Here is a 46658-nt window from a genome sequence, read left to right as displayed (position 1 = left end):
GCCATGTTGAAAGTGTCCCGAGGAGATCGAATTCGTGAGGGGACATGCTGGCGGGTCCAGCGGCGCGGTTCGGCATCATGCCTTTGATCGAGTATCAGCGAGATCAAACCGCTATCAACAGGACTTTATGAGTGCGTACTTAACGGAACGTAAAGTTGTGGCCGCTCCATACCGCCCCTGTAACGAATTTTCGCTTTTTCTTGCAAGAAAGGCTGGACAAATCAGGCGGCCTTACATGAACGAGCGCACCAAGCTCCCCGTCAGCATGTTCCAGCCGTCGATCAGCACGAAGAACAGGATCTTGAAGGGCAGCGAGATGACGGTGGGGGGGAGCATCATCATGCCCATGGACATGGTGAGCGTCGCCACGATGAGGTCGATCACCAGGAAGGGCAGGACGATCAGGAAGCCGATCTCGAAGCCCCGGCGCAGTTCCGAAATCATGAAGGCGGGGACGAGGACGCGGAAGTCCACGGTCTCGCCCTCGCCGTCGCCCTGCTGCACTTCCGGCAGGCGGCTGCGATTGGCGGTCTGGCTGAAGTCGGAGAAGAGCGCCAGATCCTGCTTGCGCACCTGATCCAGCATGAACTCGCGGAACGGCTCGGCAATGCGCGGCAGCGCTTCCTCTTCGGTGATCTGCCCCTTCATCAAGGGCTGCAACCCGTCGCGCCAGCTCTGGTCGAAGGTCGGCATCATCACGAAGAAGGTGATGAAGAGCGACAGGGAGATGATGATGAGATTGGCCGGCGTCGTCTGCAGGCCGAGCCCCGAGCGCAGGATCGACAGGGCGATGACGACGCGCGTGAAGGCGGTGACCATCACCAGGAGGCCTGGCGCGACGGAAAGGACCGTGACGATGCCGAAGAGCTGCACGATGCGCCCCGACACCGCGCCGTCGCCGGCCGGAATCAGCGACGCCAGATCGTTCGCCGCATTCGCCACCGCATCCTGCGCCTGAGCGGGAAGCGCGGCGGCGGCCGCCAACAAGACGCCGAGAAGAAGGGCGCGCTTCACTTCACCACCAGCGAGCGGACGGTGACGTCGACCACCGCGGGCGAGCGAAGGCGGGCGCGCTCCAGAAGGTCTTCCTTAAGATGGAGAAGGCCGCGCGAGCCCTCGATCTGCGCCAGTTCCAGCGTGCGCAGGAAGACCAGCGTGTCTGCCTGGATCTGCGAGCTGAGAACCGTCTCGTCCACCTTCTCCTCGCTGCGCAGCACGAGGCCCATCTCAAGGCGGACCTGCGCGCCCACGGGCGAGGCGAGGTCGGTGAGAATCGCGGGGATGGCCACGAAGGTTTCCCTGGGCGGCTGGCCCTTGGCTTCCTTGTTGGCGAGCGAGCCCCCCTCGCCCGTTTCCGCCTTGGCGGAATGCTCGCCCGGCTTGGCTTCGCCATGCGCGGCGGCGGCGGCCGGATCGCTCGCCGCCGTCTCCGTGGCGGGCGCAGGTGCCGGCGCGGGCTTCAGGAGAAAGCCGAGGGCCGCCCCGCCGCCGCCGGCCAGAAGCGTCAGCCCCGCCACCACGGCAATGGTCTGCATCCGCCCGCCCTTCTTGGCTTGCGGATCGCCGCCCGCGAGAATGGCGAGCGCTTCGGGGGTCAGGTCGGTCATAGGCCGCTCCGGCGGGAAGGAATGCGCGAAAAATCAATTGGCCAGCATGCGGCCGCCCGGGGGCGGCCTGCCCTTTGGCAGCCTTAAGCGCCGCCGCGTTCGCCAAGGGGCGTGCGCGGAAGCACCGGGCCAAGTGTTAAGAAATCGTGCTGGCCCGAGCCTTGCGATCCGTCCAAACGCGAAAAAACGGGCCGGCAAGCCGGCCCGTTCTGTCGGGAAGCGGAGAAAGTGAGGCGCTGAGGGCCGGACGAGCCGGCCCCAATCGCGAAGGCGTCAGTAGGGCAGCGCGTTGTCCAGGACCTGCTGGCCCCAGCCCGGCTGCTGCACCTCGGAGAGGCGACCGCGACCGCCGTAGGAAATGCGCGCTTCGGCGATCTTCTCGTAGGAGATCGTGTTGTTGGGCAGGATGTCGCCCGGGCGGATGATGCCGGCGATCGACAGGACGCGGACCTCGAAATTGACCCGAATCTCCTGCTGGCCGGCAATGTAGAGATTGCCGTTGGGCAAAACCTGCGTAACCACGGCGGCAACGGAGACGTTGATCTCCTCCTTGCGGTCCACGGTTCCCTTGCCGGTCGTCTTGGTGCCGTTCTTGAGGCCGAGCGTCGTGCCGACGGTGGGAAGCCCGTAGGAGCCGATCGAACCCTTGAGGTCGGCGCCGACGCTGACACCCGAATCGCGCGAGCGCTTGGTGTTGTTGTCGAGCGTCGCCTTGTCGTCGATCTTGATCTTGACCGTGACGATGTCGCCGACGTTGAGCGCGCGCGTGTCGCGGAAGAAGTCGGCGTTGCGTCCGGTCCAAAGCGAGTTCACGTGGCGCGGCGGCTCGGCCGAATAAGCCGCCGTCGGCTGGACCACGGGTGGGAACTGGTGCAGGCCGGTGCCGACCGGGGTCAGGATCGGCTCCTTCATCAGGTCTTCGCGCGAGGTGGTGCAGCCGGCGAGAACGCCGGTGGCGAGAAGGCAGGCGAGAAGTCTCACGATTTTTGTCCCCCGGCGGCGGGAGCCGCGCCGGCATTGTCCGCCTGGGCCGCTCGGTCTGTCTTCTGGGTGATGATGTTGGCGAGCTCGGCGGCGACGGGTGCCGGCATCTCGGCGAGGATCGCGCTAGCCTGGCGCGACTTGAGGCGCGCCAGGAGCGAGGCCGCGACCGGGCGCTCCATGCCGGCGAGCTGGCCGGCGGCCGCGTCGGGCTTCATGCCGGAATAGATCTGGATCATCGTCTCGGACGTGGAGTCGATGAACTCCTTGCGCGCGGCGAGCCAGGTCTCGACCTCCTGGCGCTTGGTCTCCAGCTCGGCGATGCGGGCGCTGAGTTGATCCTCGGCTTCCTTGACCTTGGCGAGCTGCAGCGCGTTGCGCGCGTCCAGCGCGGGGTCGGCGATGTTGGAGCAGTAGCGCTGCACGTCCGTCACCGGCTGCACCGGCACCGAGGATTCGCTCCCGTCCGCGCCGATCACCCGCAGCTTGGCCGGCGTCGTCGGCGGGCCGACCGGCTCCTTGCCGCCGCCCTCGGCCGCCGCGCCGTGAAGGCCGGCGAAGAGCAGCGCGCCGGCTAGAAGCGCGGTCGACAGGGAGGAGCGGCGGGCGATGGGCGAAAGGGTCATGGCGGGTCTCACTGAACCACGAGGTCGGCCTGAAGCGCGCCCGAGGTCTTGATGGCCTGGAGAATGGCGATGATGCCGGTGGGCTTCAGGCCGAGCCTGTTGAGCCCGCGCACCACGGCGTCGAGATTGGCGCCCTGCACGATGGCGAGATTGCCGCCGCCCTGCTGGGCGTCCACCGTCGTGTCCTTGGTGACCACGGTCTCGCCATTCGAAAGCGGGCCGGGCTGCGAGACGTTGGGCGTGTCGGTGATGCGCACGGTCAGGCTGCCGTGCGTGACGGCGACGGTCGAGATCTTGACGTCCTGCCCGATCACTACCGTTCCCGTGCGCTCGTCGATCACCACTTTCGCCGCCTGGTCGGGCGCGATCTGCAGATCGCCGAGATCGGCGATGAAGCGGGTGGAGGAGAGCTTGGCGGGCTTGGTCAGCGTGATGTTGCGGAAATCCTGCTCGCGCGCCACCGGCCGCCCATAGGCGCTGACGGAGAAGGCGTTGATCGCGTCCACGACGCGGATCGCCGTGCGATAGTCGGGGTTGCGCAGTTCCATCGTGATGGTCGGCGTTTCCACCGTGGCACGCGGCACTTCGCGCTCGATCAACGCGCCGCCGGCGATGCGCCCGGTGGTGGGCGTGCCCTGCGTCAGACTCTCGTTGGTGCCCTCGGACGAGAAGCCGCTGACCGCAAGCGCGCCCTGGCCGACGGCGTAGATCTCGCCGTCCGGGCCATAGAGCGGGGTCATGACGAGCGTGCCGCCCATCAGCGAGGAGGCGTCGCCGAGCGAGGACACGTTGACGTCGATGCGCGAGCCGATGCCGGAAAAGGCCGGCAGATCGGCCGTCACCACCACGGCCGCGACGTTGCGGGTGCGCGGGTTGGCCGAGCGCACGTTGACGCCCATCCGGTCCAGCATGGACTGGAGCGACTGTTCGGTGAAGGGCGAGTTGCGCAAGCTGTCGCCCGTGCCCTGAAGGCCGATCACCAGACCGTAGCCGACGAGCTGGTTGTCGCGCACGCCCTTGATCGTGGTGATGTCCTTGATGCGCACGCCGCCCGAAGCGCGCACGCGCGGAACCACGACGTTGAAGCGCTCCTGCGCGCCGATGCCCGCCTGTCCGTAGGAGCCGGCGCCGTAATCGGCGGCGAAGGCCGTGGTGAGGCTGAGCGAGGCAGCAGTGGCTAACCCGAGAAGGCGAAGGTAACGGCTCATTGCGCGGACACCTCGATCGAGCCGTCTTCCATGGCGACGCCGGAAATCGTGACGCCGCTGTCGATATTGCGCACGCGCACCGCCTGCCCCGTGCCGGCGGACTGGAGCGGCGTGCCCATGCCGGTGATGAGAAGCCCCTCTTCCCGGTAGATCAGCTTGGCCGGCACGCCCGCCGTCACCGTGTCGGGAGACTTCAGGTCCGACAGGAGAATGGGCTGGTTGGGCAGGAGCGTGCGACGCGCCAGGCGGTTGCGCAGCATGCCTTCCTCGACGACGTAGGCGGACAACTGCTCGCCCGGCACGGTGAAGCGCATGGGCATGACGCCTTTGTCGAGAACGCTCTGGCCGGGATAGACCACGGCGGTCGGCACCGGCAGATTGAGATCCGCCGCCAGCGAGGGCGACGGCAGGAGTGATGGAGCGAGCCCCGCGCCCAGCGAAGCCGCGAGGAAGAGACGGCGGAGAAGCGAGGCTGCAAGCATGGCTTAGCGGAGGCCCTTGGAGACGACGCCGGCCATTTCGTCGGCGGCCTGGATGACCTTGGAGTTCATCTCGTAGGCGCGCTGCGCCGAGATCAGCTCGGAGATTTCCTTCACCGGATCGACGTTGGAATTTTCCAGATAGGCCTGCTTGATGACGCCGTAGCCGGGGTCGCCGGGAATGCCGGCGATCGGCGCGCCGGAGGCGGCAGTCTCGCGGAACAGGTTGTTGCCCTGCGCGGCGAGGCCCGGCTCGTTGGCGAAGTTGACGAGCGTGAGCTGGCCGATCAGCTGATCGGTGCCCTCGACCTTGGCATAGACCTCGCCGGTGTTGTTGACGCTGACCTGTGTGGTGTTCTGCGGAATGGTGAGGCCGGGATCGACGGTGAAGCCGTCCAGCGTCACGATCTGGCCCGTGGCGCTTTTGTTGAAGGCGCCGTCGCGGGTGTAGAGCACCTCGCCGCCCGGGCCCTGGATCTGGAAGTAGCCCTGGCCGTTGATGGCCAGATCCAGATCGTTGCCGGTCTGCTCCAGAGCGCCCTGGATATGCACCGAGCGAACCGCCGCCGTGCGCACGCCGAGGCCGATCTGCACGCCTTCGGGAACGACGTTCTCGCCGCCGCGCGCCGGAACGCCCTGGGCCCGCTCGACCTGATAGAGAAGGTCGGTGAACTCGGCGCGGGCGCGCTTGAAGCCGGTGGTGTTGATGTTCGCGATGTTGTTCGCGATCACTTCGACATTGGTCTGCTGGGCGTTCATGCCGGTCGCGGCGATCGCAAGGGCGCGCATTGGCTGATACTTTCGTTAAATCGACATGCGGGAAAGTTCGAGATAGGCGGAGACGACCTTGTCGCGGATGGCGATGGCCGTCTGGAGCGTGCGTTCGGCCCCCATCACCGCGTCCACCACGGCCTGGGTCGAGGCCTTGCCGTTGACGCCCTGGATCGAGGTCGCCTCAGCGCCCTTCATCGTGTGGCTGGCCTCGCGGGCCATGTCGGCCATGGCGGCGGCGAAGCCCTGCCCGGCGGAGGCGGCGCTGGATTCGGACGGCCCGGAGGTCAGCGCGGGGGCGAGCCCATCCAGGCGAAAGGTGTCGACGCGCGCGGCCGCGCTTCCGATGGCGGGGATCATGGCGTTCAGCCTCTCATGAGATCGATGGTCAGGTTGATCAGCTCGCGCGCCTGCTTGATGACCTGCAGGTTCGCTTCGTAGGAGCGGTTGGCCTCGCGCATGTCGGCCATTTCGACGAGCGGGCTGACATTGGGCATCTTGACGTAGCCGTCGGCATCCGCCGCCGGATTGCCCGGGTCGTATTCCGACTTGAACTCGGACCGGTCGACGCCGACGTCCTTCACATGAACGATCTCGGCGCCGGTCAGGCGGTCGATCTCGGAGGTGAAGGTCACGGTCTTGCGGCGATAGGGATCGGAGCCCGGCGTCTCGCCCGTCGAACGCGAGTTGGCGACGTTTTCGGAAACGACGCGCAGGCGGGTCGACTGGGCTTCGAGGCCGCTGGCGGCGATGCGAAGCGCGGAGGAAATGGCGTCGGTCATCGCCCGTCAGCCTTTCACGGTCGAGAGATACATGCGGTGGAAGGCCTTGGCGATCGACGTGTCGAGCGCGTAGTCGCGCGAGATCTCGCCCGCCTTCAGCATTTCCTGCTCAAGGCTCACCGAGTTGCCGGAATGGGTGATGTCCCAAGGGGTCTGGCGGGCCTCGTCGACGCCGAAATCCTTGCCGGCCGAGGCCACGAGGTGGCTCGGGTTGGAGGCGGCGAGATCCAGCTTGGTGGTTTCCAGGACCGTCGTGAAGGCCGACACGTCCTTGGCCCGGTAGCCCGGCGTGTTGGCGTTGGCGACGTTTTCGGCGACCACGGCCTGGCGCTGCGAGAGCCAGTCGGCGCGCGTGGAGGAAAGGCCGAAGAGATAAAGATCGCTCATGGGGGGCGTTCATCCTCGAGAAACATCTCGTAACGCCGTTTTAAGAAAATCCACTTGTCCGAAACTGGTGAACGGAACAAAAACGCCTTATTAATCAATCGTTAACCGAAGTTAACACACATTAATACTTAAGGACAAAAGAAAAGGCCCCGCCTTGCGGCGGGGCCTGGATCGGAACCGGGTGGTGCGAGAGGGCTCAGACGCGCGGCGCGGTGCGCATCCTGGCGCCCTCGATCGCGCGCGCCAGGCGCTGCGTGTTGACGCTGGGGTCGGTGTCCGGCTCGGAAAACGCGATGTAGTTGATGTGGACAGAGGCCCGCGTCGAGGACAGGCTCAGGCGGAAATGGACGCTGACCTCGGGCAGGCGAAGCTCCATGTCGAGATCGATGGTCGGGGCCGAGCCCCAGGTCAGCTGCACTTCGCCTGAGTCCGCAAAGCGCAGCGCGCCGGGCTGGAGGTAGAGCTGCGCCGAGGATTCCACGATGTCGGCGATGTTGCCGTAGGCTTCCATACGCAGGAAGGCGACATAGTCGATCGCCTCCACCAGCCGCAGTTCCGCGACGACTTCGCGGATGCCGTTCGCCACCAGCCGTTCCCGATCCGCTGCGTGCTTGTTGCGAACGTTAAGCATGACTTGGGCGCCCATGGAGAACCTTTACTCGGGAAGAAGAACATGTCGGTCCGGACGCATGACGGTGTGCCACGGTCCGCTTAGGCGACCCCAATTTCCATGCGTGTGCCTGACCGCTCATGGAGATAGTAGATGACCTCGGCGACAGCTTTGAAGAACTGCGGCGGAATCATCTGATCGACTTCGACATGATCGTACATCGACCTTGCCAAGAGCTTGTCCTCCACTACGGGAATGTCATGCGTCTCGGCAATCTCGCGAATTTTCAAGGCCATGGCGTCGACGCCCTTGGCGACGACGAGCGGCGCGCCGCCTTCCTCGCGCACATAGCGCAGGGCGATGGCGTAGTGCGTGGGGTTGGCGATCACGACCGTAGCCTTGGGAACCGAGGCCATCATGCGCCGGCGGTTGCGCTCGCGGGCGATCTGGCGCTGGCGCGCCTTGACCATCGGATCGCCTTCCGACTGCTTCATCTCGTCCTTGATCTCCTGCTTGGACATGCGCAGGTCGCGCCGCCACAGGATGCGGGAGAAGAGAAGATCGGCGGCCACGAGCAGGATCGTCGCCACCGACACGGCGGCCAGGAGCCGCATCGCCAAGCCGAGGATGGTTTCCGGCAACTGAAGAGGATCTGAGAACATCGTCGTCAACAAGAGGGGTAATTCCTCGGAAAGGATCCATCCGACGATGATTGTTACGCCAAAGAACTTGAACAAGGACTTAGCGAACTCGGTGAAGCCGCGCTTGCCGAACATGCGACCCCAACCTTGGCTTAACGAAACATTCGAAGCCTTGGGTCGAATTCGCTCAAGATTGATCTGCGGCGGATTCTGCAGGAGCGAGGCGAGAATACCGGCGACGACGAAGAGGCCTGTGGCCGGCAGCACGAAATGGGCGGCCTGAAGCGTCGTGGCATGAAGAAAGCCGAGCGCGTCGTAGCCGTTGCGCAGCGGCCATTGCGTCGGGTTCTCGAAGGTGACCTTCAGATCGCTGAACAGCTGGGCGGCGTTGTTGCGCGCCTGGAAGATGACGACGCAGATGGACGCCAGGAGCGAGGCAAGGATCGGCGCCTCGCGCGAAACGGGAAGGTTGCCCTTCTCCACCGTGTCGCGAATGCGCTTCTCTGTCGGGTCTTCTGTTTGGGACTCTTTGTCCGCGCCGTCCGCCATGGTCCGCCCGCTCCCGATCGCGCATGAGAAAACGCCGGGAGAGGACCCTCATGGTCCCCGCCCGGCGTCCTGGGTTCACTCGCCCTTTTCGGTGAGGTCGAGACGACCTTCGGCCGAAAGGCGAAGGGCGGCCGCGGCGATGGAGCGCCGCGCGTCGTGGACGAGGTTCGCCGCCACCGCCTCGTTGCGGCCGAGCTCGGCTTCGACCATGCGCCGGGCGCGGGCGCCGAGCGCCGCCAGAACGGCCTCGCGCATGGTTTCGTCGGTGCCCGACAGGGCCTGCGTGACCGTTTCGGTCGGGATCGCGTCGAACAGGAGCAGGCGGGACTTCTTGGGAAGACCCGGAATGTCCTCGAAGGCGAAGAGCAGCTTGCGCAGCTCCTTGGCCTCTTCCGGCTCGCTGCTCTCGATCGATTCCAGGAGATCGTCGGTCTGCCGCTTTTCCATGCGGTTGACGATCTCGGCGAGCGTGGCGTGCCGGGCCTTGCGCTCGGCGCCGTTGCCGGCCGCCACGAAGGACTCGCGGAAGCGGTGCTCGATGAGCCGCGCCATCTGCTCGGTCGGCGGCTTGGCCGAGAGCATGCGTCGCACCACGTCGTTGCGCAGCGGCCCGTCCAGCGCGGCGACGACCTGGGCGGCCACCTCCGCCTTCAGGCGCTGCACGGCATAGGCGATGATCTGCGGATGCTCCTTGAGAAGAAGCGCGGTGATGGCCTGCGCGCCGAGCTGTTCCAGCTCGTACCAGACCGGCAGCGCGTTCTCGTCCTCGAGACCCTCGTCGCGATCGAAGACCAGCGCCAACTCCTCGCTCGACAACGACGAGCGCAGGAGCTTGGACAGTTCGCTGTCGAGGGCGGCAAGGCCCGGCCCGCTGCGGAAGGCGTCCTGGAAGTCGGCGACGATGGCGTCGAGCTCGATCGCGGTCACCGGCTTCTGGTGCGAGGCGCCTTGGCGCAGGGTGCGGATCTCGTCGGGGGTAAAATGCTTCAGGAGCTTGGCTGCGCCTTCGCCGCCAAGCGTGAGCAGCAGGATCGCCGCGCGAGCTGCGCCGGACTTGTTCGGTCCTTCGAGCTCCAAAGGTGAGTAGGCACCCAACATGGCGAGGCCGTCAGATGGCGCCGGCGGACTTCGAGCGCGGCTGGCGCACGGCCGGCGACACGATCTCCGTCAGCGTGATGCCGAACCGTTGGTCCTCGTTCTCGAGCACCACCACCTCGCCGCGCGCAACGATGCGGCCGTTGACCATCAGGTCCACCGGGTCGGACACGTTGGTGTCGAGCTTTACCACGGCGCCGCGCCCGAGCTTCATCAGGTTGGCGACCGGCATCACGGTGGAGCCGAGCACGACCTGCATGGTCACGGGGATGTTCATGATGACGTCGAGATTGGGCTGGGCCGGGGGCAGGTCCGCCGCGGCCGGCACCATCTCCTCGTAGCCTTCCGCCATGAAGCCGTTTTCGGTGCCGAACTCGGTTTCGGTCTCTTCGGCGAACTCGGTGGCCTCCATGCCGAAATTGGGCGTGAAGGTCGTTTCGGTCTCGAGGTCGATCGTCTGGTTGGGCATGGAAGACAGGTCCTTCGAAATGTCGCCGGGTCGAAGCGACCCCATTTATTAACGAATAGCTGCTGGAACTGACGCGAAGCGGGACAGGGCGTCCACATCGTTGGCGGGCTGGGCGCGTCGGCGCTCGTAGCTGTCCAGGATGATGTCGAGGCGTTCGGTGAGCTCCTGGGCCTCGCCCATGCGCTCCTCGAGGCTGCGCAGCGTCTGCACGCCCTCGGTCTTCAGGAGGATCACGGCGTTGGCCGCCCTGTTGATCGACTGGTCGGCCTCCACCAGCGCCGCGCGCAGGGCCGACTCGTCGCCGCGCAGGCGGCGCAGCTCGCGATACATCGAGCCCGTGCGCCAGCTGGTGACGAGAAGGGCGCCGACCAGAATCGCGTCAATCAGAAAGGATGTCATCGATGAACTCCTCCGTCGGGTCGACCGATTCCTCGATCCGCACCATGTAGCTGTCGCGCGAGCGGCCCATATGGCCGCGGAACAGGCGCTGGCCCTCGCATTCGAGAACGAGCAGGCTTTCCATCGTCACGTTGAGCGAAAGGGTCTGGCCGACCTGGAAGCAGGCGACCTCGCCGAGCGTCGTCGGGTGTTCGGCCAGAAGCGCGCTGACGCGCATGTCCGCCTTCTGGAAGCCCGCTTCCAGATCCTTGGTCCAGCTTTCGTCGACGATCGAGGGGCCGGCGTCCGGGATCACGGCGAGCGCGCGCTTGTGGAGCGAGAGCACCGCTTCGGGCACCGCGATCCTGAGCGCCGCCAGACAGCGGCCGATCGAGACCTCGAAGCGGAACTCCACGAACTGGCGCGCGTCCTTCAGCAGCAACGCGTCGAGCTTTGGGCCGATCTCCTCGGTGACGAGCCGGTCGGGCGCCATCTGCATCGGGGCGATGTCGCCGAACACGGCGTTGCCCGTATCGACAAAGGCGCGCAGGGCGTTGTCGGCGAAGAACTTGCCGACGCTGGTGAGCGGGCGGCCGAGCTCGGGCTTGTTGCGCCCGTCGCCGCCGAAGGCCGCTTCCGAGACCGTGTCGACGAAGAGCGGGCCGCCGGCCACCAGAACCGTCTCGCGCCATTTGGGCGAGCGCACGGTGAGCGCGATCTGCGTTTCGGCCTGCTCCATCGCCTTGGCGTCGAAGACGAAGTTCGAAAGGTCCGCGAACTCGATCTTCAGCTCGGAGGCGTAGGTCGCGTTCAGCTTGGCGCTCGCGGCCTCGGCCCAGGCGGCGCCGATGACCTTGAGGCGGGGGTAGCGGTCCGGCTCGATCCGGGCCGCCGAGCGAAGCCGCTCTCCGATGCGGCGGTCGGTGACGGTGTCCATGAAGCCTCCTTATGCCGCTGCCGGTGCGCCGCCGCCGATCGTCTCGGCCTCGACCTGGTCGATCGTCGGGCGATCATGGGCGGAGATCGCCTTGCGGCCGTATTCGAGAGCGACCTGCGGAAGGGCGCCGTTCATGTAGGCGATGAGCGTCTGCTTGATGATGATGTACATGCGCATCTGCTTCTCGCGCACGCTCTTGATCTTGGCGGCCAGCGGGGCGAACACGCCGTAGGAGAAAAAGATGCCGGCGAAGGTGCCGACCAGCGCGGCGCCCACGAGATGGCCCAGCACTTCGGGCGACTGGTCCAGCGCGCCCATGGCGTGCACGATACCCAGAACGGCGGCGACGATGCCGAGCGCGGGAAGACCGTCGGCGACTTCCTGCACGGCATGCTTGGGCTTCAGCTTGTCGTGCTGGACGGTGTGGATTTCCTCGTCCATCAGCGCCTCGATCTCGTGCGGACGGGCGTTGCCGATGATGATGAGGCGGCAATAGTCGCAGATGAAGTTGGTCATCGCCTGGTTCTTCAGAATGTTCGGAAACGCGCTGAAGATCGCCGACTCGGCGGGGTTGTCGACATGGGCTTCCACTTCCGAGCGCGACTTAGAGCGCATCTCGCGCATCAGGGAGTGGAGGAGGCTGAGAAGGTCGAGATAGTCGCGCTGCTTGGGAACGGCGTCCTTGAACGCCTCGCCCATCGCCTTGCCCGTGTCCTTCACCACCTTCATGTTGTTGGCGATCAGGAAGGTGCCCAGCGAGGCGCCCAGAATGATCAGCAGTTCGTAGGGCTGCCAGAGGACGTAGAGATGGCCGCCCGAAGCGACGTAGCCGCCCAGCACGCAACCGATCGTGACGAGAAGGCCGAGAATGATACCCATCGGGTGCCCCTGGTGAGGAAAGAATTGGTTAACGCATAGGGGGGCCGACTTGCGCGAGACTGTGCGCTGCGGAAGGTTCCATGGCCGAACGAAAGGGTCAGCTTCGATCCATTTGCTTAGGGTTATGGTGGGTTCGAAGGGAGGCATCCGCCACGTGCGGGGGCCGCCCGCCCGCTTCCCTCCGGGACCGGCACCCTCTCGCGATTCCCAAGGCCTCTCCCCCATGCAGACATCGCTCCCCGTCGCTCTTTCCGGCCAGCTCGCCACGGAAAAGCGCCTCGACACGATCGCCAACAATCTGGCCAACCTGCGCACGGCGGGCTTTCGCGCCGAAGAGGTGAAGTTCGAGAGCTTCCTGTCGCGCACCGCGCCCGAGACCGTGGCCTTCACCTCCGGCGGCGAGCGCTACCTGTCCACCCGCGCCGGCGAGATGACGCAGACCGGCAACGCGCTCGACATCGCGGTGGGCGGCGACGCCTTCTTCGCCATCCAGACGCCCAAGGGCACCGTCTACACCCGCGACGGCCGCATGCAGATGCGCAACACGGGCGAGCTCGTGACCGTGAACGGCGAGCCGTTCCTCGACGTCGGCGGCGCGCCGCTGCTGATCGACCCGGCGGGCGGCCCGGTCTCCATCGCGCGCGACGGCATGCTGACCCAGAAGAACGTGCAGGTCGGAGCGGTCGGCCTGTTCGAGATGCCGGTGGGCGCCAATCTGCAGCGCGCCGGAACCTCCGGCGTGGTGCCCGATAAGGCGGCCGTGCCCGTGGTGGACTTCGAGAAGACCTCGGTGCTCCAGGGCTATGTGGAAGGCTCCAACGTCAACCCGATCCTTGAGATGACGCGCCTCATCGAGGTGCAGCGCGCCTTCGAGCAGGCCGCCAATATGATCCAGACCTCCGAATCCTCGCTCAACAACGCCGTTACCCAGCTCGGAGCCGTGAAGTGACGGCAGGCCCGAGGCAGAAGGTCGATCTGTCCGGCTTGAGCGAGCCCCTGATCCGCGTCAGCGGCCATATCGTGGACGTGTCGGCGCAGGCCTTCCGCGTCGCAGGCCTCAGCCCCTATGTGAAGCTCGGCGACTGCGTGGTCTGCGACGGGCCCGAGGGCGAGGAGCTGGGCGAGGTCGTGCGCGTCGAGGAGGCGGCCGCGACCGTCAAGCCCTTCGCCGTGCGCTTCCAGAGCGGCGTGCGCTCGCTCGCCTGGCGCACCGGCCCCGTCACCGTCTCGCCCGCCGCCAGCTGGCGCGGGCGCACGGTAAACGCCTTCGGCCGCCCTTGCGACGATCTCGGCCCCCTCGAGCAAGGCCCCGTCGCCTATCTCACCGACACGCTGCCGGACGCGGCCATGCGGCGCGGCCGCGTCACCGCGCCGGTTCAGACCGGCGTCAAGGCGATCGACATCTTCACGCCCCTGATCCGGGGCCAGCGCATGGGCATCTTCGCCGGCTCGGGCGTCGGCAAGTCGACCCTGATGGGCATGCTGGCGCGGGCCAAGGGCTTCGACACGGTTGTCGTGGCGCTGGTCGGCGAGCGCGGCCGCGAGGTGCGCGAGTTCCTCGAAGTCACCATGCAGGGCGAGCTGTCGCGCGTGGTGACCGTGGTCGCCACCGGCGACGAGAGCGCCATGATGCGCCGCCTCGCGCCCAAGACCGCGATGACGGTGGCCGAATATTTCCGCGACCAAGGCGACCATGTGCTGCTGATCGTCGACTCGGTGACACGCCTTGCCCACGCCGCGCGCGACGTGGCGCTGGCGGCTGGCGAGCCACCCGTGGCGCGCGGCTATCCGCCCAGCGTCTTTTCCGAGCTGCCGCGCCTTCTGGAGCGCGCCGGCCCCGGCGCTCCCAACAGCGGCACGATCACCGGGCTCTTCGCGGTGCTGGTGGACGGCGACGACCACAATGAGCCGGTGGCCGACTCCATTCGCGGCACGCTGGACGGCCATATCGTGCTCAGCCGCTCGATCGCCGAGGAAGGCCGCTTTCCGGCCGTGGACGTTTTGAAATCCATCTCGCGTCTGGCGGACCTGTCCTGGAGCACGGAGGAGCGCGAGCTCGTCTCGCGCCTGCGCTCCATGATCTCGCGCTTCGAGGACACACGCGATCTTCGCCTGCTCGGCGGCTACCAGCGCGGCGCCGACGCCACGCTCGATCAGGCGGTGGATCTCGTGCCGCATGTCTATGGTGCCCTGTTGCAGGGCCCGGCGGACGGGCCGACCGATCAGCCGTTCGAAGATCTCTCGCGCCGGCTGAAGGCCGGCATGACGCCCGGCTGATCTCGAACCGCCCCTATCCTTAAGCCCGCCGCTCAGGCCGACTTGCGCGGCCGGGTGGCGGGCGGGCGGCTCCAACCTTCCACGACGGCGCGCGGCGCATCGGCCGGCCCGTCCCGCCAGCCGATATCCCGCTTCAGCCAATCGGGCATCTCGTCTTCCTGCAGGACGCAGACATGCTGCGCGAGACGCTGCCGAACCGAGCCGATCCATAAGCTGAGTTTGGCGAGAAGACCGGACGCGATCCGACTCCTCGCCCGTTCGATCGATCCCGTCCGCATGGTCTGATCCTCCTGTTTGCGAGGCAAGAGATCGCGCCGGAAGGCTTGCGGGTCCAATCGAAGCTCGGGCATGATGCATAAGGAGGTTTTATGCATTATGTCGCGATCCCTGCCGCCGCTCGCCGCCCTTCGCGCCTTCGAGGCCGCCGCGCGCCATCTGAGCTTCACCCGCGCCGCCGCCGAGCTCGGCATGACGCAGGCCGCCGTCAGCTATCAGATCCGCGTTCTGGAAGAGCGCGTCGGCACGCCGCTCTTCCTGCGCGGCAAGCGGCCAATTTCGCTGACCGATGCCGGCCGGCGCCTCGGTGCGGACACGACCGGCGCCTTCGATCTCATCGCCGCCGCCTTCGAGGCGGCCAAGGGCGGCGCGTCCGGCGTCCTCACCATCAGCGTCATTCCTACCTTCGCCACCGGCTGGCTGGCACGCCATCTCTACGCCTTCCAGCTTGCCCATCCCGAGATCGCGGTGCGCCTTCACGCGACGCGCGACGTCAGCGATTTCGAGCGCGAGCCGGTGGACCTCGCCATTCGGGGCGGCCCGCCTCCCTCCCCCGCGTTGGTCTCCCACAAGCTTCTGTCCGCCGACTTCACGCCCATGCTGAGCCCGGTGCTGGAAGCAAAGATCGGCCTGCCCCTGCGCGAGCCCGCCGATCTCCTGCGCTATCCCCTAATCGACCCGACCGATCCCTGGTGGAACGAATGGTTCGCCCATGCCGGCGTCGAGCGGACGGGGTTCGACAAGGACGACGGCCACAAGATGGGCGGGCAGGATCTGGAGGCCATCGCAGCCGTCTCGGGGCACGGCGTCGCGATCCTCACGCCCTTCTTCTACCGCGACGATGTCGCCGCCGGGCGGCTGCGCCCGCCCTTCGAGCTTCTCTGCCCCAGTTCGCGCGGCTACTGGCTGTGCTATCCGCCCGGCCGGCGAAACGCGCCGAAGATCCGCCTTTTCCGCGAATGGCTGCTCGGCCACTTCCCCGAGGAGGACGGCGATCTTTCAAGCCGGAAAGGGATCGGCTAGAAGCCGGCCATGGCTCCTCCCCCGCTTCTTCGTCTCGACGGCGTGCGCCTCACCTTCGGCGGCACCCCCCTTCTCACCCATGTCGAACTCGGCGTCCTGCCGGGAGACCGGATCGCGCTGGTCGGCCGCAACGGCTCCGGCAAGTCGACCCTCCTGAAGATCGCGGCCGGCATCGTCGAGCCCGATGGCGGCGAGGTGTTTCGCCAGCCCGGCGCGACGATCCGCTATCTCGCGCAGGAGCCTGATTTCGGCGCGGCCGCGACGGTGGAGGCCTATGTCCTGGCCGGGCTCGGGCCGGCCGACGAGCCCTATCGCGTCACCCGCCTGATCGAGGGTCTCGGCCTTCGCGCCGACGCGCGGCCGGGCGATCTGTCGGGCGGCGAGGCGCGCCGTGCCGCGCTCGCCCGCGTTCTGGCGCCCGAGCCCGACATCGTTCTTCTGGACGAGCCCACCAACCACTTGGACCTTCCGACCATCGAATGGCTGGAAGAAGAAATTCGGGGCATGCGCTCGGCGGTCGTCACGATCAGCCACGACCGGCGCTTCCTTGAGCGGGTAACGGAGGCCACCGTCTGGCTCGATCGCGGCTCGGTGCGCCGGCTGAACGAGGGCTTTTCCGGCTTCGAGGCTTGGCGCGACAAGGTGCTGGAGGAAGAGGAGCGCGACCTTCAGAAGCTCGACCGCAAGATCGTTCGCGAGGAGCACTGGCTGCGCTACGGCGTGACCGCCCGGCGCACGCGCAACGAGCGGCGCCTCGCCGGCCTTCACCAGCTGCGCGCCGACCGCAAGAACGCCCGGCGCGCCGTGGGCACGGTGGAGATGGCGGTCGGCGAGACGCGCGAAAGCGGCAAGCTGGTGATCGAGGCCAAGGCCATATCCAAGCGCTACGACGAGCGCGTCCTGATCGACGAGTTCTCCACCCGCATCCAGCGGGGAGACCGGGTCGGCCTCGTCGGGCCGAACGGGGCGGGCAAGACGACCCTCCTCAAGATCCTGATCGGCGAGGCCGAGCCCGACAGCGGCACGGTGCGCCTCGGCACCAATCTGGATCTCGCCTTTCTCGATCAGAAGCGCGCCAGCCTGAGGGACGATCTGTCCGTGTCCGACGCGCTGACCGACGGGCGCGGCGATCAGGTGATGGTGAACGGCGAGCCGCGCCATGTCGCGGGCTATCTCAAGGACTTCCTGTTCCAGGCCGAGCAGATTCGCACGCCGGTCGGCAACCTGTCGGGCGGCGAGCGGGCGCGGCTGCTTCTGGCAAAGACCCTGGCGACGCCCGCCAACATCCTGGTGCTGGACGAGCCGACCAACGATCTCGACATGGAGACGCTGGACCTCCTGCAGGAATTGATCGCCAACTATCCCGGCACCGTGCTCCTCGTCAGCCACGACCGCGACTTTCTCGACCGCACGGTGACGAGCGTCATCTCGCCGGAAGAAAACGGCCATTGGCTGGAATATGCCGGCGGCTATTCCGACATGGCCTCGCAGAAGCGCGGCGCGCTGAAGGAAGCGCGCAAGGCCGACAAGCCCAAAGCGGCGGCAGGTTCGGGCGCGGAGAGCAAGGCCCCCGCGAAGACAGCCGCCGCCACGACCAAGCTTTCCTTCAAGCAGAAGTTCGCGCTGGAGAACCTGCCCAAGGAGATCGCCAAGCTGGAAGCGGCGATCGCCAAGGCCGAAGCGGAGATGGCCGACCCCGCTCTCTTCACCAAGAACCCGGACCGTTTCGCCAAGCTCGCCGCCAGCAGCGAGAAGGACCGCGCCGCCCTCGCCAAGGCCGAGGACGAATGGTTGGAGCTGGAAATGCTCAAGGCCGAGATGGAGAGTTGAGAGGAAAGACGGGGCTCAGTGCCCCGTCACCGCCTTCCAGGCCGGGGCGAGCAGCTTGCCGACGATCGGGATCAGCGCGAAGCCGACGAGGACGCCGACGATGCCGGATCCGATCGCCGTGACGAGCCAGCCGAGGAACCCACCGAGCGCCGGCACGAGGGCGGACACCGCGACGCTGGCGTCGTGGATGACGTGCTCGATCCCGGCGAGGCCGTAGCCAGCCAGGCCATGGACGATGATGCCGCCGCCGACCCAGACCATGGCGGCGGTGCCGACCAGCGCCAGAAGGCGCAGGAAATGCGGCATGAAGCGCACGAGGCCGCGCCCGAAGGCGGCCGCCGCGCCGTTGCTCTGCCGCGCAAGCGCGACGCCCACATCGTCGGCCTTCACGATCAGCGCCACCGCGCCGTAGACCACGGCCGTGATGCCGACCGCGACGATCGCCATGACCACCGCCTTGGTCCAGATCCCGCCCTCGGGCAGGCCGGCCAGAGTGATCGCCATGATCTCGGCCGACAGGATGAAATCGGTCTTCACCGCGCTCGCGACCCGCTCGTCCTCTAGCGCCTGCGGCGCCTTGGCGGCCACCGTCGGCAGCGCCGCCTCGTGCCCATGGGCCTCGTGGGGCACCAGCTTCTCGTAGATCTTTTCCGCCCCCTCGTAGGAGAGATAGGCGCCGCCCAGCATCAGGAGCGGGGTGATGGCCCAGGGCGCGAAGGCGCCGAGCACGAGCGCGATCGGCAGGAGAAACAGGAGCTTGTTGCGCACCGAGCCCTTGGCGATGCGCCAGACGATCGGCAGTTCGCGCTCGGCCGCGAAGCCCACGACATAGCGAGGCGTCACGGCCGCATCGTCGATCACGACGCCGGCGGCCTTGGCGCCGGCCTTGGCCGCCTGCGCGCCGACATCGTCCAGCGAAGCGGCGGCGACTTTCGAAATGGCGGCGACATCGTCCAGAAGGGCGATCAATCCGATGCTCATGGTCTCTTAACATCCCCTCGAATGCACCCGGCGCGATCTCCAGCCCACCCCATGAGACCCCGCTTGCCGCTGGTTAAGCTGCGGCCTTGATGCCACTCATACACAGCCAACGCCTCGCCAACGAGATCGTGCGCGAAGAGTGCTTTCCTTTTCCGTTCGGCGATGCACTCTTTCGGTTCGAAGCCGCCCGCACGGGGCGGCTGGATGCGGCCGTGAGGAGGGAGACAGCCATGAGCTTCAGCGCAACGATCGAATCGCCGCGTGGGGCGAAGTGGGTCCTTGCTCTCGCGGCCCTCGTTCTGGCGCTCGCCCAGCCCGCGCTGGCGCTGGAAACCACCGCCCGCGCTGCTCTCATGGTGGATCTCGGCAGCGGCACGCTTCTGTTCGAAAAGAACGCCGATCAGGAAATTCCGCCCGCCAGCCTGTCGAAGCTGATGACGCTGGCGGTGATCTTCGACGAGCTGCGCAAGGGTTCGGTGCGGCTGGACGAGAGCTTTCCCGTGTCCGAAAACGCCTGGCGCACGGGCGGCGCGGCGTCCGGCGGCTCCACCATGTTCTTGCCGCTGAACTCGCAGGTCACCCTTGCCGACCTCATCAAGGGCATCGCCATCCAGTCCGGCAACGACGCGACGATCGTCGCCGCCGAGGGCATTGCCGGCAGCGTTCCGGCCTTTGCCGAGATGATGAACCGCAAAGCGCGCGAGCTGGGGCTGACCCATTCGCATTTCGTCAATCCGCACGGCCTGCCCGACCCCCAGCAATATGTCTCCGCGCGCGATCTGGTGACGCTGGCGAGCTATCTCATCCGCGAGTTTCCCGAGCAGTACCCGCTCTTCTCGGAGGAGGAGTTCACCTTCAACGGCATCACGCAGCGCTCGCGCAACCCGCTCCTGCCGCTCGGCGCGGACGGACTGAAGACCGGCCACACGGCCGAGGCCGGCTACGGCCTCGTCGCCTCGGTCAAGGACGACACGGGCCGGCGCATCGTCTTCGCGCTGACGGGGATGAAGAGCGTGCAGGAGCGCGCCGAGCAGGCGCGCGCCATGATGACGGCGGGCCTGCGCGGCTTTGAATCCATCGTCGTGGCGAAGGCGGGGGAATCGCTCGGCGAGGTGCCGGTCCGCAACGGGGCGGAGGAGAGCGTGCCGGTGCGCCCGGGCGGCGAGATCCGCTTCCTCCAGCCGCGCGGCGAAGGCGGCGGGCCGGTGACCCACGAGATCGTGCCGCTCGGCATCGTGGACGCGCCGGTGCCCGAGGGGCGCCGCGTGGCGCAGCTGCGCGTCCTGCAGGGTGGGAAGGTGTTGCGCGAGGAGCCGCTCTTCGCCGCCCGCGCGGTGGAGGAAGCGAGCCTCCTGCAGCGCATCCAAAACACCGTGCTCGGGCATTTCCGCTGATGCACGAGGCTTAAGGCGGCGCGTCGCCCGCGCCGCCGGCTTTGCCTCTCAGACCGTCGCCTGCGCCATGGCGCTCATCACGGCCTGATGGGGATAGGGCTTGAAGAAGAACAGGCTGTCTTCGGGCAGTTCGTCGCCGGCGGGCGGCCGCACGCCTGACGTCACCAGGATACGCACGTTCGGCCAGCGATTGCGCACCGTGGCGGCGAGCCGGTAGCCGTCCATCGAGCCCGACATCTGCACGTCGGTGAAAAGAATACGGATATCGGGCTGGGCTTCGAGAAGGCGGATGGCCTCGTCGGCATTGCGCGCCCCATAAGCCACGAGCCCCGCCTCTTCCGCGATGTCCATAGCGTCCATCATCAGAAGCGTGTTGTCATCGACAATCACGGCACCATGGCGTTGCGGAAAGCGAGAACGACCCAAGGGAAGCATCCTTTGATACGAAGAGGGTCGGCCTCGGCCGCCCGTTCGTATGACTATGATACTATAATCTTGCGCTCACCTTTCCATTCAACGTGAACACTAGACCTTGGGTTGCATAATCTAGCTTTGCTACACCTTGGAAATAGGGTGCGACGATCCGCTGGACGAGGCGCGTTCCAAAGCCTGACCGGACGGGAACCTCGACGCTGGGGCCGCCCGACTCCTGCCACCGGAAGGTGAAATCTCCGTCCGATTTGGCATCCCATTCTATCTCGACCTGACCCGTATCGTTCGAAAGCGCTCCATATTTGACGGCGTTGGTGGCGAGTTCGTGCAGCGCCAGCGACAAGCCGAGCGCCTTCTGGCTGCTGAGCGTGACCGGGCCGCCGGAAATGCGGAATCGCCCCCGCGCATGGTCGAGCACGCTCAAGGCGGCATCCACCACCTCGCGAATGTCGGCGCTGTCCCAGTCCACCCTTGTCAGGATGTCTTGCGCGCGGGCCAGCGCGGCGATGCGGCCGGAAATGGCCTCCCGCCCCTCTTCCACCGTCTTCACCTGCCGCAGCGTCTGCGTGGCGATGGCCTGCACCATGGCCATGGAGTTCTTCATGCGGTGGGCCATCTCGCGCATCAGTTCGATGCGCTGCTGCTCGGCCATGATCCGCGACGTGACGTCGTAGCCCTCCACCAGAATGCCGACCACAGCGTTCGCCTCGTCGCGAACAGGCTGGTAGACGAAGTCGAGGAAGCGCTCCACCTGCGGCCCGCCAGGCTCGTTTTGCGTCACGAAGCGCGCCCCGCTCTGCGCGTGCGCCTCGCCGCTGGCGAAGGCCTCGGCCAGAAGCGCGCCGTAGCCCTGCTCCATCGCCTCCGGCAGCGCCTCGCCGATCGTCCGGCCGATCAGGTCACGATCGCCCACGAGCCTGAGATAGGCGGGATTGGCCCATTCGAACCGATGCTCCGGCCCGTTCATCATCGCCATGAAGCTCGGCGCCTGCTGGAACATCTGCTGAAACCGGGCGCGCTCGGCCGCCATCCGGCGCCGCGCGATGACCTCGCCCGTGGTTTCCGTGCAGGCGCAGAACATGCCCCCGACCTCGCCGTTCTCGACGCGCACGGGCGTATAGGAGAAGGCGAAATGCGTCTCCTCGGGATAGCCGTTGCGGTGCATCGTGAACTCGATGTCGTCCATATGCGTGGACACGCCGGCATAGGCCCGGTCCAGAATCGGCTTCACGACATCCCACAGGTCGAACCAGAGATCGTGGAACGGACGCCCCAGCGCGCGCGGATGGCGCTGGCCGCACATGGCGGCATAGCCGTCGTTATAGAGGGTGATCTGCTCGCGCCCCCAGACCACGAGCATGGGCTGGCGCGAACCGAGCATGATGCCGACGACCGTGCGCAGGCTCTGCGGCCACGCCTCCATCGCGCCGAGCGCCGTGGCGGACCAGTCGGTCTGCCGCATCAGCTCGCCGCATTCTCCGCCTCCCTCCAGAAACGAAAAGCCCACGTCGCCCGCGGCGCGCAGCACCGTTTCCCCCGACAAATCAGCTCGCCTTTCCCTATGTCCCCCTTTTGTTCATATCGGAGAGGCCCCCCGGAAATCCAACGGAAAAAAGGGGGCATGATTGTCAGGCTGGTGTCTTTCTGCATGGCTGGCAATCGCTGGCGCGCGCCGAAATGCCTTGACGCCCGGTCCGCATGCGCCGATATGGGAGCCACATACCCGCGTTTGCGCAGTGCCCGCTTCCCCCGACTATTTGGGGTCAGGCCATCGGGCGCCTGCTGGCTGCAATGTTTGCCAGCCGCGGTCCGTGCTGATCTGCTCCCGCGCAGGAACGGTCAGCCGTTTATCGGCCTCCACAGGCCGAAGCCAGTCAAAGGCACTCCTTGACCCAGACGAACTTCCAGGCGCTCGGCCTTGCCGACGCGCTTCTGTCCGCCCTTGCGGCGATGGACTTCACCGTGCCCACGCCGATCCAGGCGCAGGCCATTCCCGCCGTTCTGAAGAATCGCGACGTCCTCGGCATCGCGCAGACCGGCACCGGCAAGACCGCCGCCTTCTCGCTTCCCATCATCGACGCGCTGCTGCGCCAGGGCGCCCGGCCGAAGTCCGGCTCCGCCAAGGTTCTCGTGCTCGCCCCGACGCGTGAGCTCGCGATCCAGATCGCCGAGAACGTGAAGGGCTTCACGGCCGGCACGCCGATCCGCCACATGACCGTCTTCGGCGGCGTCTCCATCCGTCCGCAGATGGAAGCGGCCCGTCGCGGCGTCGACATCGTGATCGCGACCCCCGGTCGCCTTCTCGACCTGATCGACCAGCGCGGCCTGACCCTGTCCGACATCAGCCACGTCGTGTTCGACGAGGCGGACCGGATGCTCGACATGGGCTTCATCCGCGACATCACCCGCATCGTGAAGATGCTGCCCTCCGACCGCCAGTCGCTCCTGTTCTCGGCCACCATGCCGGACAACATCGCCTCGCTGGCCGCCAAGCTCCTGAAGAACCCGGTTCGCGTCGAAGTGACGCCGGAAGTCGTGACGGTCGAGAAGATCGAGCAGAGCGTCTTCCTGGTGCCGCAGAAGATGAAGAAGCACTGGCTGATCAAGCATCTGCCGGGCTTCGATAAGGCGGTGATCTTCACCCGCACCAAGCATGGCGCCAACCGCTTGTCGGAAGACCTGGAAAAGGCCGGCATCGGCGCGCTGGCGATCCATGGCAACAAGAGCCAGGGCGCGCGTCAGCGGGCACTGTCCGAGTTCCATGCCGGCAAGCTGAAGGTCCTCGTCGCCACCGACATCGTGGCGCGCGGCATCCATGTCGATGACATCAGCCATGTCGTGAATTTCGACCTGCCGGAAGAGCCGGAAAGCTATGTCCACCGCATCGGCCGCACGGCCCGCGCCGGCAAGTCCGGCATCGCGGTCACGCTGTGCGATCCGTCCGAGCGCTCCAAGCTGCGCCAGGTCGAAAAGCTGACGGGCCTTCGCTTCGACGTGCAGTCGAACGAGTTCTCTGACGCCTCCGGCGCCCCGGACGAGCCGCGCGGCGAGCGCGGCCCCCGGCCGCAGCGCTCCGGCCGCCCCGGCGGCGGACGCAGCGAAGCCGGTCGTGGCGGCGGTGGTGGTCGCGGCGGCCAGTCCGGCGAGCGTCGTCCGCATGGCGAGCATCAGCGCGGCGCTCAGCGCAGCGAGAATGCCGCGCCGCGGGGCGACGAGCGTGACGGCCAGCCGAACCGCAACCGCACCCGTCGGCGCAGCCCGCGCCCGCAGGGCGGGACTCGCGTCGCCGGCTGAGCCGGACCGCGATCCATCCGACAAGCGAAAGGGGCCGAAAGGCCCCTTTTTTCGTGTCCGCGCCGGGGCCGAGCCGGCAAGGTTGCGCGCTCACCCCTGCCCCCCATATGCAGGGGCGAAGCAAACGCCAATCGAAAGACGGTGACATGGCCGAGACGGTGAAGGTCGACATCCCCCACAAGCTGACGCGCGAGGCCGCGCGGCAGCGGATCAACGAGGGGTTCGACCGCATTCGGTCCGAGGCCACCGGCGGCATGCTGAAGTTCGAGGACCAATGGTCGGGCGACCATCTCGACTTTCGCGCCGGAATGCTCGGCCAGCGCATCGTCGGCCGGCTCGACATTCTGGACGACCATGTCCATGTCGAGCTCGACCTGCCGGGCTTCCTCGCCTCGCTCGCCAACAAGGTGACGGGCAAGATCCGCTCGGAAGGAACCCTCCTGCTGGACAGCAAGAAGGCCTGAGGCCGCTAGCCGTCAGCGCGTAGCGGGCGCGCCGTGCAGAGTGGCGTTCTCGGCTACCACGGTCGGGCTTCCCGCCTCCGTATCGATGGTGCGCACAAGGCCGAGGCCAGGCACGATCGAGCCGACCTTGACACGCATCAGTTCGTTGCGCGTCGCCAGCAGCGCCTCGTTGTTGAACACCATCACGATCTGATAGTCCGCCGGCGTCGGCTCGCTGAGGCGCACGATCTGCGGCACCGGCATGGCGTTCGCCACGTCGATCGAGCCGGTTTCGATCCGGTCGAGCTTCGGGGGCATGTTGGCGAGCGCAGCCTGCTGGAAATAGTCCGGCGACTTCATCGACACGACGAAGGACCAGCCGAAGAAGCCGGCGGACGCGATCGCCAGGAGGACCGAGGCCGAGCCGACGATCCAGTCCGCCGCCGTCCATTCGTCGGAGAATGGCCCGAGCGACAGGCGTTCGCGCAAGGGTCGCGGCGCCTGCCCGCTCGCTTCGTCCAGTTCCATTGCCGTCATATCAGACATGGCGAAATCCTCGGTGCGTGGTTAGCCGAGGGTTGCGCCGAGCCCGTTAACGAAGATCGAGCATGGCGCATTGGCGCCGGGCGTATCTCTGCGTAGGGTTAGCCAAGTCTGAATCGACGCCGCCGGATGCGGCGTCCCGCCTCGGAGGTGATGGCCCGTGATGCACGATCGACGCCGGGAAGCGCGGCGCAGGACGCGCCTCAGACCCGCCAAGCTCCTGAGTCAGGCGGGGCGGTTCCTCTGCGACTGCACGATGGTGGAGCACTCGCCCCATGGCGCGCGCGTGCGCGCTTTCGCGCCGGTTCAAACCGCGATCCCGGACGAGCTGTTTCTGTTCGACGAGGTCGAATCGCATAAGCATCGCGCGCGCATCGTCTGGGCGAACGGCGCCGAACTCGGCCTCGTCTTCGACTCGCTCGCCCTCGCGGTGGAAACGCAGGAGCGCCACCGCATCGCCGGGCGCTTCTACGCCGTTTCGCCCTGATGCGCGCGAGAGCGTGATGACCCGGCATCTGGCCGCGTCCGCCCGCTGCCGCATGTAAAAGGACTTGCTCTCCGACGCATCGAGGCCTTGCGGGTTTGATTCGAGTTCTGTTGCTGCTTCTCGGCCTGCCCGTCGTGGCCGGCCTCGCCTTTCTGGCCTATGCGCTGAGCCCGAAGGCCATGGAGCCCGTACCGCGCCAGAGCCGCGCCGTCTTCTCGGAACTGGCGATCGAGCGCGGCCAGCGCGTGGCGCGGATCGGCAATTGCCAGGTCTGCCACACGGCAAAGGGCGGCCCCTCCTATGCCGGTGGCTACGGCGTCGAGACGCCCTTCGGCACGATCTACGGCACCAACATTACGCCCGACGAGGAGACCGGCATCGGCTCCTGGTCGCTCGAGGCCTTTTCGCGCGCCCTTCGCCAGGGCATCGGCCAGCGCGGCGAGCATCTCTATCCCGCCTTCCCCTACGACCATTTCACCAAGCTGTCGGACGGCGACGTTTCGGCGCTCTACGCCTTTCTGATGACGCGCGAGCCCGTGCGCCGCGCAGCGCCGGAAAACGACCTGCCCGCCCTTCTGCGCTTTCGCCCGCTTCTGGCGGGCTGGAAGCTGCTCGGATTCTCAGAAGGGCGTTTCGAACCAGACCCCGCCACTGACGAGCGGGTGGACTATGGCCGCTATCTCGTGGAAGGGCCGGGCCATTGCGGCGCCTGCCACACGCCGCGCAATCTCATCCAGGCCGAGAAGAGCTCGCAGGCGCTGGAAGGGGGCCTGTCCGCCGGCTGGTCCGCCCCGGCCATCGCAGGCCGGATCGAGGTCGCCGTTCCCTGGACGCAAGGCACGCTCGAAACCTATCTGCGCGACGGCTACTCGGTCGACCACGGCGCGGCGGCGGGGCCGATGCAGCCGGTGGGCGTCAATCTGGCCCGCACGCCTGCGGAGGATGCCGGGGCGATCGCGGCCTACCTCCTGTCCGTCATGGCCCAAGACGTGCGCCGGCCGGTGGAGCCGTCACAGGCGGAGGCCGCCGAGCGGCTGCCCGGCGCGGCGCTCTTTGCCAGCGCCTGCGCCCAGTGCCATGGCGGGGGCGCATCCGCGAGTGCGCAGGGCCTCCCCCTGGAGAAGAGCGGCGCGACCCATGCCGAGACGCCGCGCAATCTCGTGAACTTCATTCTGCATGGGCGCCAGCCCTCGGCCGGCATGATCGGCCCGGCCATGCCCGGCTTCGCCGCGATCCTGACACCAGCGCAGGTGGCGGAGATCGCGGCCTATGTGCGCGCCCGCTATTCCAGCGAGCCGCCCTTCGCCAAGTTGGGCGAGACCGTGGACGAACTTGTCGCCAAGGCGGCGCAGCCGTGAAGCATAAGGAAACCGGGGCCATGGTGAGCTTCACCGTCAACGGACGGCGCGTCGAGACGGATGCCGATCCCGCCATGCCGCTTCTTTATCTCCTGCGCGGTGAGTTGAAGTTGAACGGCGCGAAATATGGTTGCGGCGTCGGCCAGTGCGGCTCCTGCGCCGTGCTGGTGGACGGGCGCTCCACCTTCTCATGCCTCCTGCCGCTGGCCGCGCTGGCCGGCCGCGAGGTGGTGACGCTGGAGGGGCTGGGCGCCGGCGACAAGCCGGGGCCTGTGCAGGCCGCTTTCATCGCCGAGCAGGCCGCGCAATGCGGCTATTGCATTCCCGGCATGATCGTCGCCGTGGAAGGGCTTCTGCGCCGGGATGCCTCGCCCGACGAGGCGGCGATCCGCGACGCGCTGCAACCCCATCTCTGCCGCTGCGGAACGCATGCCCGCATCCTTCGCGCCGCGCTGCGCGTAACGACGCCGCGCGCGCCCGCTAGCGCCCCGGAGCCCAAGCGGTGAGCGCCGGCCTGTCGCGCCGGGCGCTTCTCAAGGGCGGCAGCCTGACGCTCGCCTTTGCCCTCGCGCCCCGGCGGCTCCTGGCGCAGGAGGGCGATCCCGGCGGCGAAGGCAGGACGGCCGGCGGCACGCTTCCCGGCAGCCTGGAGGACACGCCGCGCCTCGACAGCTGGATCCGCATCGAGGCGGACGGCACGGCCACCGTTTTCACCGGCAAGGCCGAGCTGGGTCAGGGCGTGCGCACCGCGCTCTGGCAGATCGCGGCCGAGCAGCTCGCCATGGCGCCCGCGACGGTGCGCCTTCGAACCGCCGACACCGCCGAGACGCCCAATGAGGGGTTCACCGCCGGCAGCCAGTCGATCAGCGAAAGCGGCACCGCCATCGGTCATGCGGCGGCGGAGGTTCGCCAGAAGCTCCTTGTGCTGGCGGCGGATCGGTTCGGCATCCCCGCCGAAACACTGACAGCCGAGAACGGCGCGATCCGCGCGCCGGACGGGCGGACACTCGCCTATGGCGCGCTGGTGGAAGGGCTGGATCTCGCGGTGGAGGCGACACAAGGCGCACCGCTCATCGCGGGCGCCGCCCGCCGCCTCGTCGGCCAGCCCCTGCCCCGGCTCGACATTCCCGCCAAGCTCACCGGCCGCGAGGCCTATGTGCAGGATATGCGCCCGGAGGGCATGGTGCATGGCCGCATCGTGCGCCCGCCCGTGCAGGGCGCGCGGCTGCGCGCGGTTGCCAGCGCCCAAGTCGAGGCGATGCCCGGCGTTCTCGCGGTGGTGCGCAATGGCAGCTTTCTCGGCGTCGTGGCGGAGACGGAATGGCAGGCGATCGCGGCGCGCCGCACGCTCGCGAGCCTTGCCGAATGGGATGCGCCGCCCGCCCGTCCTTCGCTCGCAGCGATCCACGACTGGCTGCGCCTCGCCCCGGCCGAGACGAGCGAGATCGCGGCTACGGGCGGTCCCGAGCCGGTGGGCGACCTCGTCACCGCGACCTATCGCCGGGCCTATCAGATGCACGGCTCGATCGGCCCGTCCTGCGCGCTTGCCGAAGCGCGAGACGGGCAGCTGACGGTCTGGAGCCACACGCAAGGCGTCTTTCCCGACCGGGACGCCATTGCCGAGTTGACGCGCCTTCCGACTGAGCGAGTGCGCGTGATCCATGTCGAAGGGTCTGGCTGCTACGGCCACAACGGGGCCGACGACGCAGCGGCTGATGCCGCCCTCCTGGCGCTCGCCCTGCCCGGTCGGCCCGTGCGCCTGCAATGGATGCGCGAGGACGAGCACGGGTTCGAGCCCTATGGCTCGGCCATGATCTCGCAGCTCGGCGCGCGTCTTTCGGCCGAGGGGCGGATCACCAGCTGGCGCTACGACGTCTGGTCCATGCCGCACTCGACGCGGCCGGGCACGGCCGGCAATCTCCTGGCGGGCCAGCTGGTGGAACCGCCCTTCGCACCGGAGGAGCCGCGCCCCATCCCGCAGCCGACGGGCGGCGGCGACCGCAACGCCATTCCCGGCTACGACCTGCCGAACCTTTCCGTACACAACCATTTCGTCGCCGAGATGCCGGTGCGGGTGTCCGCCCTGCGCTCGCTCGGCGCCTATCACAACGTCTTCTCGATCGAGAGCTTCATGGACGAGCTGGCGCTGCGCGCGGGCGCCGATCCCATCGCCTTTCGCCTGTCGCATCTGGCCGACCCGCGCGGGCGCGCGGTCATAGAGGCGGCGGCCAAGCGTTTCGGCTGGGAACATTGGGCGGCAAAGGGCGAAATGGCCGGCCGGGGCTTCGGCTACGCCCGCTACAAGAACCTGGCGGCCTATTGCGCGGTGGCGGTCGAACTCGGGCTCGACCGAGACACGGGCCGGGTGCGGCTCGGCCGCGTGGTCGCGGCCTGCGACAGCGGCGAGGCGGTGAACCCGGACGGCATCCGCAACCAGATCGAGGGCGGGCTCATCCAAGCCGCGAGTTGGACCCTGTTCGAGGAAGTGACCTTCGACGCCGCCGGCCCTGCCTCTCGCGATTGGTCGAGCTATCCCATCCTGCGCTTTGCCGACGTGCCGGCCTCCGTCGAGGTGCATGTGATCGACCGCGTCGGCGAGCCCTTCCTCGGCACGGGCGAAGCCGCGCAGGGGCCGATGGCGGCCGCGATAGGCAACGCCCTGGCGCACGCGGCCGGAACGCGCATCCGCGACCTGCCGCTGCGGCCGGACCGCATCACCGCCGCGCTCGGGACCTGACGATCCCTTCGAATGAAAAAGGCCCGCCCCGATCGCTCGGGGCGGGCCTCGTCTTTTGGGTCGAGCCGTCCGCTCAGGCGGCGGGCGCGGCCTGGACCGTGCCGGTCTCGGCCGTCGCGGGGCCGATCGGCTTGATCTGGCCGTTCAGCGCGGCGTGCAGACGATCGGTGTCGAGCTCGCCTTCCCAGCGGGCGACGACGAGCGTGGCGACCGCGTTGCCGACGAGGTTGGTCAGCGCGCGGCATTCCGACATGAAGCGGTCGATGCCCAGGATCAGCGCCATGCCGGCGACGGGAACCGAGGGCACCACCGAGAGCGTGGCGGCGAGCGTGATGAAGCCGGCGCCCGTGATGCCCGCCGCGCCCTTGGACGAGAGCATGGCGACGAGGAGCAGGAGAACCTGTTCGCCCAGCGAGAGATGGATATTGGTGGCCTGGGCGATGAACAAAGCCGCCAGCGTCATGTAGATGTTGGTGCCGTCGAGATTGAAGGAATAGCCGGTCGGGATCACGAGACCGACCACCGACTTCTTGGCGCCGGCCGCTTCCATCTTTTCCATCAGGGTCGGCAGCGCGGCCTCGGAGGAGGACGTGCCGAGCACCAGCAGCAGCTCTTCCTTGATGTAGCGGATCAGCGCCACGATCGAGAAGCCGTTGTAGCGGCAGACCGCGCCGAGCACGACGAAGACGAAGAGGAAGGCGGTGATGTAGAACGTGCCGACCAGCATGGCGAGGTTGGCGACCGAGGAGACGCCGTACTTGCCGATGGTAAAGGCCATGGCACCGAAGGCGCCGATCGGGGCGGCCTTCATCAGGATGCCGACCAGCTTGAACATCGGAGCGGAGACGGCCTGCAGGAAGTTGAGGACCGGCTCGCCCTTCTCGCCGACCATGCCGAGCGCGATGCCGAACAGGACGGAGAAAAACAGGACCTGGAGAATGTCGCCCGAAGCGAAGGCGCCGACGATCGTGGTCGGAATGATGTTCTGCAGGAAGCCGGTGATGGTCTGCTCGTGCGCCTTCGTGGCGTAGTCGGCGACCGCCTTGCCGTCGAGCGTGGCGGGATCGATGTTGAGGCCCGCGCCCGGCTGGATCAGGTTGCCGACGATGAGGCCGACGATCAGCGCGAGCGTCGAGAAGGTGATGAAGTAAAGCATCGCCTTGCCGGCGACGCGGCCGACCTTCTTCAGGTCGCTCATGCCGGCGATGCCGGTAACGATGGTCAGGAAGATGACGGGCGCGATGATCATCTTGACGAGCTTGATGAAGGCGTCGCCCAGCGGCTTCATCGCCTCGCCGGTCTGCGGATAGAAATGGCCGAGCAGGATGCCGATCGCGATCGCGGTCAGCACCTGAACGTAAAGCTGCGCGTAGAGCGGCTTGCGAGGAGCGGGCTCGCTCCGCACGACGGGTATGGATGCCATGAATGCCTCCCCAAAAGGTTTTCTTCGCGATCCATCCCGATCGCGTTGCAGAAGCCGGCGAACCCCGCAAAGCCTCTTGAGAACTGCATCTGCAAGCCGCGTGCCAATCGCTCTGCGCAAACGACATGCCGGCCATGCAAGGACTCTTGGAACCTTTCGAAGCGGGCCCATCGGCGATTTGTGCGAATTTCCACTCACCCCGGGACCCGATTTGTGCGATAAACCGCACAGATGAACAGTGCCACCGTCTCTCTCGCTTCCGGCCCCCCCTTGTCGATCCGCAGGGCGATGGTTCTCCTGGCCGGCGCCGGGCTGCTCGTTCTCGTCTGGGTGGGCGCGGGGGAGGTCGGGCGGCGTCAGGCGGGCGCGCAGCTTGCCAATCGCGCCGACAGCGCGCTCGCCTCCGCGCTTTCGGTGCTGCGCAGCGAGATCGCCAAGCAGCGCGCCGTACCCAGCGTCTTGGCCGAGGACCCGGAAGTCGCGAGCGTGCTGCGCCAGCCGACCGAGGCCGGGCTCGACCGGGTGAACCGGCGGCTGAAGACCCTCGCCGACACGACCGGCGCGAGCGTCATCTATCTCGTGTCGCGGTCCGGTTTCGCCGTCGCCTCCAGCAATTATGCCGAACCGCAGACCTTCGTCGGCAACGACTATCGCTTCCGTCGCTATTTCACCGCCTCGCTCAAGGATGGCGAGGCCCAGCAATATGCGCTGGGCTCCGTCAGCCGGCGGCCCGGCCTCTATATTGCGCGCCGGGTCGGCGGATCGGAGGCGCCGCTCGGCGTCGTGGTGCTGAAGGTCGAGCTCGACGCGGTGGAGGAAACTTGGCGGGCCGGCGGATCGACCCTGTTCGCGACCGACGAGCAGGGCGTCATCCTCGCCACGACACGGCCGGACTGGCGCTTTCGCACGCTCACTCCCCTTCCCCCAACTGAGCGCGCCGCGATCCGCGAAACGCTGCAGTTCGGCGAGGCGCCGTTGACGCCGCTGGACGCGCTCGCCGCGCGCGGCGGCGCCTATTGGGAGTTGAACGAACGGCGCTCGGACGGGCTGGTCTTCGAGGCCGCCCGCCCCATCGCGGACCCGGCCCTGCCCTGGCGCCTTACGCTTCTGCTGCCGGCGGGGGACAGTTTGAGCGAAAGCCTGCGCTCCGCGCGGCTCGCCGGCTTCGCGCTGCTTCTGGCCGTCGCCGGCCCCGCCATCGCGCTTTATCGCAGGCGCGAGCGCTCGCATCGGCGCCAGCGCGAGCTGCGCGCCACGGCGGCCGAGTTGGAACGGCGCGTCGCCGAGCGCACCGCCGAGATCGCCGAGGCGAACCAGCGCCTGCGCGAGGAGATGGAAGCGCGCGAGCGCTCCGAGCGCCGGGCCGGCGAGTTGCGCGAGGAATTGGATCAGGCCGGGCGTCTCGCCACGCTCGGTCAGATCGCCGCCGGCGTCGCGCACGAGATCAACCAGCCGCTCGCGGCCATCCGCACCTATGGAGAGAATGCCGGCCTGTTCCTCGAAAGGGGCGACACGGCCCGCACGTCGGACAATCTGAAGCTCGTGGTGGGGCTGACCGAGCGGATCGGCGCCATCACCGGCACCTTGCGCAATTTCTCCCGGCGCGGCTCGCAGGCGCTCGGCCCCGTCTCGCTGCAGAGCGCGGCGGAAGGCGCCGAGATGCTCCTGCACAATCGCCTTTCCGTCACGTCCGCCGCGCTGGCACGAGAGGGCGACGCCTGGGAGACGAGCGTCCTGGCCGAGCCGATCCGGCTGGAACAGGTGCTGGTGAACCTCCTGCAGAACGCGCTCGACGCGGTGGCCGAGCGGCCGGAGCCGCGCGTTGTCCTCGCCGCCGAACGCGACGGCGAGACCGTGCGCCTGTCGGTGTCCGACAACGGGCCGGGCATCGACCCGGCCGTCCTGCCGCGTCTCTTCACGCCGTTTTCCACCGCCAAGCCGCGCGGCCTCGGCCTCGGCCTCGTGATCTCGCGCGACATCCTGGCCGAATGGGGCGGCGATCTCACCGCGAGCAACGATCCCGGGCGCGGCGCGCGCTTCACCGCGCGGCTGAAACTTGCGCCCGCAACGAGGAGCCCATCATGAGCGACGCCCCGAGCCTGCCCGTCGCTTTCGTCGACGACGAGCCCGACCTTCGCGCCGCCAACGAGCAGTCGCTGCTTCTGGCGGGCTATCGTCCGCTTCTGTTCGACCGCGCCGAAGCCGCGCTCGCCGCGATCGATGCCGGCTTCGAGGGCGTCGTCGTCACCGACCTGCGCATGCCCGGCCTCAGCGGGCTCGACCTGTTTCGCCGCCTGCGCGCGCTCGACGCCGACCTTCCGGTGATCCTCGTCACCGGGCACGGCGACGTCGCCACCGCCGTCGATGCGCTGCACGAAGGCGTCTACGACTTCATCGCCAAGCCCTATCCCGCCGCGCGGCTGATGGACGCCGTGCGCCGGGCGGGCGAGAAGCGCCGGCTCGTTCTGGAAAACCGCCGGCTGCGCGCGCTGGCCGCGCAAGGGAGCGAGGCCGACGCGCCGCTGATCGGCGACAGCCCCTCCATGCAGCGCCTGCGCCGCACCCTGCGACAGATCGCCGACGCCGATGTCGACGTTCTCGTGGAAGGCGAAACGGGCTCGGGCAAGGAGGTGGTGGCGAGCGCGCTGCATGGCTGGAGCCGCCGCGCCGCCCACCCCTTCGTGGCGCTCAACTGCGGCGCTCTACCCGAGACGGTGATCGAGAGCGAACTGTTCGGGCACGAAAGCGGCGCCTTCACGGGCGCGGCCAAGCGGCGCGTCGGGCGCATCGAGCATTCCAGCGGCGGAACGCTGTTTCTGGACGAGATCGAGTCCATGCCGCTGGCATTGCAGGTCAAGCTCCTGCGAGTCCTGGAAACGCGCGAGGTGGAGCCGCTCGGCACCAACGAGCGCCGGCCGGTGGACCTGCGCGTCGTCGCGGCCGCCAAGGTCGATCTCGGCGGGGCCGAAGCGCGAGCCTATTTCCGCGAGGATCTGTTCTACCGGCTGAACGTCGTGACCGTGCAGATCCCGCCCTTGCGGGAGCGGCGGGACGACGTGCCGCTACTCTTCGCCACTTTTCTGGAACGGGCGGCCAAGCGCTTCCGACGCGAGCCGCCGGCCCTTTCGCCCTCTGTCGCCCGGCATCTGCGCGAGCACGACTGGCCGGGCAATGTGCGCGAACTCGTTCATTTCGCCGAGCGCGTGGCGCTGGGCATCGAGGAACTGGCGGAGCCGGCCGATTGCGCCCGAACCGGCATGACCCTGCCGGAGCGGGTGGACGCCTTCGAGGCCGACGCGATCCGCGCCGCCCTCGAAGGGAGCAATGGAGACGTGAAGCGGACGATCGAAGCGCTCGGCATTCCGCGCAAGACCTTCTACGACAAGCTCCAGCGACACGGTATCAGCCGCCGCGATTTTGCGGGCGAGAGCTAGATCACCTCTGAATTGTCCGACAGCTAAGCGTGCTCGCTTTACCGTCGCAGGATGCTTTAGGCGCCCTGCCGAATGGCGTCGAGCACCTTGCCGAGATGCTGCGAGCCGGCCTCGGTCAGCGTGCCCCGATCGCCTTCGGCCTCCAGGAGCCCGGCCTGTTCGAGTTCCTCGACGCCGGCCGAATCCGCCTTGTGCCCCTTGCCGTCGTCGAGCACGACGCGCGTCACCACCTCGCCGCTGACGAGCGAATGATAGGCCGCGAAGGTGAGGATGGAGAGGGCGTGGTCGCTGAGTTTCGTCTGGCTCATGTCGGCTTTCCCAAGCTGAGGTTCTGTCTCCAAAACCCAATGGAACGGGCGCCCGATGGCTCCGCCGGAGCGGCAAATTCACGCGCCCCAAGCAGGCCCTTCTGCTGCGAAAAAAGTCCCTCTCCCCTTTCTCGACAGCGCCACGATCCGTCGTTACCTCTGCCCGCGGAACTGCAAGGCATCGCATATGACGAAGATCGTAGACCCCGAGTTGAACGCCCTGATTCGCGAGGTGATCGACGCCCGGCTCATCAAGCCCGGCTCGCCCGAGCAGATCGTGGCCGCGCGCGTGGCGAGCGAAGGTCTGGGCGCTCTGGCGCCCGACGAGCGGGAGCTGTTCGAAACGAGGGTGCTGCCCATTCTGGCCAAGCCGATCCGGGAGCAACTGGCGATCGCCTCGATCGTGCAGCGCGGCGGCTACGTGCCCCGCAAGATCGAATTCTAAGCCCATCATATTTTGGCGAGGCGGGCGGTTGCGCCCGCTTCGGCCCGTGGAAACCGGACGAAACGATCCTAGATTCAAAGGGGTATCTGTTTCGGAGTGTTTCGATGCGTGCCGACCCCGAATTGTCGCAATTGATCGCCGACGTCATCGACGCCGGGCTTTTGAAAGCGGGGTCGCGCGAGATCGAGATCGCCCAGCTCGTGGCCCGTCAGGGCCAGCGCCGGCTGACGCCGGAGGACCGGCGTATTTGGGAAAACGGCGTGTTGCCGGTCCTGGCAAAGCCCATCGACATCCAGATCGCCGTCCGCTCGCTGGAGCGACGCTCCTACGGCTTAGCGCCCAGACCGTTGGCCTGAGGGTGCGGTCTTAGGCTGGGTCGGGCGGGCGAGCGCAGGATCACGGCGTGTCCTTCCCATCGCCATCGAGCGCGGAGACATCCGCCGACAGGCCAAGGGCGGGCGCGAGTTCGTTGGTGAGAACCGTTTCCACCGTTTGGATGCGTGCCAAGGCATCACGCAGCACGGCCTCGCCCTCCGCCGTGCCGGCGGCCTGGCCGAGATCGGGGCCGAGGGCGCGGATCGACAGGGCGATGGCACCGAGCTCCTGCGCCGGGTCGAGCGACGTGCCGGGCTTGAGCGCCAGCAACCCCGAATCCGCCAGAAGCGCCCGCAGCCCGTCGAGATCGGCCACCAGCATGGCGGTCGCGTGATCGCTGCGGCCGAACAGGAAGAGATTGGTCTTGGTCTCGCCGGGCAGCGCGTTGAGGCCCGGCAGGATGCGCAGCTCGCGGATCGCCGTCAGCCCACGCACGGCGGTGGCGAAGAGTTCCTGGAGCGAATCCTCAGTCGAGCGATAGGTCGGGTCGGAGGGTTTGGGCTTGGTCAGGCGCTCATTGATGCCGTGCGGATGGCGCCATTGCTCGGCCACCGCATCGGAAATCTGGCCGAGATTGCCGACGATCGTCGCGCCGTAGCGGCAGCGGAACGCGCCGGCCTGGCTCGCCAGCGCATCCGAGCCATTGCCGAACAGGACATATTCCAGCGCCGTCAGCCCCTGCACGGCGACGCTCTTGCGCGGCAGGAGATCGCTCGTCGCCGCGTCCGCGTCGCGCCGGTTGACGATGATCTGCGCCTGACGCTGGGCCGCGCCGCGCCGGTCGGGCCAGAACAGGTAGCGCTCGAAGCGGCTGCCTTCGGTGATCGGCCCGAAGCGGATGAACTCCACCGCGCCGAAGGCCTGCGCCAGATCGGCAAAGCCCTGGCGCGCCGCCTTCAACTTGGCGTCGTCGGGCTTGGCGCAAAGCTCGGTGAAGGCCTTGGCCTCGACCTCGCCGGCCTTGTCCAGCCGCTCATAGCCCGGCCGGATCACGCTCTCGATCGCGCGCTCCACCACCGCTTCGCGCGTCGGCGCGGCAGGAGCGGTCTGCGCCAATGCCGCGCTGCCCGTGGAGAGAACGAGACAGGCCGCGATCGATGCCCTGAAACTGTGCCGCATCTGCAAGGACTCCCGAAAGCGAAGCAGGGCGGCGCGATCCTCGGCCGACAGGGCCGCGCGCACCCACGCCGCCATGCCAGAGGATCGCCTCCGCTAAGCTTCTGGCGCGGCCATCATGGAGACACAGCGTGTGGCCGCCCACCGTCTGCGCCAGACCGATACCCCAGAGCGGCGGCCCACGCCACATTGCGAAGGGCCGACATCACTCATAGGCGGATGGTCGGCCAGCCCCCCGCCCCTGTCGAACAGCGGGAGGAGGGAAGAAGGCGGGATCGGTTGGAAGGCACGGTGCCTGTCGGTCTGACGGTTGGTGACGAGATCGAGCACCGGGTCCGGCGCCTCCCCCGGCCAAGCTCTCTAGAACGCCGCTGCACGGCGAGGCAGCCAGCATCGGCCTGCGTGCAGGCGCGCGAGGAGGCCGGCGGACACGGAAGATCGAAGGCGGGGCTTCGGCCGCGCGCCGCGTCGGACACTGCCCCAAAGCCACCGGTGGCAAAGTGGTGAATCTCGGCTTCGCCTCGGATCTCCAAGTTTGCGCGAGTGCGCTTTCCGTCTGAAATCGTTCCGAGATTCACGCCATTCGAGACGAGGCGCCAAGGCCGGCGAGCGAGGCGAGGACCCTTGGATTCGGAGCCCTGCCGACGCGGCGAGGCCCACCTTGCGAAGAATCAATCTTCACGCGCTGGAACCGCCACAATTCGTCGCACATCTCTTCTCTCGTCCACCTAGATTCGGCTTCGAATCGGCGGCCGAGGACAAGCGAAGGCCGCCGCAGTGGCCTGTGAACGAGCGACCGAGATGAACAGCGACGAACGTCAGATGCTGCAAAGCCTCTTCACCCGCCTGGGGGACGCGGAACGGGGCGCCCCGCCTCGCGACGGCGAGGCGGAAAGCTTCATTCGCGACCGCGTTTCCAGCGCGCCGCACGTGCCCTACTACATGGCGCAGACGATCATCGTGCAGGAAGAGGCGCTGAAGGCGGCCCACGCCCGGATCGAGGAACTGGAGCGCGCCGAGCGCGAGCGTCCCGTCCAGAGCAGCGGCGGCGGTGGCGGCTTCCTCAGCGGGCTCTTCGGCGGCGGCGGTTCCGCTTCGCGCGACAGCCAGCCGATGGGCGTGCCGCAGGGCTATCGCGGCGGGCAGGATGCCGGCTACGGGCAGGCGCAGCCCGCGCGCGGCCCTTGGGGCGCCAGCGCCCCGCAGCAGGGCGGCGGCTACGCCCAACCCCCGATGCCTCCGCAGGGCGGGTACGGCGCGCAGCCGGGCTATGGCCAGCCCGCCGCCTACCAGCCGCCCGCGCAGGGCGGGCGCGGCGGCGGCTTCCTGGCCGGCGCGGCGCAGACGGCGGTGGGCGTTGCCGGCGGCGTGGTGCTCGGCAACATGCTGGGCAACATGTTCGGCGGCTCGCATTCCTTTCTCAATCCCGGCGGCGCGGGCGGGGTCGTGGAGAACACCACGATCGAGAACACCGAGATCATCAACGAGGCGCCCGGCGCGCAGGACGTGTCCGCATCCGACGCCGGGGACAATTCCTATGACGACGGCGGGATGCAGGACGCCGACTACGACGATCCCGGCTTCGGCGGCGGCGACGATTTCGAGGACATCTGAGCCCTCGCGAAACGCTCGAAACTAAAGAAGGGCCGCCGATCTCCGGCGGCCCTTCTTCGTGAGGCGTCGGACTTTCGGCGGAGCGTCAGTTGGCGCCTTCGCTTTCCAGGAAGGCGTCGATGCGCCCTTCCCGACCCGCGCCGGTCGCGAAATACAGAAGCACGATGCCGAGGAGCAGGCTGCCGGCGATGATCGGCGCGGCCCAGTCTCCTTCCGCGATGCGCACGACGATCAGCGTGGCGCAAAGCGCGGCGCCCAGGATCGGCACGAGGCTCGGGATTTCGAACCGGCCCTTGGCCTCGCCCTTGCGGCGCTGAAGCACGAGAAGCGCGACGTTGACCACGGTGAAGACCGTGAGAAGCAGGAGCACGGTGGAGGCGGCGAGCGCGCCGATATTACCGACCAGCGACAGCGCGACGACGATCACCAGCAGCACGCCGATCGCGACATAGGGCGTGTGGCGCGTCTTGTGCACGCGCCCGAAAGCCTCGGGCAGGAGCCCCTGTCGCGACATGCCGTAGAGCAGGCGCGAGGCCATGACGTAGTTGACGAGTGCCGTGTTGGCGACGGCGAAAATGGTGATGCCAGCATAGATGCCGGTCGGGAACCAGGGCGCGGCCCGCTCCACCACGAGGATCAGCGGCCCAGGCGCTTCGGCGAGTTCCCGCCAAGGCACGACGGACACCGCCGTCACCGCCACGGCGATATAGATCGCGGTGGCCGCCAGCATGGCGGCAAGGATGGCGATGGGCATGGTGCGCTCGGGCTCGCGCACCTCCTCCGAGACGTTGAGCATGTCCTCGAAGCCGATGAAGGAGAAGAAGGTCAGCACCGCCCCTTGCGCGACGAGCAGCATGACGGAGCCGCCCAGCGGCTCGCCTCCCTCGCCGGTCGGAAACTCCAGGAGATTGGTCTCGCCCCAATAGGAGATGCCGACGGCGATGACGAGGATCAGGCCGAAGGCCTCGATCACAGTGCAGAGCGCATTCAGCCAGAGCGATTCCGAAATGCCCCGGAACAGGACGCCGGCGAGCAGCACGAGAAAGCCGATGGCGAGAACGCTTTGCGGCGTGTCGATGCCGACGACGCTGGCGAAATTGCGCGCCACGACATTGCTCTGCGTGGCGATGGAGGTGAGGCCCGAGCACACGACGGCGAGACCCACGACATAGGAGAGCATGGGCCGGCCATAGGCGCGCTGCGTGACATAGGCCGCCCCGCCGGCGCGGGGATAGCGCGAGGCGATCGAGGCATAGGACAGGCCCGTGAGGAGCGCCGCGACCATGGAGATCAGGAAAGCCATCCAGATGGCGCTCCCCAGTTCCTTCGCCGCCTCGCCGATCAGCCCATAGATGCCCGCGCCGAGCATGGAGCCGAGGCCGAACAGGGCGACCTGCGGCAGGCCCACCGCCCGCTTGAGCTTCGCTTCGCCATCCGTCTGCGTCATCGCGGCCCGATCCTTTCCCGTGACTTCATCCGGGAAACGATAGCGGCGAGCGGTCGCATGGCGAGGGGGATTGCGGCGAAAAAGGGGCTGGATCAGCCCTCGAGTTCGGCGAGGCGGCCGGGAATCTCGTCCAGCCGGTCGAGCACGAGATCGGCGCCGAGCGCCTCGGCCGCGTGCACGGTATAGCCGCCGCGCAGCGCGATCGCCTTCATGCCGGCGGCCTTTGCGGCGTCCACGTCGTTTTCCGAGTCGCCGACGAAGACGACATCCGCCGGCTCCAGGCCAAGCTCGCGGGCGGCGAAGAGGAGGAGATCGGGCGCGGGCTTCCGGCGCGGGCCGGCATCGCCGCCGACCACGATCTCCATCCGCTCGAAAACGCCGAAATGCTTCAGGATCTCGTCGGTCTCGGCGCGCGGCTTGTTGGTGACGACGCCGAGCCGGAAGCCGCCCTCGCCGAGGAAGCGCAGCGCGTCGCTGGCGCCGGCGTTCAGCGTGGTCAGCTCTGTGGCGCGCGGGCCGTAGATCGAGAGGTAGCGGGCGACGACCTTGTCGCGCGTCGCCGGGTCGATCGTCTTGCCGAGCGCAGCATAGGCCCGCTCGATCAGCGCCTGCACGCCCGCGCCCACCATGGCGGCGACGGCCTCGGGCATGAAGGGCGGCTCGCCGTAGCTCGCCAAAGTCTCGTTCAGCGCGGCGTGAATGTCGGGCAGCGAGTCGACCAGCGTGCCGTCGAGATCGAACAGCACGGCCTTCGGCCAGGTTGCGTCTTGCATGGAACGGGTCTCCTCAAGCGGCGGGCGGTTCGATCACGGCGAGCGTGATCCAATGGGCGGTGAGCGCGGGCTTGGTCACGTTCTCGATCTCGATCGAGGCGTCCCAGGCGGACTGTACGGAAACGGCCCGCTCGGTGAGCCCGACCAGCCGGAAGCGCCCACGCACCCGCGCGCCGGACTTCACCGGTGTCAGGAAGCGCACTTTCTCGAACCCGTAATTGATGCCCATCTTGGTGCCCTCGACACCGGGCATGGCGCCATAGGCAAGGATCGACAGAAGCGAGAGCGTCAGGAACCCATGGGCGATCGTCCCGCCGAAGGGCGCCTCGGCCGCCGCGCGCGCGGGGTCGACATGAATGAACTGGTGGTCGTGCGTGGCGTCGGCGAACGTATCGATCATGCGCTGGTCCACCACCAGCCAGTCCGACACGAAGGCCTCGCCGTCGAGATGCGCGCGATAGACGTCCATCGGCACGAGGGTGGGACCCTTGGGGCTCGTCGCGGTCATGATGCGTCCTGAAACGGTTCCAGACCCCGCTCATAGAGAAGTCCGGCCGTCCTGACCACGGCGGGAAGCCACTTTGCGGGAGCGGCCGCCGCCCCAGGGAGTTCGGCCTTTTTGCTGGGATGCAGCAAAGCCTGCCCTAGCTAACGAACCCAGCCCCGAACCCAAGACATCCCTGGAAAGGAAAACCATGTGCGGAATCTGCGGTGAAGTCCGCTTCGACGGCGGGTTCGCTTCGCCGGACCGGATCGGCGCCATGGCCACCTGCCTCGCCCCGCGCGGGCCGGACGGCGCGGGCCTCGTGGTGCGCGGGCGCGTCGGGCTCGGCCATCGCCGGCTGAAGATCATCGATCTCACCGAGAACTCCGCCCAGCCGATGGAGGACCCCGAGCTCGGCCTGACGCTCGCCTTCAACGGCTGTATCTACAACTATCCCGAACTGCGCCGCGAACTGCAGGGCATGGGCTATCGCTTCTTCTCGCATGGCGACACGGAAGTGATCCTGAAGAGCTACCACGCCTGGGGCCGGGACTGCGTGAAGCGGTTCCACGGCATGTTCGCATTCGCCATCCACGAGCGCGAGACCGGGCGCGTGTGCCTGGCGCGAGATCGGTTCGGCATCAAGCCGCTCTATCTCGCTCAGGATAAGGACCGGCTCCTGATCGCCTCCTCCCTGCCCTCGATCGTGGCGGCCGGCGGCGTCGACACGTCGATCGATCCGGAAGCCTTGCACCACTACATGAGCTTCCACGCCGTCGTGCCGGCGCCACTCACCATCCTGAAAGGCGTGCGCAAGTTGCCGCCGGCCACCACGCGCATGGTGGAGCCGGACGGTCGCTTCGACGACGTGACCTATTGGGCGCCCACCTTCGGGCCGCGGGCGGGCGACGAGGGCCTGACGACGCGCGACTGGGAGGACGAGTTGCTTGCCCATCTTCGCCGCGCGGTGGAGCGGCGCATGGTGGCGGACGTGCCGGTCGGCGTGCTCCTGTCGGGCGGCGTCGATTCCTCCATCATCGTCGGTCTCCTGGCCGAGGCCGGGCAGACCGGCCTTTCCACCTTCTCGATCGGCTTCGAGGACGCCAATGGCGAGGTCGGCAACGAGTTCGAATATTCCGACCTGATCGCCAAGCATTACGGCACGAAGCATCACCGCATCTTCGTTCCCGGCGCGGAGCTTCTCCAGAACCTGCCGGCGGCGATCCGCGCCATGTCGGAGCCGATGGTCTCCTACGACAATATCGGCTTCTTCCTTCTGTCGCGGGAAGTGTCGAAGCATATCAAGGTCGTGCAGAGCGGCCAGGGCGCGGACGAGATCCTGGCCGGCTATCACTGGTATCCGCCCATGCAGGGCGCGGCCGATCCCTTGACGGCCTATTCCGGCGCCTTCTTCGACCGCTCGCACGAGACCCTGCAAAGCCAGCTCGGCCCCAAATGGCGCGGCGGGTCGAACGTGAGCCTCGACTTCGTGCGCCGGCATTTCGAGCTGCCCGGCGCCGAGGACCCCGTCGCCAAGGCGCTGCGCATCGACAGCCAGATCATGCTGGTGGACGACCCGGTGAAGCGCGTCGACAACATGACCATGGCCTGGGGCCTGGAAGCGCGCGTGCCCTTCCTCGACCATGAATTCGCCGAGCTGGCCGCGCGCATTCCCTCCGCCGAAAAGCTGAAGGGCGGCGGCAAGGGCATCCTGAAGGACGTGGCGCGGCGGATCATCCCTTCAGCGGTGATCGATCGCAAGAAGGGCTATTTCCCGGTTCCGCAGCTGAAATATCTCGCCGGGCCGACGCTCGACATGGTGCGCGACACGATGGGCTCAACCCGAGCGCGCGAGCGCGGCCTGTTCGATCCCGCCTATCTCGACCGGCTCTTCGCCGATCCCGCCGGCCACATCACGCCGCTCCAGGGTTCCGAGCTTTGGCAGGTGGCGCTTCTGGAACTTTGGCTGGGCGAACAGGGGCTTTGACCATGGCCGCACAAAATCCCATTGAGACCCCTGGCGAGCCCGCCGTGGACGTGTCCTTCGACTGCGGCTGGGGTCGGCTCTGCTTCGCGCAGACCTTCGCCGACCCCGCTCATCTCGCGCGCTCGCTGGAGGAGGAAGGGCCGGCACGACGCGACATCGCCTTCTACGTGTCGGAGCCGCACGTGCTTCTGGCGCAGGCGCCGATCGAGCTGTTTCTCGATCCCTCCCACACGTTCCGCTTGGATCTCGCCGCGCTCAAGCCCTCGCTGCGCCACCCCACCGGCTTTCGCATCCGCCCGATCGAGCGGGAAAGCGACGCGGCGGCGATCAACCGGATCTACCGCACGCGCCACATGGTGGAGATCGACCCCGATTTCCTCTGGCGCCACCGCGAGGGCACGGCGCTGACCTATCTCGTGGCCGAGGACGAGCGCACCGGCGCGGTGATCGGCACGGTGACGGGGATCGACCATGTCATGGCCTTCGGCGACAAGGAGAACGGCGCCTCGCTCTGGTGCCTCGCCATCGACGCGCAGGCCGTCTATCCCGGCCTTGGGGAGGCGCTTGTGCGCGCGCTGGCCGGCCGGCTGCGCGACGAGGGACGGCAGACGCTCGATCTCTCCGTCATGCACGACAATTCGGCCGCGATCGGCCTCTACGAGCGGCTCGGCTTCAAGCGCCTGCCGCTCTTTGCGGTCAAGCGCCGCAATCCGATCAACGAGCGGCTCTTCACCGGCACGGCCAGCGCCGACGAAGCGCTGAACCCCTATGCCCGCATCATCGTGGACGAGGCGCGAAGGCGCGGCATCCATGCCGAGATCGTGGATGCGGCCGGTGGCTTCTTCCGCCTAACCTATGGCGGCAGGAGCCTTCGCTGCCGCGAGAGCCTGTCCGACCTCACCTCCGCCGTCGCGCTGTCCATCTGCGACGACAAGAGCGTGACGCGACGGCTGGTGGCCGATGCCGGCGTCCGCGTGCCCGAGCAGATCCTGGCCGGCGACGAGGCGGAGCTGGCCGGCTTCATCGAGCGGCACGGGCAGATCGTGGTGAAGCCGGCGCGCGGCGAGCAAGGGCGCGGCATCGCCGTCGGCGTGGAAACGCTGGAGGATGCGAAAGCCGCGATCGAGACGGCGCGGCGCGAATGCGACCGGGTGCTGGTGGAAAGCTGCTTCCGGGGCAAGGACCTGCGCCTCGTGGTGATCGATTTCCGGCTCGTGGCGGCCGCGATCCGCGAGCCGCCGATGATTACCGGCAACGGCACGGACGACGTGCGAACGCTGATCGAGCAACTGTCGCGCCGCCGCCAGAGTGCGACATCAGGCGAGAGTTCCGTTCCGCTGGATGCCGAGACCGAGCGCACCGTGCGCGCGGCGGGCTTTGCCATGGACGTGGTGCTGCCGGAGGGCGAACGGCTGACCGTGCGCCACACCGCCAATCTCCACACCGGCGGCACGATCCACGACGTCACCGACATCGTGCATCCCCGCCTCGTGGACGCAGCGGTCGCGGCGGCGCGGGCCATCGACATTCCCGTCTGCGGCATCGACCTGATGGTGGAGGACCCCTCGCGCGAGTCTTACGTCTTCATTGAGGCGAACGAGCGGCCGGGCCTTGCCAATCACGAGCCGCAGCCGACCGCCGAGCGTTTCGTCGATCTCCTGTTTCCGCTGTCCATTCCCTCCTCCGTTCGCACCGCGCGCTTGAAGCGCCGCCTGGACTAGAAGCCTCATGGCCCGCCATTCCATCGACACCGCCTATCTCGATGCGCAGCTTCGCGCCCTTCTCGCGATCCCCAGCCCAACCGGCTACACCGACACGGTGGTGCGCCACGTCACCGAGGAGTTGCAGCGCCTCGGGCTCGAAGTGGAGCTGACGCGGCGCGGCGCCATCCGCGCCATCCGCCAGGGCTCGCGCCGGGCGGCGGCGCGCGCCATCGTCAGCCATGTCGATACGCTAGGTGCGCAGGTGAAGGCGCTGAAGTCCAACGGGCGGCTCGAGCTCGTGCCGATCGGCACCTGGTCGGCGCGTTTCGCGGAAGGCGCGCGGGCCACGATCTTCGCCGAGGAGACCGCCTATCGCGGTACGATCCTGCCGCTCAAGGCCTCTGGCCACACGTTCAACGAAGAGATCGACACCGCGCCGATCGGCTGGTCGCATGTGGAGCTTCGCATCGACGAGATCGTGCGAAGCGAGGCCGATGTCGTGCGGCTCGGCATCGATGTCGGCGACACGGTGGCGATCGACCCGCAGCCGGAATTCATGGACAACGGCTTCATCGTCTCGCGTCATCTCGACAACAAGGCCGGCGTCGCGGTGATGCTGGCCGCGATCGAGGCCATGGAGCGCGCCGGCTCGGCAACGCCGGTCGACATCCATTGGCTCTTCACCATCGCGGAGGAAGTCGGCGTCGGCGCCGCGTCGATCCTCAAACCCGAGGTCGCCTCCATGGTGGCGGTGGACAATGGAACCAGTGCGCCGGGCCAGAACTCCTCGGAATTCGGCGTCACCGTCGCCATGGCCGACCAGACCGGCCCGTTCGACTACCATCTGACGCGCAAGCTCGTGCGGCTTTGCCGCGAGGAGGAGATCCGCTTCCAGAAGGACGTCTTTCGCTACTATCGCTCGGACTCGGCCTCGGCCGTGGAGGCGGGCCACGACGTGCGCACGGCGCTCGTCACCTTCGGCGTCGACGCCTCGCACGGCTGGGAGCGCATCCACATGCACGCCCTGCGCTCGCTGGCCGAGCTTCTCACGGCCTATGCCGTTTCGCCGCTGGAAATCGAGCGCGACATGAAGCAGAGCGGCGATCTCGCGGGCTTCACCCGCCAACCGCTGGCTGAAGCATCCGAGGAATAATTTCGCGGCTATTTATTAAGGACGAGACAGGATTTATTTCCAATCCCACCCGCCACAACCTTGTCGTTCAGGGGAATGTAACCAGAGCGGGAGCCTTATCGAAGCAAGGTCCGGACTATTAGCTAGGACTTATAATTTTCGATGAAGGTTTCCTATGCTTCGCTTTCCCCGAATGACTGTCCGCTTGAAAATGACGATGCTTCTGCTCGTCGGCCTGCTCGCGCTTTCGATGGTCAATTTCTGGCAGGTGCGGGACACGATGCTGCGCGATGCCGACCGGAAGGCGCAGACGCAGCAGGAAGCCAATCTGCGCGTCGCTTGGGAAGTTCTGGAGCGCTACGGTAAGGACTTCAGCCTTGTAAACGGCGAACTCTCCGCAGGTCAGCAGAAGCTGAACGGCTTCGTCGAGCCGGTGGACAAGGTGAAGGAACTGGTCGGGGGCGTCGCCACGATCTTTGCCGGCGACACGCGCATCACCACCAATGTCGTGAAGCCGGACGGCAGCCGCGCGATCGGCACCAAGCTGACGACAGCGCCCGTGATCGAGGCCGTCCTGAAGAAGGGCGTCAGCTTCCATGGCAAGGCCGATATTCTCGACAAGCCGTATTACACTGCCTACGACCCGATCAAGAACGCGGCCGGCGAGACGATCGGCGTGGTGTTCGTCGGCGTCGAGCAGGCTCAGTTCTTGGCCGGCGTCCACGATCTCCTGATGCAGATGGCCGTGACGAACGGGGTGATCCTCTTGGGCGTCGGCCTTCTCGCCTATGTCGGGATGGGCCCGATGCTGCGCCCGCTCCGCATCCTGCGTGAGGACGTCCTGCACATGGCGGCCGGCGATCTGGTGCGCGGGGTGCGCCTCTCCAAGGGTCGGGACGAGATCGCCGAACTCCAGCGCGCCATGGGCGACATGACCACCAAA

The 46658-nt window shown here is 67.5% G+C and carries 48 protein-coding genes and 1 pseudogene; 20 read left to right on the top strand and 29 right to left on the bottom strand.

The genetic code is table 11. The features are described from left to right. Window positions 1–231: 231 nt before the first annotated feature. From fliP to motA, 17 genes are all read right to left on the bottom strand, one after another. Window positions 232–1014 (bottom strand): flagellar type III secretion system pore protein FliP, encoded by a 783-nt coding sequence (gene fliP / locus AUL32_RS07835; RefSeq protein ID WP_062113422.1) that lies wholly within the window; start codon window positions 1012–1014, stop codon window positions 232–234. Then, window positions 1011–1607, bottom strand: a complete 597-nt coding sequence (locus AUL32_RS07830) for a flagellar basal body-associated FliL family protein (RefSeq protein WP_062113416.1) — start codon at window positions 1605–1607, stop codon at window positions 1011–1013. The genes fliP and AUL32_RS07830 overlap by 4 nt, the downstream gene beginning before the upstream one ends. A gap of 273 nt (window positions 1608–1880) precedes the next feature. Further along, window positions 1881–2588, bottom strand: a complete 708-nt coding sequence (gene flgH, locus AUL32_RS07825) for a flagellar basal body L-ring protein FlgH (RefSeq protein WP_187301275.1) — start codon at window positions 2586–2588, stop codon at window positions 1881–1883. Then, window positions 2585–3214, bottom strand: coding sequence for a MotE family protein (locus AUL32_RS07820; RefSeq protein ID WP_062113413.1), 630 nt, complete (start codon window positions 3212–3214; stop codon window positions 2585–2587). Before AUL32_RS07820 ends, flgH begins: the two co-directional genes overlap by 4 nt. A gap of 8 nt (window positions 3215–3222) precedes the next feature. Further along, the gene (locus AUL32_RS07815) at window positions 3223–4422 is read right to left on the bottom strand and encodes a flagellar basal body P-ring protein FlgI (protein WP_082659390.1); all 1200 of its coding nucleotides are present in this window, start codon (window positions 4420–4422) and stop codon (window positions 3223–3225) included. After that, entirely contained in the window at window positions 4419–4904 is a 486-nt protein-coding gene (gene flgA / locus AUL32_RS07810; protein ID WP_061976840.1) for a flagellar basal body P-ring formation chaperone FlgA, read from the bottom strand. The genes AUL32_RS07815 and flgA overlap by 4 nt, the downstream gene beginning before the upstream one ends. Before the next feature lie 3 nt (window positions 4905–4907). Continuing rightward, window positions 4908–5690: a flagellar basal-body rod protein FlgG gene (flgG, locus tag AUL32_RS07805; RefSeq protein ID WP_061976842.1), complete on the bottom strand. Its 783-nt coding sequence runs from the start codon at window positions 5688–5690 to the stop codon at window positions 4908–4910. A gap of 15 nt (window positions 5691–5705) precedes the next feature. Next, a complete protein-coding gene (locus tag AUL32_RS07800) occupies window positions 5706–6032 on the bottom strand; it encodes a flagellar hook-basal body complex protein FliE (RefSeq protein ID WP_061976844.1) in 327 nt (108 codons plus the stop codon). 5 nt (window positions 6033–6037) lie between these two features. Next, window positions 6038–6454 (bottom strand): flagellar basal body rod protein FlgC, encoded by a 417-nt coding sequence (gene flgC, locus AUL32_RS07795; RefSeq protein WP_061976845.1) that lies wholly within the window; start codon window positions 6452–6454, stop codon window positions 6038–6040. A gap of 6 nt (window positions 6455–6460) precedes the next feature. Beyond that, window positions 6461–6841: a flagellar basal body rod protein FlgB gene (gene flgB, locus AUL32_RS07790; protein WP_061976848.1), complete on the bottom strand. Its 381-nt coding sequence runs from the start codon at window positions 6839–6841 to the stop codon at window positions 6461–6463. A 196-nt stretch (window positions 6842–7037) separates the two neighbouring features. Then, a complete protein-coding gene (locus tag AUL32_RS07785) occupies window positions 7038–7472 on the bottom strand; it encodes a hypothetical protein (RefSeq protein ID WP_244497720.1) in 435 nt (144 codons plus the stop codon). Between the two features lie 80 nt (window positions 7473–7552). Next, complete coding sequence (gene flhB, locus AUL32_RS07780; RefSeq protein WP_061976852.1) at window positions 7553–8641, bottom strand: flagellar biosynthesis protein FlhB; 1089 nt, start codon at window positions 8639–8641, stop codon at window positions 7553–7555. A 75-nt stretch (window positions 8642–8716) separates the two neighbouring features. After that, window positions 8717–9739, bottom strand: coding sequence for a FliG C-terminal domain-containing protein (locus AUL32_RS07775; RefSeq protein ID WP_061976854.1), 1023 nt, complete (start codon window positions 9737–9739; stop codon window positions 8717–8719). Between the two features lie 10 nt (window positions 9740–9749). Continuing rightward, window positions 9750–10088: a flagellar motor switch protein FliN gene (gene fliN, locus AUL32_RS07770; RefSeq protein WP_062113430.1), complete on the bottom strand. Its 339-nt coding sequence runs from the start codon at window positions 10086–10088 to the stop codon at window positions 9750–9752. Between the two features lie 165 nt (window positions 10089–10253). Next, on the bottom strand, window positions 10254–10604 hold the full coding sequence (locus tag AUL32_RS07765) for a DUF6468 domain-containing protein (protein ID WP_062113404.1): 351 nt from the start codon (window positions 10602–10604) through the stop codon (window positions 10254–10256). Next, window positions 10585–11520, bottom strand: a complete 936-nt coding sequence (locus AUL32_RS07760) for a FliM/FliN family flagellar motor switch protein (RefSeq protein ID WP_062113401.1) — start codon at window positions 11518–11520, stop codon at window positions 10585–10587. The genes AUL32_RS07765 and AUL32_RS07760 overlap by 20 nt, the downstream gene beginning before the upstream one ends. Window positions 11521–11529: 9 nt before the next feature. Then, the gene (gene motA / locus AUL32_RS07755) at window positions 11530–12399 is read right to left on the bottom strand and encodes a flagellar motor stator protein MotA (RefSeq protein ID WP_061976861.1); all 870 of its coding nucleotides are present in this window, start codon (window positions 12397–12399) and stop codon (window positions 11530–11532) included. A gap of 223 nt (window positions 12400–12622) precedes the next feature. On the opposite strand from motA, the gene flgF reads away from it, so the two are divergent. Together flgF and AUL32_RS07745 are read left to right on the top strand one after the other, a co-directional pair. Beyond that, window positions 12623–13348, top strand: a complete 726-nt coding sequence (flgF, locus tag AUL32_RS07750; protein ID WP_061976863.1) for a flagellar basal-body rod protein FlgF — start codon at window positions 12623–12625, stop codon at window positions 13346–13348. Further along, window positions 13345–14676, top strand: a complete 1332-nt coding sequence (locus AUL32_RS07745; protein WP_062113398.1) for a FliI/YscN family ATPase — start codon at window positions 13345–13347, stop codon at window positions 14674–14676. The genes flgF and AUL32_RS07745 overlap by 4 nt, the downstream gene beginning before the upstream one ends. A gap of 32 nt (window positions 14677–14708) precedes the next feature. Here the strand turns inward: AUL32_RS07745 and AUL32_RS07740 are convergent, their stop codons facing one another. After that, window positions 14709–14954, bottom strand: coding sequence for a hypothetical protein (locus AUL32_RS07740; RefSeq protein ID WP_156421368.1), 246 nt, complete (start codon window positions 14952–14954; stop codon window positions 14709–14711). A 97-nt stretch (window positions 14955–15051) separates the two neighbouring features. Here AUL32_RS07740 and AUL32_RS07735 point away from each other — a divergent pair, with 97 nt between their 5' ends. Both AUL32_RS07735 and AUL32_RS07730 read left to right on the top strand, forming a co-directional pair. Then, entirely contained in the window at window positions 15052–15975 is a 924-nt protein-coding gene (locus AUL32_RS07735) for a LysR substrate-binding domain-containing protein (RefSeq protein ID WP_062113393.1), read from the top strand. A 9-nt stretch (window positions 15976–15984) separates the two neighbouring features. Then, window positions 15985–17805, top strand: a complete 1821-nt coding sequence (locus AUL32_RS07730; protein WP_062113391.1) for an ABC-F family ATP-binding cassette domain-containing protein — start codon at window positions 15985–15987, stop codon at window positions 17803–17805. Between the two features lie 15 nt (window positions 17806–17820). On the opposite strand, the gene AUL32_RS07725 is transcribed toward AUL32_RS07730, so the two are convergent. Further along, entirely contained in the window at window positions 17821–18786 is a 966-nt protein-coding gene (locus AUL32_RS07725) for a DUF808 domain-containing protein (RefSeq protein WP_062113389.1), read from the bottom strand. A 230-nt stretch (window positions 18787–19016) separates the two neighbouring features. Here AUL32_RS07725 and AUL32_RS07720 point away from each other — a divergent pair, with 230 nt between their 5' ends. Next, complete coding sequence (locus AUL32_RS07720) at window positions 19017–20180, top strand: D-alanyl-D-alanine carboxypeptidase family protein (protein ID WP_062113428.1); 1164 nt, start codon at window positions 19017–19019, stop codon at window positions 20178–20180. Window positions 20181–20228: 48 nt separating this feature from the next. On the opposite strand, the gene AUL32_RS07715 is transcribed toward AUL32_RS07720, so the two are convergent. After that, window positions 20229–20615 (bottom strand): response regulator, encoded by a 387-nt coding sequence (locus AUL32_RS07715; RefSeq protein WP_062113385.1) that lies wholly within the window; start codon window positions 20613–20615, stop codon window positions 20229–20231. Window positions 20616–20667: 52 nt separating this feature from the next. After that, window positions 20668–22155: a sensor histidine kinase gene (locus tag AUL32_RS07710; RefSeq protein WP_062113382.1), complete on the bottom strand. Its 1488-nt coding sequence runs from the start codon at window positions 22153–22155 to the stop codon at window positions 20668–20670. 344 nt (window positions 22156–22499) lie between these two features. Between AUL32_RS07710 and AUL32_RS07705 the strand changes: the two genes are divergently transcribed. Together AUL32_RS07705 and AUL32_RS07700 are read left to right on the top strand one after the other, a co-directional pair. Continuing rightward, window positions 22500–23906 carry a DEAD/DEAH box helicase gene (locus AUL32_RS07705; protein ID WP_061976880.1) on the top strand — a complete coding sequence of 469 codons (1407 nt, stop codon included), beginning with the start codon at window positions 22500–22502 and terminating at the stop codon, window positions 23904–23906. A 146-nt stretch (window positions 23907–24052) separates the two neighbouring features. Continuing rightward, a complete protein-coding gene (locus tag AUL32_RS07700; protein WP_061976882.1) occupies window positions 24053–24370 on the top strand; it encodes a polyhydroxyalkanoic acid system family protein in 318 nt (105 codons plus the stop codon). Between the two features lie 12 nt (window positions 24371–24382). Here AUL32_RS07700 and AUL32_RS07695 read toward each other — a convergent pair whose 3' ends face one another. Then, a complete protein-coding gene (locus AUL32_RS07695; RefSeq protein ID WP_156421367.1) occupies window positions 24383–24895 on the bottom strand; it encodes a hypothetical protein in 513 nt (170 codons plus the stop codon). A gap of 160 nt (window positions 24896–25055) precedes the next feature. Here AUL32_RS07695 and AUL32_RS07690 point away from each other — a divergent pair, with 160 nt between their 5' ends. The 4 genes from AUL32_RS07690 (at window position 25056) to AUL32_RS07675 (ending at window position 29474) form a co-directional block, all read left to right on the top strand. Continuing rightward, the gene (locus AUL32_RS07690) at window positions 25056–25379 is read left to right on the top strand and encodes a PilZ domain-containing protein (protein WP_156421366.1); all 324 of its coding nucleotides are present in this window, start codon (window positions 25056–25058) and stop codon (window positions 25377–25379) included. A 95-nt stretch (window positions 25380–25474) separates the two neighbouring features. Further along, complete coding sequence (locus AUL32_RS07685; protein ID WP_156421365.1) at window positions 25475–26737, top strand: c-type cytochrome; 1263 nt, start codon at window positions 25475–25477, stop codon at window positions 26735–26737. A gap of 20 nt (window positions 26738–26757) precedes the next feature. Further along, window positions 26758–27243, top strand: coding sequence for a (2Fe-2S)-binding protein (locus tag AUL32_RS07680; protein ID WP_062113368.1), 486 nt, complete (start codon window positions 26758–26760; stop codon window positions 27241–27243). Continuing rightward, entirely contained in the window at window positions 27240–29474 is a 2235-nt protein-coding gene (locus tag AUL32_RS07675; protein WP_062113366.1) for a xanthine dehydrogenase family protein molybdopterin-binding subunit, read from the top strand. The genes AUL32_RS07680 and AUL32_RS07675 overlap by 4 nt, the downstream gene beginning before the upstream one ends. Window positions 29475–29547: 73 nt before the next feature. On the opposite strand, the gene AUL32_RS07670 is transcribed toward AUL32_RS07675, so the two are convergent. Next, complete coding sequence (locus AUL32_RS07670; RefSeq protein ID WP_061976894.1) at window positions 29548–30897, bottom strand: dicarboxylate/amino acid:cation symporter; 1350 nt, start codon at window positions 30895–30897, stop codon at window positions 29548–29550. A 231-nt stretch (window positions 30898–31128) separates the two neighbouring features. Between AUL32_RS07670 and AUL32_RS07665 the strand changes: the two genes are divergently transcribed. Next, a complete protein-coding gene (locus tag AUL32_RS07665; protein WP_082659386.1) occupies window positions 31129–32982 on the top strand; it encodes a sensor histidine kinase in 1854 nt (617 codons plus the stop codon). Next, complete coding sequence (locus tag AUL32_RS07660; RefSeq protein ID WP_062113354.1) at window positions 32979–34331, top strand: sigma-54-dependent transcriptional regulator; 1353 nt, start codon at window positions 32979–32981, stop codon at window positions 34329–34331. The genes AUL32_RS07665 and AUL32_RS07660 overlap by 4 nt, the downstream gene beginning before the upstream one ends. A 56-nt stretch (window positions 34332–34387) precedes the next feature. Here the strand turns inward: AUL32_RS07660 and AUL32_RS07655 are convergent, their stop codons facing one another. Then, window positions 34388–34639, bottom strand: coding sequence for a hypothetical protein (locus AUL32_RS07655; protein WP_062113352.1), 252 nt, complete (start codon window positions 34637–34639; stop codon window positions 34388–34390). A gap of 187 nt (window positions 34640–34826) precedes the next feature. On the opposite strand from AUL32_RS07655, the gene AUL32_RS07650 reads away from it, so the two are divergent. Together AUL32_RS07650 and AUL32_RS07645 are read left to right on the top strand one after the other, a co-directional pair. After that, a complete protein-coding gene (locus AUL32_RS07650) occupies window positions 34827–35084 on the top strand; it encodes a hypothetical protein (protein ID WP_061976901.1) in 258 nt (85 codons plus the stop codon). Window positions 35085–35188: 104 nt separating this feature from the next. After that, window positions 35189–35440 (top strand): hypothetical protein, encoded by a 252-nt coding sequence (locus tag AUL32_RS07645; RefSeq protein ID WP_062113348.1) that lies wholly within the window; start codon window positions 35189–35191, stop codon window positions 35438–35440. Window positions 35441–35480: 40 nt separating this feature from the next. On the opposite strand, the gene AUL32_RS25950 is transcribed toward AUL32_RS07645, so the two are convergent. Next, the gene (locus tag AUL32_RS25950; RefSeq protein WP_062113345.1) at window positions 35481–36653 is read right to left on the bottom strand and encodes an imelysin family protein; all 1173 of its coding nucleotides are present in this window, start codon (window positions 36651–36653) and stop codon (window positions 35481–35483) included. A gap of 46 nt (window positions 36654–36699) precedes the next feature. Next, window positions 36700–36765 (bottom strand): annotated as a pseudogene (locus AUL32_RS26425) (hypothetical protein); the annotation flags it as partial. A gap of 611 nt (window positions 36766–37376) precedes the next feature. On the opposite strand from AUL32_RS26425, the gene AUL32_RS07635 reads away from it, so the two are divergent. Further along, window positions 37377–38189: a DUF2076 domain-containing protein gene (locus AUL32_RS07635; protein ID WP_062113342.1), complete on the top strand. Its 813-nt coding sequence runs from the start codon at window positions 37377–37379 to the stop codon at window positions 38187–38189. Between the two features lie 85 nt (window positions 38190–38274). On the opposite strand, the gene AUL32_RS07630 is transcribed toward AUL32_RS07635, so the two are convergent. The 3 genes from AUL32_RS07630 to AUL32_RS07620 form a co-directional block, all read right to left on the bottom strand. Beyond that, on the bottom strand, window positions 38275–39636 hold the full coding sequence (locus AUL32_RS07630; protein ID WP_062113340.1) for an APC family permease: 1362 nt from the start codon (window positions 39634–39636) through the stop codon (window positions 38275–38277). Between the two features lie 92 nt (window positions 39637–39728). Next, window positions 39729–40409, bottom strand: a complete 681-nt coding sequence (gene gph, locus AUL32_RS07625; RefSeq protein WP_062113337.1) for a phosphoglycolate phosphatase — start codon at window positions 40407–40409, stop codon at window positions 39729–39731. A gap of 13 nt (window positions 40410–40422) precedes the next feature. Further along, window positions 40423–40917 carry a MaoC family dehydratase gene (locus AUL32_RS07620; protein ID WP_374700933.1) on the bottom strand — a complete coding sequence of 165 codons (495 nt, stop codon included), beginning with the start codon at window positions 40915–40917 and terminating at the stop codon, window positions 40423–40425. A gap of 187 nt (window positions 40918–41104) precedes the next feature. Between AUL32_RS07620 and AUL32_RS07615 the strand changes: the two genes are divergently transcribed. The 4 genes from AUL32_RS07615 to AUL32_RS07600 all read left to right on the top strand — a co-directional run. Continuing rightward, entirely contained in the window at window positions 41105–42880 is a 1776-nt protein-coding gene (locus AUL32_RS07615; protein ID WP_062113333.1) for an N-acetylglutaminylglutamine amidotransferase, read from the top strand. A 2-nt stretch (window positions 42881–42882) separates the two neighbouring features. Then, window positions 42883–44601 carry an N-acetylglutaminylglutamine synthetase gene (ngg, locus tag AUL32_RS07610; RefSeq protein WP_062113330.1) on the top strand — a complete coding sequence of 573 codons (1719 nt, stop codon included), beginning with the start codon at window positions 42883–42885 and terminating at the stop codon, window positions 44599–44601. 7 nt (window positions 44602–44608) lie between these two features. After that, a complete protein-coding gene (locus AUL32_RS07605; protein WP_061976915.1) occupies window positions 44609–45736 on the top strand; it encodes an osmoprotectant NAGGN system M42 family peptidase in 1128 nt (375 codons plus the stop codon). A 190-nt stretch (window positions 45737–45926) separates the two neighbouring features. Beyond that, window positions 45927–46658, top strand: a 732-nt coding sequence (locus tag AUL32_RS07600; RefSeq protein ID WP_244497721.1) for a methyl-accepting chemotaxis protein, incomplete at its 3' end; no start/stop codon positions are given.

The organism is Aureimonas sp. AU40, from assembly GCF_001463785.1.
Lineage (GTDB): Bacteria > Pseudomonadota > Alphaproteobacteria > Rhizobiales > Rhizobiaceae > Aureimonas.
The sequence above is the reverse complement of the archived record's forward strand: the minus strand, read 5'-3'. Positions and strand labels throughout refer to the sequence as shown.

Coding starts and splice junctions, on each gene's coding strand:
- AUL32_RS07730 (WP_062113391.1), top strand. CDS start 15,985: ATGGCTCCTCCCCCGCTTCTTCGTCTCGACGGCGTGCGCCTCACCTTC.
- AUL32_RS07800 (WP_061976844.1), bottom strand. CDS start 6,032: ATGATCCCCGCCATCGGAAGCGCGGCCGCGCGCGTCGACACCTTTCGC.
- AUL32_RS07700 (WP_061976882.1), top strand. CDS start 24,053: ATGGCCGAGACGGTGAAGGTCGACATCCCCCACAAGCTGACGCGCGAG.
- AUL32_RS07765 (WP_062113404.1), bottom strand. CDS start 10,604: ATGACATCCTTTCTGATTGACGCGATTCTGGTCGGCGCCCTTCTCGTC.
- AUL32_RS07630 (WP_062113340.1), bottom strand. CDS start 39,636: ATGACGCAGACGGATGGCGAAGCGAAGCTCAAGCGGGCGGTGGGCCTG.
- ngg (WP_062113330.1), top strand. CDS start 42,883: ATGGCCGCACAAAATCCCATTGAGACCCCTGGCGAGCCCGCCGTGGAC.
- AUL32_RS07650 (WP_061976901.1), top strand. CDS start 34,827: ATGACGAAGATCGTAGACCCCGAGTTGAACGCCCTGATTCGCGAGGTG.
- AUL32_RS07735 (WP_062113393.1), top strand. CDS start 15,052: ATGTCGCGATCCCTGCCGCCGCTCGCCGCCCTTCGCGCCTTCGAGGCC.
- motA (WP_061976861.1), bottom strand. CDS start 12,399: ATGGGTATCATTCTCGGCCTTCTCGTCACGATCGGTTGCGTGCTGGGC.
- AUL32_RS07830 (WP_062113416.1), bottom strand. CDS start 1,607: ATGACCGACCTGACCCCCGAAGCGCTCGCCATTCTCGCGGGCGGCGAT.
- flgA (WP_061976840.1), bottom strand. CDS start 4,904: ATGCTTGCAGCCTCGCTTCTCCGCCGTCTCTTCCTCGCGGCTTCGCTG.
- AUL32_RS07605 (WP_061976915.1), top strand. CDS start 44,609: ATGGCCCGCCATTCCATCGACACCGCCTATCTCGATGCGCAGCTTCGC.
- AUL32_RS07620 (WP_374700933.1), bottom strand. CDS start 40,917: ATGACCGCGACGAGCCCCAAGGGTCCCACCCTCGTGCCGATGGACGTC.
- AUL32_RS07785 (WP_244497720.1), bottom strand. CDS start 7,472: ATGCTTAACGTTCGCAACAAGCACGCAGCGGATCGGGAACGGCTGGTG.
- flgB (WP_061976848.1), bottom strand. CDS start 6,841: ATGAGCGATCTTTATCTCTTCGGCCTTTCCTCCACGCGCGCCGACTGG.
- flhB (WP_061976852.1), bottom strand. CDS start 8,641: ATGGCGGACGGCGCGGACAAAGAGTCCCAAACAGAAGACCCGACAGAG.
- AUL32_RS07660 (WP_062113354.1), top strand. CDS start 32,979: ATGAGCGACGCCCCGAGCCTGCCCGTCGCTTTCGTCGACGACGAGCCC.
- AUL32_RS07695 (WP_156421367.1), bottom strand. CDS start 24,895: ATGTCTGATATGACGGCAATGGAACTGGACGAAGCGAGCGGGCAGGCG.
- AUL32_RS07775 (WP_061976854.1), bottom strand. CDS start 9,739: ATGTTGGGTGCCTACTCACCTTTGGAGCTCGAAGGACCGAACAAGTCC.
- flgG (WP_061976842.1), bottom strand. CDS start 5,690: ATGCGCGCCCTTGCGATCGCCGCGACCGGCATGAACGCCCAGCAGACC.
- flgC (WP_061976845.1), bottom strand. CDS start 6,454: ATGACCGACGCCATTTCCTCCGCGCTTCGCATCGCCGCCAGCGGCCTC.
- AUL32_RS07680 (WP_062113368.1), top strand. CDS start 26,758: ATGGTGAGCTTCACCGTCAACGGACGGCGCGTCGAGACGGATGCCGAT.
- AUL32_RS07740 (WP_156421368.1), bottom strand. CDS start 14,954: ATGCGGACGGGATCGATCGAACGGGCGAGGAGTCGGATCGCGTCCGGT.
- AUL32_RS07655 (WP_062113352.1), bottom strand. CDS start 34,639: ATGAGCCAGACGAAACTCAGCGACCACGCCCTCTCCATCCTCACCTTC.
- AUL32_RS07820 (WP_062113413.1), bottom strand. CDS start 3,214: ATGACCCTTTCGCCCATCGCCCGCCGCTCCTCCCTGTCGACCGCGCTT.
- AUL32_RS07665 (WP_082659386.1), top strand. CDS start 31,129: ATGAACAGTGCCACCGTCTCTCTCGCTTCCGGCCCCCCCTTGTCGATC.
- AUL32_RS07645 (WP_062113348.1), top strand. CDS start 35,189: ATGCGTGCCGACCCCGAATTGTCGCAATTGATCGCCGACGTCATCGAC.
- AUL32_RS07715 (WP_062113385.1), bottom strand. CDS start 20,615: ATGCTTCCCTTGGGTCGTTCTCGCTTTCCGCAACGCCATGGTGCCGTG.
- AUL32_RS25950 (WP_062113345.1), bottom strand. CDS start 36,653: ATGGCGGCGTGGGTGCGCGCGGCCCTGTCGGCCGAGGATCGCGCCGCC.
- fliN (WP_062113430.1), bottom strand. CDS start 10,088: ATGGCGGAAGGCTACGAGGAGATGGTGCCGGCCGCGGCGGACCTGCCC.
- AUL32_RS07615 (WP_062113333.1), top strand. CDS start 41,105: ATGTGCGGAATCTGCGGTGAAGTCCGCTTCGACGGCGGGTTCGCTTCG.
- AUL32_RS07670 (WP_061976894.1), bottom strand. CDS start 30,897: ATGGCATCCATACCCGTCGTGCGGAGCGAGCCCGCTCCTCGCAAGCCG.
- AUL32_RS07760 (WP_062113401.1), bottom strand. CDS start 11,520: ATGGACACCGTCACCGACCGCCGCATCGGAGAGCGGCTTCGCTCGGCG.
- AUL32_RS07720 (WP_062113428.1), top strand. CDS start 19,017: ATGAGCTTCAGCGCAACGATCGAATCGCCGCGTGGGGCGAAGTGGGTC.
- AUL32_RS07690 (WP_156421366.1), top strand. CDS start 25,056: ATGCACGATCGACGCCGGGAAGCGCGGCGCAGGACGCGCCTCAGACCC.
- AUL32_RS07815 (WP_082659390.1), bottom strand. CDS start 4,422: ATGAGCCGTTACCTTCGCCTTCTCGGGTTAGCCACTGCTGCCTCGCTC.
- flgF (WP_061976863.1), top strand. CDS start 12,623: ATGCAGACATCGCTCCCCGTCGCTCTTTCCGGCCAGCTCGCCACGGAA.
- AUL32_RS07725 (WP_062113389.1), bottom strand. CDS start 18,786: ATGAGCATCGGATTGATCGCCCTTCTGGACGATGTCGCCGCCATTTCG.
- gph (WP_062113337.1), bottom strand. CDS start 40,409: ATGCAAGACGCAACCTGGCCGAAGGCCGTGCTGTTCGATCTCGACGGC.
- AUL32_RS07635 (WP_062113342.1), top strand. CDS start 37,377: ATGAACAGCGACGAACGTCAGATGCTGCAAAGCCTCTTCACCCGCCTG.